Genomic DNA, 56365 nt, shown 5'->3' with positions numbered 1-56365 from the left:
CGATGAACAGTTCGGACTTGGCCGGATCGCGTTCCTGGCAGTCTGCCAGCTTGCCGGGCAGGGAGCTGATTTCCAGCGCCGATTTGCGGCGGGTCAGGTCGCGCGCCTTGCGGGCGGCTTCGCGGGCTGAGGCCGCCTCGATGATCTTGGAGACCACCATTTTGGCTTCGACCGGGTGTTCCTCGAACCAGGTCGACAGGCCCTCGGTGCACAGGCTTTCAACGGCCGGACGCACCTCGGACGAGACCAGCTTGTCCTTGGTCTGGCTGGAGAATTTCGGATCGGGCACCTTGACCGACAGGACGCAGGTCAGGCCCTCGCGCGCGTCTTCGCCCGAGACGGAGACCTTCTCCTTCTTGGCCAGACCCGAGCTTTCGATATAGGCGCCCATGACGCGCGTCAGGCTGGTGCGGAAGGCCGACAGGTGGGTGCCGCCGTCGCGCTGATTGATGTTGTTGGTGAAGCACAACATCGTCTCGTGGTAGCTGTCGTTCCACCACAGGGCGAGGTCCAGCTCGATGCCGTCCTTCTGGCCGCGAATGACGATGACGTCCTTCAGGATCGGCGTCTTGGACTTGTCCAGGTGGCGCACGAAGGCTTCGACGCCGCCCTCATAGTGCAGCAGGATCTCCACCGGCTCCGGCCCGCGCCGGTCGCTCAGCTTGATGACCACGCCCGAGTTCAGGAAGGCCATTTCCCGCAGACGGTGTTCCAGCGTCTTCAGGTCGAAGTCGATGTGGCTGAAAGTGTCGATCGACGGGTAGAAGGTGACTTCAGTGCCGGTCAGCAGACGGCCCTTGTCCTCGCGCATCGGGGCGTCGCCGATGACAGCCAGCGACCGCACGGTGTCGCCGCGTTCGAAACGGACACTGTGCTTCTTGCCCTCGCGATAGATGACCAGTTCGAGCCAGTCCGACAGGGCGTTGACCACCGAGACGCCCACGCCGTGCAGGCCGCCGGACACCTTGTAGGAGTTCTGGTCGAACTTACCGCCCGCGTGCAGCTGGGTCATGATGACCTCGGCCGCCGAAATGCCTTCCTCGGCGTGGGTGGCCACCGGAATGCCGCGTCCGTTGTCGGTCACGGTGACCGAGCCGTCCTCGTTCAGGGTGACGGTGACCAGATCGGCGTGGCCGGCCAGGGCCTCGTCGATGGCGTTGTCCACCACCTCATAGACCATGTGGTGCAGGCCCGAGCCGTCGTCCGTGTCGCCGATATACATGCCGGGGCGCTTGCGCACCGCGTCCAGGCCTTTGAGAACCTTGATGGAATCGGCGCCGTATTCGGGCGAGGGAGCAGTCTGTTCGGTCATGAAAACGTCGGCTCAGGGTCCGCGGACGGACAGGGAAGTGGCGACGCGGAGGACGCCCGTTTCAGGGGCGCAAATCAGCACGTCCCGAAGTCTCCGATATATAGGAAATTCGACGGGAAAAGCGAGCCTTTAAGCCCTTCTCCCTCCCCTTCATGGGGAGGGTGGTCGCAGCGAAGCGAAGACCGGGTGGGGAGGGCCGAGCGATCCTGGCCTCGGCGCTTGAATAGCCCTGCCGCCCCCACCCGGCCTCGGCCTGACGGCCTCAGCCACCCTCCCCATGAAGGGGAGGGAGAAGGTCGCGCCGTTCATCCCGCCAGTCCGCCGCCTTCGACCGCCACAAACTGCGCCCGGCCCTCCAGCGCCGCGAACAGCGGGCGCTCAGTCCCGGTCATGAAGGCCTGCAGCTTCAGCGCCTCGATCTCGTCGAACAGCGCGGCGCGGCGGGCTTCGTCCAGATGAGCCGGAGCCTCGTCCAGCAGCAGGACCGGCCGTGCGGGCTGATCCGCCAGACGCGCCACCTGGGCCAGGATCAGATTCAGCACCAGCGCCTTCTGTTCGCCGGATGACCCTTCGGCGGCGGGGCGGTTCTTCTCGCGGTGCAGGGCCGTCAGGTCCGAGCGGTGCGGCCCGAACAGGCTGCGCCCGGCCGCGGCGTCGCGGGCGCGGGCGCGCATCAGGCCCTCGCCCAGCGCCTCGACGATGTCGGCCTCGTCGGCGCCCGCCGCCGCCATCTCCTCGGCTGGACCGGCCAGCCCCAGATCGGCCTGAGGGAAAGGACGATCCGTCCGGGCGTCGATCCCGGCCTGAAGCTCTTTCAACGCCGCCGCGCGCGCCACGGCGGCGCGCGCCCCGCTCTCGGCCAGCCGGGCCTCCAGCGCGTCCAGCCACAGGGGATCGGCCGCGCGCGTTTCATCGGTCAGCAGCCGCAGCCGCTCGCGCAGAGCCTTTTCATAGGTTGAGACCACGGCGGCGTGGTCAGGATGGGCGGCGAAAACCAGCCGGTCGAAGAACCTCAACCGCCCGGCCCGCGCGTCCGAGAACAGCCGGTCCTGCTCGGGCGTGGCCCAGACCGGGCGCAGATGGTCCAGCAGTCGTCCGGGCGGCGCCGTCTCGCCGTCGATGCGCACGATGCGCCGCGCCGACGGCCCCATGGTCTGAACGCCGGTGCCGAGGCGCACTTCGTCGCCGTCCGGAGCCCGCAACGTCGCCGCCACGGCCCAGGCGCGTCCCAGCGCCTCGCCCGGCTCGCGCCGCCCCATCTCGGCCGCCGTAGCCCCGCGCAGCCCCTTGCCGGGGGTCAGCAGGCTGATGGCCTCCAGCAGGTTGGTCTTGCCCGCCCCGTTCGGGCCATGCAGCACGACGGTTCCGCCGGAAACCGGCAGGGTGGCGCCCGCGTAAGAGCGGAAGTCGGTGAGGGCGAGGGAGGTGATCAAGCCTTGCTCCTAGCCCCAGCGAGTGCCGCTCGCCAGTGGGAGATCACTCCACCTTGCGGTACTGGGTCCGCCATTCCTCCAGAAGCGTCCTAACTTCGTCGGCGCTCTTTTCGAGGTAGGCAGGGATGTTCCCGTCAGCACGACTGGAAGATGCGGTCAGCGCAGTCGTGCGTTGCGCAGGCGACTGCACTGAGACCTTCAGCGTGAAGGACACGAACCTCGTGCTCTCCACCTCGGAGATGAAAAAACACTCGACGTTATTCCACGGCACGATCGGCTTCAGCCGCAACCCATGAACCTGGAAACCCTCACGGGTGAGAATCAGCTGTGTCGGCCTGACCAGAGAACGAAGCACCGGAAGTACAGTCGCGCCGAAGAACAACAGACCGAACCAGCCAAGCGCTAGGTTAAACTCGTCCGAACCCCGACTAAAAGACTCCGGGCTCACAACCATCCTAAGACTGATAGCCACGAAAACAGCAGAAGCCAAAAGGATGAGCGCGGAAATACGCCGTGGCCGCCTGAGGACAAGCCGATCGGACAAGCCCTACACCCGCAGCGGCATCAGCACGTACTGCACGCCCACGTCGCCGGGGTCGAGGACCAGCGTCGGGCTGGCCGGATCGGCAAATTTGAAGTGAGCCGTTTCGCCGGTGATCTGGCCGGCGACGTCCAACAGGTAGCGGGCGTTGAATCCGATCTCGAACGGTTCGTCGGAATAGCCGATCTCGACCTCTTCCTCGGCCTGACCGGCTTCCATGTTGCGGACGGTCAGCTTCACCCGGTCGTTGTCGAAGGCCAGCTTCACCGAGCGGCTCTTTTCGGCCGAGATGGTGGCCACGCGGTCGACGGCCTTGGCGAACAGGCTGTTGTCGATGTCGGCCTGCTTGTCGTTGCCCTTGGGAATGACGCGCAGATAGTCGGGGAAGGCGCCGTCGATGACCTTGGAGGTCAGGCTGGCCTCGCCGAACTCGAAGCGGATCTTCTGGGCCGAGACCTGGACCTCGACCGGGCCGGCGCCGTCGTCCAGCAGGCGGCGGACCTGATCCACCGTCTTGCGCGGCACGATGACGCCGGGGCCGCCCGCCGCGCCTTCCGGCGCCGGGGTCTCAGCCAAGGCCAGGCGGTGGCCGTCGGTGGCCACGGCGCGCAGCAGGGGAATGCCGCCATCGGCCACGGCGTGCAGATAAAGACCGTTCAGATAGTAGCGCGTCTCTTCGGTCGAGACGGCGAAGCGCGTCTTGTCGATCAGGCGGGCCAGATCTTCCTTGGGCAGGGTGTAGCGCGCGCCCGACGCCTCGGTCGACATGACCGGGAAGTCGCCCGCCGGCAGCACCGGCAAGTTGAAGCGCGAGCGGCCCGCCGCCACCACCAGACGCGGATCGTCGCCCGAATAGGTCAGCGACACCTCGGCGCCGTCCGGCAGCTTGCGCACTATTTCATACAAGGTGTGGGCCGGAGCCGTGATCTGGCCCTCGACGTTCACCTGGGCCTCGGCCTCGTCGACCATCTCCATGTCCAGGTCGGTGGCGGCGAACGACAGGCGGTCGCGCCCGGCGCTCAGCAACACGTTGGACAGGATCGGAATGGTGTTGCGACGCTCGACCACGCTCTGGACGTGCCCCAGGGCCCGAAGAAGCGCGGATCGTTCGATGGTCAGCTGCATTTGGTCTCGCCCGGTCGCGGCCCTGCCGAAGCAGCGCCGCCGTAAATATAGGCGGGAACACTAGCGCATTGAGCGAAAGGGGCAACGGGCAGAGGCGCTTGCCCCCGATTTCCACAGGCTGGGCGCCCCTGAAATCGGCTCATCCCGGCGAAGGCCGGGATCCAGATGCGGACGTTGTGGCGGGTTGGGCGGGATAAGGGGGCTTACCCGCGCAGCTTGCGCGTCAGGGCTTCCACGTCGCGGGCGATCTGGTCGTCCTTGGGCATCAACTCCTCGATCTTGCGGACCCCGTGCAGGACGGTGGTGTGGTCGCGCCCGCCGAAGCGGCGGCCGATGTCGGGATAGGAGCGGGTCGTGTGCTGTTTGCACAGGTACATGGCGACCTGACGCGGGCGGGCGATGGCGCGGGTGCGGCGCTCGCTCAGCAGATCGGCCTGCTTGAGGTTGAAGTGTTCGGCCACCGTCTTCTGGATTTCATCGACGGTGATGCGGCGCTCGGGGCCCGTGCGCAGGGCGGCGCCCAGCAGGGTCTGGACCTCATCAACCGTCAGGGCCGACAGGCGGCTTCCCGCGACGGCGGCCAGGGTGTTCACGGCGCCTTCCAGCTCGCGCATCGAGCCGGGGGTGCGGTCCACCAGATGCTCCAGCACATCGGCGCGGGCCTCGCCCGAGACGACGCCCAGCTTGCCCAGGGCGTTCAGACGCGATTGGGCCACGGCGACCTTCAGGTCGCGGTCCGCCGCCTCGACCGGGCAGGTCAGACCGGCGGCCAGATGGCTGCGCAGGCGCGGCTCGACATCGGTCAGGGCCACCGGCGCGCGGTCGGCCGACAGGACGATGCGTTTGCCGTCCTCGATCAGGGCCGTGAGGGTGTTCAGCAGCTCTTCCTGAGTGCTCGTCTTGCCGCCCACGAACTGGACGTCGTCCAGCAGCAGCATGTCAGCTGAGCGCAGGCTTTCCTTGAAGGCGGCGGTCGAGCGGTCCTGCATGGCGCGCACGAAGGTCGACAGGAAGCGCTCGGCGGTCAGATAGACCACCTTGGCGTCCGGGCGCAGGCGCTGGGCCTCCCAGGCGATGGCGTTCAGCAGGTGCGTCTTGCCGTAGCCATAGGGGCCGCAGAAGAAGACGGGGTTGAAGTGGCCGTCGGCCCAGGTCGCGACCTGCTTGGCGATGGCCAGGGCGAAGGCGTTGCCGTGGCCTTCGACGAAGCTGTCGAAGGTCAGGCGCTCCTGCAGGCCCGCGGCGCGCACGGCGCGGGCGCCGTCGGTGGCGGGGGCGAAGGCGGGCGCGGCGGCCGGAGCGGCCGGGGCGGGGCTGATCGAGGCCAGACGCGGGGCGTCGCGCAGGCCGGACGGCGGCGCCGAACCCATCTCGGCGCGGCAGCGCACCTCAAGACGGCGGGCCAGGCCATCCAGGCCCAGCCACAGCTCGTTCATCCGGCGCAGGGCGTTCTTGCGCACCCAGTCGCGCGCATAGGCGGTCGGCGTCACCAGGATCAGATTGCCCTGAGAGTCCACGCGCACGGCCGAGGGCGCAATGTATGAGCTGAAGGGCCCGTCGCCGATCTCAGCCTTCAGGCGATCCGACGCCTCGGTCCAGATACGGTTGGGATCCGTCATTCCCGACATTGCTGCGCCCCCGATCATGAAGAACACCCGCCACAAAAGTTATCACCGACGAACACCCTTCAAGACGCTGGATCCGGGGACGACTTCTCTCACCTCGCGAAGCTGGGCCTCGCAAGCGGGATCGTACTCACAGACAGACATCTCGCGCCGAGGGAAATCATTGATTTCCCTCGTCTTCATCCAGAAAGGACGGAAGTGCGTTACCCCCTCAACTTACCCCCCGGACGGCGGAGATCAACGCTGATTCGAGTCGAGATTCGCACTTAAATTGATTGACTCGGGCAAACCCCGACAGGGCTTGGGAAAATGCCGGCTTCCCCTCTCGGGTGAACGGGAATCGCTAAAAATAACTTAGCGCCGGACAGCAAGACGGCGAGGGAGCTTGCGCTTCCTCGCCGTTGAAATTCTTACATTCTTTTACGAAAGACCCGTTACAGGCCCTCCGCGGTCGCCGCATTACGCCGATTGACGAAGCCGTGAAGACCCGTCCGGGCGCCCCTGCGAAATCAGGCGGCCGACAGCTTCTTCAGCTGGGCGGCCAGACGGCTGACCTTGCGCGAGCCGGTGTTCTTGTGAACCACGCCCTTGGACACGGCGCGCATCAGTTCCGACTGTGCGGTGATGAACGCAGCCTTGGCGGTTTCCACGTCGCCGCCCGTGACGGCTTCCTGGAACTTGCGCAGGTAGGTGCGAACGCGGGTGCGGCGGGCCTTGTTCACTTCGGTCCGCGCTTCGATCTTGCGGATCGCCTTGCGGGCGCCTGCATTGTTGGCCATCGGGTAAAAACCTTCGAACGAAAACGCCGTAAACCACGCGTCCACGGCGAGAAAATCTCAAGAGCGGGCGGCTATAGCGGAAAGCCCCCGGACGGTCAACGCGATCCGGCCGGAATTGAGTCGGGGCCGGGGTTTGCGCCCCGCATCATCCGGCCCCGTCATGGATTCAGCGCCCCGTGAAGGTCGGTTTGCGCTTCTCGACGAAGGCGGCCATGCCTTCCTTCTGATCGTCGAAGGCGAACAGGGAGTGGAACAGGCGGCGCTCGAACACCACCCCCTGCGCCAGCGTCGTCTCGAAGGCGGCGTTGACCAGTTCCTTGTTGGCCATGACGGCCAGGATGGACTGACCGGCGATCTTGGCGGCGGCGGCGCGCGCCTCGTCCAGCAGGGCGTCGGCGGCCACGACGCGCGACACCAGACCGGCGCGCTCGGCCTCGGCGGCGTCCATCATCCGGCCGGTCAGGCACATGTCCATCGCCTTGGCCTTGCCCACGGCGCGGGTCAGGCGCTGCGAGCCGCCGATGCCGGGCGCCACGCCCAGATTGATCTCGGGTTGGCCGAACTTGGCCGTGTCCGAGGCGATGATGAAATCGCACAGCATGGCCAGCTCACACCCGCCGCCCAGGGCATAACCCGACACCGCCGCGATGATCGGCTTCCTGAAGTTCGCCACCCGGTCGTGAGCGCGGGCGAAGAAGTTGCCGCGATACATGTCGGCATAGGCCTGATCCGCCATCTCCTTGATGTCGGCGCCGGCCGCGAAGGCCTTCACCGAGCCGGTCAGGACGATGCAGCGCACGCTGTCGTCATCGGCTACGCTCTCCAGGAAGTCGCCCAGTTCGCCGGTCAGGGTGGTGTTCAGCGCGTTCAGCGCCTCGGGCCGGTTCAGGGTGACGACCGCATAGCCGTCCGCGTGGCGTTCGATCAGCAGGGTGGAATAGGCGTCGGCCATCAGGCGCTCCTCTCAACTCGTTCGGGGCAGGTCTAGCGTCTCGGGCGGCTCACAGGAACACCCCTCATCCCTTCTGGCAGAGCGGGCAGAAGAAGGTTGAGCGGCCGCCCTGCACGATGCGGTTCACTACGCCGCGGCACCCTTCGGTGCGACACGGCTCATGCTCGCGGCCGTAGACGTCGAAACGGTGCTGGAAATAGCCCTGTCCGCCCTCGACATTGGCGAAGTCCTTCAGGGTCGAGCCGCCCGCCGCGATGGCGTCGCCCAGCACATGACGGACCTCCAGCGCCAGCCGCTCCAGCCGGGGGCGGCTGACCTTGCCCGCCGCCGTCAGCGGCGAGATGCGCGCCCGGTAAAGCGCCTCGCACACATAGATATTGCCCAGACCGGCCACGATGCTCTGATCCAGCAGGCTGACTTTGATGTTCTGGGCCTTGCCCGCGAAGGCCCCGGCCAGATGGGCGCCGGAGAAGGCGTTGCCCAGCGGCTCCGGCCCCAGCCTGGCGAACCAGGCGTGCCCTTCGACCGCCTCGGTCGGGATCAGACCCATGAAGCCGAAGCGCCGTGCGTCGGCATAGCCCAGCCGCGTTAACACCCCGTCCCGATCGGCGGTCAGGCTCATATGCTCATGCTTGCCGACCACAGGGGCGTCCGTCTCGAACACGCCGGGGGCGACGCCTTCCAGCGTAAAGCGGCCGGTCATGCCCAGATGGGTGATCCAGGTCTCGCCCGTCGACAGGGGGAACAGCAGGTATTTCGCCCGTCGGTCCAGCCGCAGCACCGTCGCCCCCTCCAGCCGCTCGATGAAGCGCTCAGGGAAGGGAAAGCGCAGGTCCGGCCGGTTCTGGCGCGGCGCGGTCAGACGGGCGCCCTCCAGCACAGGCTCAAGGCCGCGGCGGACGGTTTCGACTTCGGGAAGTTCAGGCATGGCGCACATCTAATGCGTCCGGCCCGGCGCGAGAAGGTCGCCGCATGACCCGCCTTTCCGTCCGCCCCCTTACGATGCACCCGCAGGGGGAGAAAAGCGAAGGTTGCGCCCGCCCCCGTTGTCACGGCCGGGCTTTCGGGCTTAGCCTCGCCGCACATTCAGGAAAGCCCCCCGCATGACGGAAACCCCCGCCGGAACCGGCAAACGCATCGAACTGACCATCCGCGCCCTGATACTGGGGTGTCTGCTGGCGGCGGTCTTCACGGCGGCCAACACCTATCTGGGGCTGAAGGTCGGCCTGACCTTCGCCTCGGCCATACCGGCGGCGGTCATCTCCATGGCCCTGCTGAGGGCGTTCCGCGGCTCGACCATCTGGGAGAATATGACGGTCCAGACCGTCGCCTCGGTCGGCGGCTCGATGAGCGCCATCATCTTCGTCCTGCCCGGTCTGGTGATGATCGGCTGGTGGATGAACTTCCCCTTCTGGGAGTCGGTGATGATCTGCGTGCTGGGCGGGGTGCTGGGGGTGACCTTCTCCATTCCCCTGCGCCGCACCCTGGTCGTTCAGGGCGGCCTGCCCTACCCCGAGGGCGTCGCCGCCGCCGAGGTGCTGAAGGTCGGTTCGCCCGGCGCGGACCAGACCGAGGAGGCGGTGCGCGAGAACCGTTCGGGCCTGTTCGTCGTCATGGGCGGGGCGATCGCCTCGGCCATATTCGGTTTTCTGGCCGCCGCGCGCGTGTTCGCGGCTGAGACGGCCGCCTTCCTGCGCCTGCCTGCGGCCTTCGGCGGCGGGGCGACGGGCGTCGGCTTCTCCATGCAGTTCGCCCTGCTGGGCGCCGGGCACCTGATCGGTCTGGCCGTCGGCCTGACCCAGCTGTTCGGCCTGCTGCTGGCCTGGCTGATCTTCGTGCCGGTCCTGACCTCGCCCGAGTTCGCCGCATGGGCCGCCGCCCACGGCGTGCCGTCCATCGCCGCCACCGTTCCCGCCGAAGCGGGCGCCGAGGGTCTGGCCATGAGCGTCTGGGCGCAGGAGGTCCGCTTCATCGGCGCCGGGGTCATCGGCGTCGCCGCCCTGTGGACGCTGGCCAAGCTGGCCAGACCGCTGGCCGCCGGGCTGGCCTCGGCCATCTCGGCCCAGGCGCGCCGCGCCCACGGTGAGACGCTGGAGCTGGCCGAACAGGACATTCCCATCAAGATCGTCGGCCTGATCTCGGTCGCGGCGCTGGTCGGCATCGCCGTCCTGCTGGCCGTGGTGGCGCAGGGTACGGCTCTGGCCGGATCGGCGCCGCTGCTGGTGATCGGCGGTCTGGTCTATGTGGTGGTCATCGGCTTCGCCGTGGCGGCCATCTGCGGCTATATGGCCGGGCTGATCGGCTCGTCCAACAGCCCGGTGTCGGGCGTCGGCATTCTGGCCATCATCATCGCGTCGCTGCTGATGCTGGGCGTTCTGGCCATCGCGGGCGTGCCCGCGGATCCGTCGATCGTCGCCTTCGCCCTGATCGTCACCGCCGTGGTCTTCGCCGTGGCGGTGATCGCCAACGACAACCTGCAGGACCTCAAGACCGGCCAGCTGGTCGAGGCCACGCCCTGGCGTCAGCAGACGGCCCTGCTGGTCGGCGTCGTCGCGGGCGCCCTGGTCATCCCCTTCGTGCTGGACATGATGAACCAGGCCTTCGGCTTTGAAGGCGGCCCGCCCGCCATCGTCCAGGGCTCCAAGACGCTGGCGGCGCCGCAGGCGACCCTGATCTCGGCTCTGGCCAAGGGGGTCATCAGCGGCGACCTGCGCTGGGACCTGATCGGCATCGGCGCCGTGGTCGGGGTTATGGTCATCATCCTGGACGTCATCCTGCGTCGTACGACCAACGACCGGATCAAGCTGCCGCCGCTGGCGGCCGGGATCGGCGTCTATCTGCCCGCCGCCGTCACTACCATGCTGGTCATCGGCGCGGTCTGCGGCTGGCTGTACGACCGGGCGGTCAATTCGACGCGCTATGCCGATGTGGCCCGCCGCATGGGCGTGCTGCTGGCGTCCGGCCTGATCGTGGGCGAGAGCCTGTTCGGCGTCTTCACCGCCGCCGTCATCGTCGGCACCAAGAATGAAGCGCCCTTCGCCCTGTTGCCCGCCGACAGCGGCTGGCCCGCCATGTGGGCCGGGCTGATCGCCTTCGCGGCTCTGACCTACGCCCTTTACGCCTGGGTGCGTCGCCGCGCGGCCAAGGTCTAAGATGAACTAGAGGGCGGCGGCGAAGGCCTCCGCCGCCCGACTGGCGCTGCGCTCGCGATGGCGCAGCCGATAGAAGGGCCGCTCGGGCAGTTCCAGCGGCAGACGGACCAGCCGCCCCGCCTCGATCAGGGGGCGGGCGGCCAGCTCCGAGATCGCCGTGACCAGTCCGCCGCCGCCCCCGCCGCTGGCCGCCACCGCCGTCAGGATCGCCTCATTGGACGGCAGCACCAGCGTTGTCTTCATGTCCGGCGCGGCCATACCGCGCGGCAGGGCCGCCTCGAACTCGCTGCGGGTGCCCGAGCCCGCCTCACGCAGGGCCCAGTCCAGCGCCTTCAGGTCCACCGCCGCCAAAGGCCTGTCCCGATCCGCCAGCGGATGACCCGGCGCCGCCACCACGATCAGCCGGTCGGCGGCGATGCGCGTCCGCTCCAGCCGGGGCGCGTCCTCGGCGCCCTCGATCAGGCCCAGTTCCGCCTCGCCCGCCAGCACCGCCTCGATCACCTGATGGGTGTTGCCGATCGACAGGCGCAGCTCGATGCCCGGATGGCTCTGGGCGAAGGCGGCCATGCGCGGCGGCAGCCAGTAGGCGCCGATGGTCTGGCTGGCGAACAGCCGCACCGCGCCGCGCTTCAGCCCCGCCAGTTCATCCAGCAGCCGCCCCGCCGCCTCGGCGCGCGCCAGCACGGCCCGCGCCTCGGGCAGGAAGGCCGTCCCCGCCGCATTCAGCGCCAGCCCGCGCCCGACCCGGTCGAACAGCCGCGTGCCGTGCCGCGTCTCCAGCGCCTGAACCGCCGCGCTGACCGCCGACTGCGTCAGATGCAGCGCCTCGGCCGCCTGCGTCATGTTCAGCCGTTCCGCAACGGCGACGAAGATGCGGAGCTGTTCCAGCGTCATGCGTCATTGATCGATTAAATCGATTGTTAAGTCCATAACTACGCGTTGGATCGATGAATTGGGAGGACGGATAAGGGCGGCCATGACCCTCGCCCTCAATCCTGCTGCTTCTTCCCGCCGCCTGACGGGCCCGGCGCGTCTGCTGCCCGGCGTGGCTCTGTCCGCCGTCATCGGCGCCGTCGCCTTGGGCCTGCAGATCATTGAGGCGCGCCTGTTCGGTCAGGCGTGGATTGAAGGGCTGGTGCTGGCCATCCTGATCGGGGCGGCCCTGCGTCTGGTCTGGACGCCGTCGTCGCTGTGGGCGCCGGGCGTGACCTTCAGCGCCAAGACCTTGCTGGAGGTCGCCGTGGCCCTGTTGGGGGCGACCGTCTCGGGCGCGGCGGTGGCGGCGCTGGGGCCGTGGCTGCTGCTGGCCATCGTCGGCGTCGTCGCTGTGGCCATCCTTGGCGGCTATGCGCTGGGGCGGGCGTTCGGCCTGCCGCACGCCATGGCTCTGCTGGTCGCGTGCGGCAACGCCATCTGCGGCAACTCGGCCATCGCCGCCGTCGCCCCGGTCATCGAGGCGGAGGGCGAGGACGTGGCCGCCGCCATCGGCTTCACCGCCGTTCTGGGCATCGCCGTGGTGCTGCTGGTTCCGGTCGTCGGCGCCATGATGGGCTATGACGCCACGCGCGTCGGGGTGTTGGCGGGGCTGACCGTCTACGCCGTGCCGCAGGTGCTGGCCGCCGCCGCCCCCGCCGGCATGGCCGCCGTCCAGACGGGCGCGGTGGTCAAGCTGGTGCGCGTGCTGATGCTGGGGCCGGTCTGTCTGGTGCTGGGGCTGATGCGCTCGAAACAGACGGCGGGAGGCCGGGGGCCGAAGCTGCACCAGATTGCGCCGTGGTTCATTCTGGTCTTTCTGGCCCTGATGGCGGTGCGGTCGCTGGGCTGGCTGCCCGAGGCGATCCTGCCGCCGCTGCAGGCATCCGTTTCGGCCCTGACGCTGATCGCCATGGCGGCGCTGGGGCTGATGGTCGATCCGCGCGCGGTGGCGCGGGCCGGGCCGCGCGTCGCCGCTGTCGCGGCTCTGTCGGCCCTGCTGATCGGCGTGCTGGCGCTGGGCGTGATCGCTGTCCTGCCCTTGGGTTGAATGTCGATTCGCGCACCGGACTGGCGTTTACGCCCACATCACTGTAAGAGGCGCGCCGAACCCTTCCCTTTTCTGCAATCTTCTTGCAGCGGCGCGGCCCATCCGTGACCGAACACAGTCCGCCCGAGCCCGATATGAATCTTCGTAACGTCGCTATCATCGCCCACGTTGACCATGGCAAGACGACCATGGTTGACGCCCTGCTGGCCCAGTCGGGCCTGTTCCGCGCCAATGAGGCGACGACCGAGCGCGTCATGGACTCCGGCGATCAGGAGCGTGAGCGCGGCATCACCATCCTGGCCAAATGCACGTCGATCCTGTGGAACGGCAAGGCGGGCGAGACGCGCATCAACATCATCGACACGCCGGGCCACGCCGACTTCGGCGGCGAGGTCGAGCGCATCCTGGGCATGGTGGATGGCTGCGTTCTGCTGGTCGACGCCGAAGAGGGCGTCATGCCCCAGACCAAGTTCGTGCTGACCAAGGCGCTGAAGATGGGCCTGCGTCCCATCCTGTGCATCAACAAGGTCGACCGCGCCCACGCCGACCCGGACCGGGTGCTGAACGAGACCTTCGACCTGTTCGCCGCCCTGGGCGCCACGGACGAGCAGCTGGACTTCCCGGTCATCTACGCCTCGGGCCGTTCGGGCTGGGCGACGCTGGACCTGGCCCAGCCGAGCGACAACCTGCACCCGCTGTATGACCTGATCGTCGACCACGTCCCGGCCCCGGCCGCCCAGGCGCGCGTCAACGAGCCGTTCCAGATCCTGAACGTCCTGATCGAAAGCGACCCCTTCCTGGGCCGCCTGCTGACCGGCCGCATCCACTCGGGCAAGGCGGTTCCGGGCATGGCCATCAAGGCCCTGTCGCGCGACGGCAAGACCATCGAACAGGGCCGCATCACCAAGGTGCTGGCCTTCCGCGGCCTGAAGCGTCAGCCGATCGACGAGGGCGTCGAGGCGGGCGACATCGTCGCCATCGCCGGCATGTCCAAGGCCACCGTGGCCGACACCCTGTGCGCGCTGGAAGTGAATGAGGCGCTGGACGCCCTGCCGATCGATCCGCCGACCATCTCCATGACCGTGGGCGTGAACGACAGCCCGCTGGCCGGTCGCGAAGGCGACAAGGTGCAGTCGCGCGTCATCCGCGACCGCCTGCTGAAGGAAGCCGAGGCCAACGTCGCCATCCGCATCACCCAGACGCCGGACTCCGACGCCTATGAAGTCGCCGGTCGCGGCGAACTGCAACTGGGCGTGCTGATCGAGAACATGCGCCGCGAAGGCTTCGAGCTGTCGATCAGCCGTCCGCGCGTGGTCTATCAGAAGGGCGAGAACGGCGAACGTCTGGAGCCGATCGAAGACGTGGTGATCGACGTCGACGACGAATTCTCGGGCGTGGTCATCGAGAAGCTGTCGGCCCGCAAGGCCGAGCTGACCGACATGGGCCCCTCGGGCGCCGGCAAGACCCGCATCCAGCTGAAGTGCCCGTCGCGCTCGCTGATCGGCTATCAGGGCGAGTTCCTGACCGATACGCGCGGTTCGGGCGTGCTGAACCGCGTCTTCAGCCACTATGAAGGCCACAAGGGCGCCATCGAAGGCCGTCTGAAGGGCGTGCTGGTGTCGAACTCGGACGGCGACACGGCGGCCTTCGCCCTGTGGAACCTGGAAGACCGCGGCGTCATGTTCGTCGGCGCCGGGGAAAAGACCTATCAGGGCATGATCATCGGCGAGAACAGCCGTTCCGACGACCTGGACGTCAACCCGATCAAGGGCAAGCAGCTGACCAACGTCCGCGCCTCGGGCAAGGACGAGGCCGTGCGCCTGACCCCGGCGCGCAAGATGAGCCTGGAACAGGCCATCGCCTATATCGAGGAAGACGAACTGGTCGAGGTCACGCCCAAGTCGATCCGCCTGCGCAAGGAAGTGCTGAACCCCTCCTTCCGCAAGAAGCGCGTCCGCGCCGACTGATCGGCGTCGACATTGTCGAAATGAGAAAGGCGGCTCGAAAGGGCCGCCTTTTTTGTGCGCTGAGCCTATCGCCCTTCGGACTGCTTGAGGCCCTGCCCTCGCTCCCGTCATCCCGGCCGAAGCGGAGCGAAGAGCCGGGACCGCCCAAACCGCCGTCGTCGAGCCTTTGGCGGTCCCGGATCCCCCCCCTGCGGGGCGTCCGGGATGACGGAGGCGCTACCTCTTCAACCCCAGCAGCCCCAGCCAGCCGCCGCTGGTCAGCAGGGCCACGTCCAGCAGGGCCAGAGGCAGCGGCGTGGACGCCGGGGCCGCGATGAATTTCGGCCGCCACGCCGGGCCGAACTTGGCCTTGTAGGCGCGCAGGCCCTGAAAGCCGTAGACGGCTCCGCCTTCCTCGAACACCAGGGCGCCGACGCGGGCGAAGACGGGGGCCAGGCGCCGGTTCTCCAGCCCCGACAGCGGGGCCATGCCCAGATCCAGACCGGACAGGCCCTCGGCCTGCGCCCATTGCACGGCGCGGGTGAACAAGACGTCCATCACCCCGTGCGGCCCGTCCGGGTCATGGCGCATCAGATCGATCATGGCCTCGCGCCCGCCCGCCCCGTCCGTGCCGATCAGCAGATTGGCGAAGGCGACAATCCGCCCGTCGGCGCGGGCGACGACCAGCGGCGATCCGTCCAGATAGCCGATGTCGAAACGGCCCAGCGAAAAGGCCTTCTCGGCCCCGTTGTGGTGCGCCAGCCAGGCGTCCGACACGGCGCGCAGTTCGGCCTCCAGCGGGCGGGCGGCGCCGGGCGGCAGGATCTCGACCGTCATGCCTTCGCGCTCGGCCCGGTTGACGGCGGTGCGCAGGTTCTGGCGTCCCTTTCCGGCCAGGGAGAAGTCCGCCGCGCCGATCACGGCGGCCTCGCCCACCTTGCGCACGGCCAGCCCCAGGGTCGCCAGATCGACCAGCATCCCCTCGCTGACGGAATAGAAGACCGCCGCCCCGCCATAGCTGTCGGCCAGTTCGGCGAAGGCCCACAGCAGGGCCGTGCGCTCGGCCCTCAGCCCAGCCGGTTCGCCCATGGCGATCCAGCGCCGCCCGCGCACGCGATAGGCGATGAAGCTGCGTCCCGACGGACTGAACAACAGGGCCTTGTCGCCCAGCAGGGCCAGCCGCGCCTCGGGCGTAGCGGCGTCGGCGGCCTCCAGCGCCTCATGGGCGCGCGCGATGGCGTCGGGCGAGGCCGGGCCGTGGCTGCGCGCGCCCGGCGCCGTCAGCAGCGAGCGCACCGCCGCCGCCAGCGTCAGTATGGCCACCACCGCGCCGGCGCGCAGGAAGCCCGACGCCTGTCGGTCGGTCAGGAAGGTCCACCACAACTCGTCAGCATAGGCGGTGTCGCGATAGGCGAAGAAGCCCAGCCACAGCATGGCCGCCACCGCCGCCGCCAGCACCAGCAGCCACCCCGGCCGCAGAGGCTCGCCCAGCCGCGAGCGCCGGTTGAACGCCGCCCGGCACGGCGCCAGCAAAGCTGCCGCCGCCATCAGCTCTATCGCCACATCCCACGCCAGCCCCTTCAGCAGGGAGAAGACGGCGCCCATCACCAGACCCGTCAGCGCGGCGTAATAGGCCCCCCTGCGTCGGCGCCACAGCCCGGCCGACACCAGCAGCAGGATGAAGCCCGTGATGCTGGCGGCGAAGTGCGACAGGTCGATCAACAGGGGTGGGGAGAAGCGGCCCAGCGCATGCAGCCGCTCGCCGAAAGCCGGGGTCGCCGCCGACAGCAGCATCAGTCCGCCCAGCCCCGCGGTCGCCACGGCGAACACCTGCGGCGTCAGTTCAAACGCCAGTTCGCCCAGTCGGCTGAAGATGCGTCTGCGGTCAAGCTTTGCTGCATTTACGGTCATGCAAAGCTCATAAAGCACGATTTTTTCATTTGCGGCCCCAAAAAGGTCATTTCGGGGCAGGTGAAACCAACAGGGTTCACAGCAGTTCACCTTTTCGCGAGCGCCAGACTCGCCCAAATGGAGTAATCACATGATCCGCAAGACCGCCCTGCTGACCGGCATCGCCGGCGCCCTCTTCATCGCCGCGCCTGCCTTCGCCCAGGACGACATGACGTCGCAGACGCCCGAACCGGCCCCCGCTGAGGCGGCTGCGGCTCAACCCCAGAGCCTGACCCTGACCCCCGGTTCGACCGTCAAGGGTTCCGACGGCGCCGAGATCGGCAAGCTGGTCGGCGTCCAGAACGGCGCCAATGGTCAGGAACTGACCGTTCGCACCGCCGATGGCCAGGTCCGCCCGGTGCCGCTGGCCGGCATCCGTCAGGACGGTTCGGACATCGTGGTCGACGCCTCGGCTTCGGACATCCAGTCGGCCGCGCCGGTCGCCTCGGACGCCGCCGAACCGACCCCGGACGCCGCCCCGGCCCCGGATGCGTCTCCGACCGACGAGCCGACCAGCGACGAACCTTACTAAACCGTCCGCCTGAACGGCAGAAGGGGCGGCCCGACGGGTCGCCCCTTCTTCTGTGCGTGATTGCAAAAGGGGATCAGCGCCTTTTCTGGATCAGGCCCAGCAGGAACAGCAGCACCACGGCGCCCAGGGTGGCGACGATGATGCCCACGATCCAGTTGCCTGCGGCGTCGACGCCCAGAAGATTATTGGCCAGAAAGCCCCCGATCAGGGCGCCGACGACGCCGACGACCAGATTGGTGACCAGGCCGTGGTCGCGCTTCATGATCTTTTCCGCCAGCCACCCGGCGATGATGCCGATGATGATCCAGGCGATGAATCCAAATCCACCCATGGTGTCTTTCCTTCCTGAAAACCCGACGGCCCCGAAGTCCGGCAGCCTTGGCCGTTAATGCGCGGCGCGCCTGCGGGTTGCGCTGCGCCGTCCTGCACCTTCTGCACGAAACCGGCATGAGGTTTGCGACGAAGCCGACAGCCCGTGCCGATCCGGCACAGGCTGAGGGAGACAGGAGATCGTCATGCCTGCCGAGATCGACCTTCACCTGGGTCGGCGCCTGCGCCGCCGTCGCCGCCTTCTGGGCCTGACCCAGCAGCAGCTGGGCGACCGCGTCGGCATCCGCTTCCAGCAGGTCCAGAAATATGAGTGCGGCGCCAACCGCATCTCGGCCGCCCGTCTGTGGGAACTGGCCGAGGCGCTGGAAACGCCGGTCAGCTATTTCTACGACGGCCTCGGCGAAGGCGCCGACGCCCACGCTCCACGCCCCGGCGCCGGTCTGGCCGCCGCCGCCTGATGCTGTTTCCAGGCCGCCTGGCCGCGGGCTAGGTTTTTGCGGTCAGGCCGGTGTATGGCTGCGGCATGACCGGGTTTGAATCCTTCGCCATCCAACTGTCGCGTGAGGCTGCGCGCGTCGCCCTGCCGTTCTTCCGCGGCGACTTCACTCAGGAAGACAAGGGCGGCCCCGGCGCCTTCGACCCTGTCACCGAGGCCGACCGCGCCGCCGAGGCGGCCATCCGACGCCTGATCGCCGCACGCTATCCCGACCACGGCGTCATCGGCGAAGAGTATGGCGAGGACCGCCCCGACGCCGATCATGTCTGGGTGCTGGACCCGATCGACGGCACCCGCGCCTTCATTTCCGGCCTGCCGCTGTGGACCACGCTGATCGCCCTGCGTCAGGACGGCGCCCCCGTGATCGGCGCCGTCGGCCAGCCCTATATGGACGAGATCTTCATCGGCGGCCCGTCAGGCGCGCGGCTGTTGAAGGGCGATGCTGAAACCCCGCTGAAGACCCGCGCCTGCCCCGACCTGTCGCAGGCCGTCATCGCCACCACCGACCCGGAAATCTTCCTGGGCGCCGATCGCGCCGCCTGGGACCGGCTGCGCGCCGCGACCCGTCTGGCCCGGCTGGGCTGCGACGCCTATGCCTACGCCATGGTGGCGGCCGGGCGCATGGACATGGTCGCCGAGAGCGAGCTGAAGGTCTGGGACTGGTCCGCGCTGAAGCCTCTGGTCGAGGCGGCGGGCGGCCGTTTCACCGACTGGAACGGCGCCGCGCCGCAGGAAGCGGACGGCCGCGTGCTGGCGGTCGGCGACGCGGGGCTGACCGATCAGGCCCTGCCCCTGCTGGCCGCCGCCTGACGCCGGAAGGCAGGTCTCAGGCCGGTTCTGACGTCCGCGCGGCGGGCGATCCCGCAGACGCCGCCTCGCCCGGCGCGACATAGTCGGCCAGGGCGTCGAACTCATGCAGGAAGACGTTGCGCAACTCGTCGACCTCCATGATCACCTCATGCTTGGCGCCCGCGACCTCGGCATAGCGGCCGCGCCCCAGACGGCGGGCGGCCCAGCGGTTGGTCTGCTTCCAGACCTTGTCGTCCTCGGCCGCCTGAACGATGCAGACGGGGATTTTCACCGTCTTCAGCCCGCGGGGCTTCAGCGCCCGCTCGCCGGCGTCCAGCGCAAAGGCCAGCCAGCCCCAGGTCGGCCCGCCGATGGCCAGATGCGGGCAGGCGTAAAGCTGCTGGCGCCACAGGTCATAACGGCCGTAGTCCGAGGTCAGGGCGTCCTTTTCGAAGGTGTGGTCAAAGGGATCGTCCGGGTCGTCCAGCACATAGTCGCCGCCCTTGCCGTGGCGCAGGGCCCAGCGCACGGCCAGCTTGACCGTCCACATCGACCGCTTGCCGGTCTTGATGCGCAGCATGGGGCTGGACAGCACCGCCCCGGCGAAGCGCGCATCGCCCTCTTCCAGCGTCAGCAGGTTCAGACAGCCGCCCATCGAATGGCCGACCATGATCCACGGCTTTGGCGCGCGCGCCTCATAGGCGTCCAGCAGGCGGGCGTAGTCGTCGAGGAATTCCTCCACCGCCCGGGCGTGGCCGCGCAGACGATCCGGCAGCAGCCGCGCCGACAGGCCCTGACCGCGCCAGTCGTGCGCCAGAACGCAGAAGCCGCGCGCCAGAAAATTGCCGATCAGCTCGAAATATTTCTCGATCGGCTCGGTGCGGCCGGGGCTGAGGATGACGGTGCCGCGCGGCGTCCTGGCCTGCATCGACGACGGCGTCCAAAAACCGGCGCGCAGGCGAAGCCCGCCCGCGCCGCGGAACCAGTCGCCCTCTCCGCCCGGCGGGCAGGCGGCGCCGGGAACCCCCATCAGGGGCGCATGGGCGGCGAAGGCGGCGGGACGGTTCACTCGGGCTTCCTGAACTTCAGCGTCATGCGGTCGCTTTCGCCGATCTCATCATATTTGGCGCGGTCGAAGGCGGGATCGGCGGGCTGGCCCATCGGCGCCGTCAGACGGCGCGGCGGCAGGGTTTCGACGCCGAAGGGGTGATCCTTGGTGTCGGCCGGATTGGCGTTGATCTCGGACCCTTCAACGAAGACGAAGCCCGCTTCCTCGGCCAGCTGGCGCACGAAGGCTTCCTGCACATAGCCGTTGGCGGCGGCGGGGTCCTGATCCTCGTCCGGCTGAAGGCGGTGCTGTTCGATGCCCAGAATCCCGCCAGGACGCAGGGCCGTGAAGGCGTCGGCGAAGGCTTTTTCCGCGATGCCCGCCGCCATCCACGCCTGAATATAGCGCATGAACAGCACCAGATCGGCCGTCCCCGCCGGGGCGACCGGCGGCGAGGCGGGGCCGAAGGCGGTGAACTGCACCGGGCCGTACAGCTTCTTGTTGGCCAGAACCCGGGCCTTCAGCGTGTTGTTAATGGCCACCTGCGCCGGGTCGGCCCCTTCGCCTTCGTCAAAGCCCGCCAGATAGAGGCTGCCGCCGCCCCGGTTCAGATAGGGCGCCAGGATTTCCGCATACCAGCCGCTGCCGGGCCAGAAGTCGATCACCGTCATCTTGGGCTGAAGGCCGAAGAAACGCAGCGTCTCGACCGGATGGCGCCAGACGTCGCGCGCCTTGTCGTCGGCCGAGCGCCATTCGCCCGCCACAGCCCATTCCAGCGAACCTTCCGGCGGTCCCTTGGGCGCGTCCGGCTCGACCGGGGCCGCCTTGTTCTCCTTGCGCCCGCAGGCCGCCAGACCAAGCAGGGGGCTGAAAAGGGCCAGGGCGCTGGCGCCGGTCAGGACGGATCGTCGGGTCGACCGGTCTGTCATGCGCGCATCCTCTTGCCGCCAAGTCTCTGGGTTCGGGGCTTAAGGCGCTTCTGCGCCAGCGTCAAAACCACGCACGCGAATATCATCAGACTGTCTCAGTCGGCGGCGTAGGGCTTGCGGAAGCGCAGGGTCATGCGGTCGCTCTCGCCGATGGCGTCCAGTCGGGCGCGCTCGGCGGGCGTCAGGGCGCGGCCGTCGCGTTCCGAGGTGCGGGTGGGCTTCAGCGTCCACACGCCGAAGGGGTGGTCGCGGTCGTCCTTCGGATTGGCGTTCAGTTCGCTGCGCGCCTCCAGCTCGAAGCCGGCGCGGCGGGCGGCGTGGATCAGCCAGCTTTCGGGCACATAGCCGTTCGGCGCCGTCTCGGCCACGTTCAGCCCCTCGGCCGCGCGATGCTGCTCGACCGCCAGCACGCCGCCGGGCTTCAGCGCCGTGAAGAAGGCCGCCAGATAGGGCTCGGCCCGGCCGTCGCGCGACCAGTTGTGAAAGGCGCGGGCCACCACGACCATGTCGGCCGTCCCGTCGGCCACGCCCATGCTTTCGGTCGGGCGGTTGACGGGGACATAGCGCCCGCCGGTCGCGGCGGCGTAGGGCTCAAGGATGTGGCGCCACCATCCGGCGCCGCCCGGCTCGATCTCCACTACCGTCAGGCCGGGTTGCAGGCCCCAGAAGGTCAGGGTCTCGAACGGATGGCGCTCGTCGTCGCGGGCGCGGTCGGCCTCGGGCCGGGTCGTGGAGGCGACGGCCGCCTGCAGCGCCGCGTCCTCCGAAAAGCTGGGCATCTCCATCGACAGGCCCTGACGATGGGGCAGGCCGGCCGCCTCGAGCGGCGCCGACTGGGCCAGAACGGAGGAGGCCGAAACCGAGGGGGCGAGGGCGGCCCCGGCAAGGGCGATGAGGGCGAGGGCTCGCATGAAGGCTCCGACCGCTTCTGAAGGGTGAAGGTAAAATCCATACGCGGCCCCGCGCCGACCGCAAGGCGCCCCGGCGTTCAGCGACGATTTCGCGCGCCCCTTGCGCGGGGAAAACGACCTCCTACCTCTTTATCCGAGAGCGCCGATCCCGGGCTCTCCAGACCTGACGGGGCCGAATGCGGACCGCCGGGTTTGAAACCCACCGCCGACCGGGGCTGAAAATCGCCGGGCGGCTCTACCTTGCTGATCCTCAGGAGGATGACTGATGCGTAGCTATGATTTCTCGCCGCTGTACCGTTCGGCCGTCGGCTTCGACCGTCTGGCCCGTCAACTGGAAAGCGCCGCCCGCTCCAGCCAGGAAAACGGCTGGCCCCCCTACAACATCGAAACGACGGGCGAAGACGCCTATCGCATCGAGATCGCCGTCGCCGGTTTCTCGGCCGATGAGCTGAACATCGAGGCGAAGGAAAACCTGCTGACCGTCACCGGCAAGAAGGCGACGGAGGCGACCCCCGCCGACAATGACGGCGCGACCAAGCGCACCTTCCTGCACCGTGGTCTGGCCGAGCGCGACTTCGAGCGCCGTTTCCAGCTGGCGGACTATGTGGTGGTCAAGGGCGCGGCTCTGGCCAACGGCCTGCTGACCATCGACCTGAAGCGCGAACTGCCCGAGGCCCTCAAGCCCCGCAGCATTGAGATCGCCACCGGCTCGACCCTGATCGAGGGCGAGGCGAAGAAGGCGGCGTAAGCCTTTCAGCCTGACTGAACCGGAAGGGGCGGCGCTTGCGTCGCCCCTTTTTCGTGGGTGATCACTTTACCTCCGCTCATCCCGGCGGACGCCGGGACCCAGTGCTTTGGCTTCAAGCCCGCCGGCGGTCTGTGGAGCGCGTGGCTCTCACTGGATCCCGGCGTCCGCCGGGATGAGCGGGATAGATATGGCGTCGACCACCTACCCCGAGTTGGCTCACGCCTCGCCCGCGCCGGACAGGTCCAGACCCCGCGCGCCTGCGGTGCGGGCGTTGGTGAAGTCGGCCTGCCGGGTCTGGGCGCCGTGCAGGATCGCCCGGCTGAGGTCCGCCTCGATCAGCACGGCCCGGCGCATGTCCGCGCCCGTCAGGTCGGCGCCGCGCAGGTTCGCCCCGCTCAGATCGGCGGGCAAAAGCCGGTCCGCCGCCAGCATCAGCGGCCCCAGCTGCGCCTCGCGCAGATCGGCCCCGTTCAGACGCGCCCGCGTCAGCCGCGCACCGCGCAGGTCCGCCCGGCGCAGATTGGCCGAGCGCAGATCAGCGCCTTCCAGCTGCGCCCCCTGAAGCTGCACCCCCTCCATGTCCAGACCGTAGAAAACGGCGCCCTTGGCCGACAAAGCGGTCAGGTTCAGGCCGCGGATGCTGGCCAGCGGCCGCAGATCGACGCCGTCGAAGACCGAGGGCTGGCCCGCCGCGCCGCCCGTCTCGCACCACTGGGCGTGGTCGCGCAGCATCTCGGCGGCGGGCATCTGGCTGACCGGTTCGCCCGTCGGGCGGTCGTCGACAAGGGCGCCGTCCATATTGGCCCCGTCGGTCCGCCACATGGCCGCCTTGACCCCCACCAGTATGGCGTCGCTGAGATCGGCGCCCGACAGATCGGCGCCGGATAGATCCGCCCCTGCCAGGTCGGCGCCGCGAAAGCTGGCCTGTTTCAGATTGGCCCGGACCAGCTTGCAGTCCTTCATGACGGCGTCGGTGAAGTCGGCGGCCACGGCGATCACCCCGGTCATGCGCGACCGCTGCAGATTGGCGCCCGCCAGCACGGCGCCCTGCGCCTGGGTGTCCGCGCGCTTTTTCGCCTCCAGCACGCGGAAGCCCAGCTTGGCGTCGCTGGCGGCGATGGTCCCTTCGCGCAGGTCCGCCTCGAACAGGTCGGCGCCCGACAGGTCCGCCCCGCGCAGACAGGCGCCGCGCAGGTCGGCCCGGCGCAGGCTGGCGTCGATCAGGCTGGCGTCCTGCATGTCGGCGCCGAAGAAGTTGGCGTTGTCCAGCTTGCCGCCGCTGAGGTCGCAGCCGATCAGGCATGCGGCGGTGAAGTCGGCGTCGGCCAGATTGCGGCCCCGCAGCTCCAGCCCCGACAGGTCCATCCAGGCGAACACCGCCCGCGCCCCGCCCGGCTGGGCCCGCCACAGCCGGTCGTGCTTCAGACAGACAGCGTCGACCTCTGCCTGGGTCAGCTTTCTGCGGACGGGTTCTTCGGCCTCGCTCATGGCGCGGATCATGGCTGACGGCGGATTAAGGAAGATTTGCGGAAACAACGGTTTTCCGGGGCCGCCGTCGGCGCTCTCCCCTGCACCTCCTGCTCGGTCATCCTCGGGCTTGACCCGAGGATCGGGTGGTCCGCGGGCTGTGTCGGCGCCTGATTAAGCGCGTCCCTGCCGGCGAGGCGGCGCCGAAGGCTCGATCCTCGGGTCAAGCCCGAGGATGACGGCGGTGGGGAACGGGCGGCGCGCCCCGCCTATTGCGTCAGCAGCCCCTGTTGGCGCAGGGCGTCGGCCAGTTCGCCGTCCTGGGTCCACAGCCGGGTATAGCCCGCCTCGCCCAGCCGGTTCAGCTCGGTCGTCAGATCGGCGCGCGGCGCGGCGGCGAAACGCGCGTCGAAGCCCGTTCCGTCCTCGCTGATCCGCACCATCGGGCGGCCCGTCTCCAGCCGGTGCAGGAAACCTTCGCACAGGACGGCGGCCTCATCGGACAGCAGCCCCGTCTCGACGGTCAGCCCGGCCTGACGCAGACGCTCCGTCCCCCGCCCCGAGGCGAACGGGGACGGATCGAGCGCGGCGATCACCACCCGCTCGACCCCTGCCTCGGCCAGAAAATGAGCGCAGGACTTGCGGCCTGACGAGCGGGCGCCGCACGGCTCAAGCGTCACATAGGCCGTCGCGCCCTTCACGGCCTCGCCCGCCTCGGGCACGGCCTGCTCCTCGGCGTGGGGGCGTCCGCCCGGCGCCGTCGCCGCCTCGGCCAGCACGACCCCGTCCTTGACCAGAACGCAGCCGACGGCCGGATTGGGCCATGTCTCGCCCATGCGGCTGAGGGCCAGATCAATGGCCCGCCGCATGAAGACGGCGTCGTCCGCCGCGCCGCTCACGCGACTTGCGGCAGGGCCTGCGCCCGCCCCTCGTCCAGATAGCGGGCGGCGACCGGCTTCAGGTCCGCGTCCAGATCGATCTCCAGCGGATTGCCGGTCGGGATCTCGACATCGACGATGCGGTCGTCCGGCACGGCAAACAGCAGTTTGACGATGGCGCGCAGCGAATTGCCGTGGGCGGCGATCAGCACGTCTTCGCCCGCCTTCAGACGCGGGGCGATCTCAGCGTCCCAATAGGGCTGCACCCGGTCCAGCGTGGTCTTCAGGCTCTCGGTGTCCGGGATTTCCTTCCCGGCGTAGCGGGGATCGCCCGCGAAATCGAACTCGCCGCCCGGCGCCAGCGGCGGCGGCGGCACGTCATAGCTGCGGCGCCAGACCTTGACCTGATCCTCGCCGTGCTTGGCCGCCGTCTCGGCCTTGTCCAGCCCGGTCAGGCCGCCGTAGTGGCGCTCGTTCAGGCGCCAGTCCTCGATGACCGGCACGTCTTTCAATCCAGCCGAATCCAGCGCCAGGGCGCCGGTGCGCTTGGCCCGCTTCAGCACCGAGGTGAACATGACCGCAGGCTTGAACCCCGCCTGCGCGATCAGCTCGCCGCCGCGCCGGGCCTGGGCCTCGCCCTCGGCCGTCAGGTCGACGTCGACCCAGCCGGTGAACCGGTTCTCCAGGTTCCATTGGCTCTGGCCGTGGCGCAGCAGGATCAGGCGGGTCATGAGGGTCTCCGGGAGCATCCGTATCTTCGGCCACTCGCTAGGCCCCCGACGCGGGGGCGGTCAAGGTTTCGCCGCATCTGGACAACGACGGCAGCCATAACAAGGGTCGCGCGTTGTGGCCTCTCAGGCGGGGGAAGGCTATAGGGCCAGACAGATTTGCGCCCCCGCGTCTCCCCAGCGGCCTATTCAGGAACACCCATGCAAAAGCCCCGTCAGGACATCCGCCCCAACACCGCGGAGTATGAAACCCTGCCACTGGTCAAGCCGACCGGCTTTCGCGAATACGACGCCCGCTGGATTCTGGAAAAAGAGATCAACCTGCTGGGGATTCAGGCGCTGGGCCTTGGCCTGGCCACCTATGTCCACGAAATCGGCCAGACGCCGAAGATCGCCGTGGGCCACGACTTCCGCGGCTATTCCCTGTCGGTGAAGCAGGCGCTGATCCTGGGCCTGCTGGAAGGCGGGATGGAGGTGCTGGACATCGGTCTGGCCCTGTCGCCGATGGCCTATTACGCCCAGTTCGCGCTGGACTGCCCCTGCGTCGCCATGGTCACCGCCAGCCACAATGAGAACGGCTGGACCGGCGTGAAGATGGGCGCACAGGCGCCCCTGACCTTCGGCCCCGACGAAATGGGCCGCCTGAAGGAGATCGTCTTGAACGGCGAAGGCGTCGCCCGCCCCGGCGGCCGTCTGGAGCGCGTCGAGGGCTTCCGCGAGACCTACATTAAGGACGTGGCGTCCAAGGTGAAGCTGTCCCGCCCGCTGAAGGTCGTGGCCGCCTGCGGCAACGGCACGGCCGGCGCCTTCGCGCCCGAGGTTCTACGCCTGATGGGCTGTGAAGTGATCGAGATGGACACCGAGCTCGACTACACCTTCCCCAAATACAATCCGAACCCGGAAGATCACGCCATGCTGGTGCAGATGGCGGCGCGGGTGAAGGAGACAGGCGCCGATCTGGCTCTGGGCTTCGACGGCGACGGCGACCGCTGCGGCGTGGTCGACGACACGGGCGAGGAGATCTTCGCCGACAAGATCGGCCTGATGCTGGCTCGTGACCTGTCGGCTATCCATCCGAACGCCACCTTCGTCGTCGATGTGAAATCGACCGGCCTCTACAAGACCGACGAGGTGCTGAAGGCCAACGGCGCGACCACCGTCTACTGGAAGACCGGCCACTCCTACATCAAGCGCAAGACCGCCGAACTGGGCGCCCTGGCCGGGTTCGAGAAGTCGGGACATTTCTTCCTGTCGGGCGATCTGGGCCACGGCTATGACGACGGTCTGGTGGCGGCGGGCGCGGTGCTGGCCATGCTGGACCGCAACCCCGGCAAGAGCCTGTCGGAACTGAAGACCGCCCTGCCCGACGCCTGGACCAGCCTGACCATGTCGCCCCACTGCGACGACGAGCTGAAGTATGACGTGCTGGCCAGGATCGTGAAGGAATACGAAGACCTGGCGGCCTCCGGCGGCGAAATCCTCGGCCGCAAAATCGTCGAGGCCATTACCGTCAACGGCGTGCGCGTCCATCTGGACGACGGCTCATGGGTGCTGGTCCGCGCCTCGTCGAACAAGCCCGAACTGGTCGTGGTGGTCGAGAGCATGAGGTCCGCCGACGACATGCGCGACCTGTTCCGCAAGGAAGTGAAGCCGCGCCTCGCCGCCCACCCCGAAATCGGCGCCTTCAATCAGGAAATCTGAGCCCTAAAGCCAACCGCGCCTCTCCCTCCCCTTCATGGGGAGGGTGGCTGAGGCGAAGCCGAAGCCGGGTGGGGGCGGCAAGGCGATGCAGACGCATGACCCGACCCCGACTGGACCGGGCCGGAAACGCTGAAGGCCAGACCCGCAGAGCCTGCATCGCCGGACCCTCCCCACCCGGTCGCTGCGCGACCACCCTCCCCATGAAGGGGAGGGAGAGACGCGGCGTCTGGCCGCCTCTCTACAAAGTGTGGGGGGCAAGATTGACCTTCACCTCCGCCTCTGGCGTCCTTGTTCCATGAAAGAAACCGACGCCGCCGCCTTACTGCCCGTGCTCATCGTCGGCGGCGGATTTTCCGGCGCCATGCTGGCCGCGCGTCTGGCCGAGACGGGGCAGGCGTCGGTCCTGATCGAGCGCGGAGACGCGCCGGGGCTGGGCGTCGCCTATTCGGCCGTTCTGGACGCGCACCGCCTCAACGTCCGCTCCGAGCGGATGAGCGCCCGCCCCGACCGCCCGGCGGACTTCACCGACTGGCTGGCGGCCCATGCGCCCGACTTCGCCGATCCGAACGGCTTTGCCCCGCGCCGCCTCTACGGCCTCTATGTGCAGGATCGCCTGAGCCGCGTCGAAGCCGCCCATCCCGGCCTGATCCGCCGCCTGAAAGGCGAGGCTGTCCGTATCGAGGGTCAGACGGTCGTCCTGTCCGACGACAGCCGCATCCCCGGCCGCGCTGTGGTGCTGGCCACCGGCAATCCGCCGCCGCGCCCGGCCCTGGCGGGCGACGGCTCCCGCCGCATCCACGATCCGTGGAAGAGCGGCGCCCTTGATGTGATCGCGGCCGAGGACGATGTGCTGATCCTCGGTTCGGGCCTGACCATGGTCGATGTCCTTCTGGCGCTTCAGGCTCGGGACTGGCGCGGAAAGGCGACGGTCGTGTCGCGGCGCGGCCTGCTGCCGATGGCCCACGGTGCCCATCACGACGCCCCGGTAGACCTGCCCGCACAGGCTGTTGAGGGGCCGCTGTCGTGGCGTCTGGCGGCAGCGCGAAAACTGGCGCAGGCGCATGGCTGGCGCAGCGTCATGGAGGGCTATCGCTCCATCACCGCCGATCTGTGGCGCGCGGCGACGACGGCCGAGCGCGCCCGTTTCCTGCGCCATCTGCGGCCCTGGTGGGACGTGCGCCGCCACCGCATCGCCCCCGATATCGCCCGCACGCTGGACGACCTGAAGGCGGCCGGGCGCCTGACCGTCATCGCCGCCCGCGCCACGGCCCTGCAGGCCGACGACAGCGGCGCAGACCTGAGCGCCCGCATACGGAATGGGGCGGAGCGGCGGCTGCGCGCGGGATGGCTGATCGACTGCACTGGCCCGGGCCACGATGCGGCCTGCGCGCCTTTAACCGCCGACCTGATCGCCGAGGGACGCGCGCGGATCGACGCCGTCGACCTGGGTCTGGACCTCGACGCCGCAGGGCGCGTGATCCACGCCGACGGGGCGGTCGATCAGGGCCTGTTCGTGCTGGGCCCGCCCGCCCGCGCGGCCTTCTGGGAAACGATCGCCGTACCCGACATCCGCCAGCGCATCGAAGCCATGGTGCAATTGCTGAAAGACTGAACCGCGCGTCAGTCCGCCAGAAAGGCCTTCAACCACGCCGCCTGATCCGAGGTCATGAACCGCTGCAACAGCGCCACATTGGCGGCCAGCGGCGCCGAAACCTGCGCCAGCCGAGCCTCATCCCAGGCCAGCAGCTGCGTCAGCGGCAGGGCCGCGTGCCCTTCGGTCCACAGCTTCTCCTGACGCGACACCCGGATCTCGACGACGGGCCGCCGCAGGGCGGTCACGGCGAAGACCTCGGGCTTGCCGCCGCGATACAGATAGCGGCCGAAGCCGATCAGCACCGTTTTCAACTCGGTCGGGCTGAAGACGCAGCTGGTTTCCTCGAACAGCTCCCGCTCGATCTCGCGCCGGCAGAAGTCCTGAAACGTCAGCCCGGGCCGGGCGGCCAGCTTCTGATAGCGCGCCAGATCGAACGAGCCCGATCCGGTCGGCGCCAGCAGGCCTGAGCTTTCCGCGCTGGTGGCCGCCTGCCGCGTCAGATAGGCTGTCCCCGACTGATCAATCATGATCGTCGAACCGCCCAGCTGGTTGGACGCCGACGCCTGATCCAGCCGGATCAGTTCGTCGTCGCAGATGAAGTGGTCCCGCCCCGTCCAGACCCGCCGGTTGCGCGCCCGCGAATAGACGTCGGAGCGCAGCACCTCATTGGTCGTCCGGTCGAAGAAATAGGTGGTCTTCTGCAAGCGGACGGGCGCGTCGCCCCTGATGAAATCGCTGTCGATCTCGGTGCGCAGACCCAGCTTCTGCTCATTGACGACCAGAGGGTTCATCGCCTGTTCGGCCAGCCGCGCCGCCTGCGCCAGTTCATGCGGCCAGGCATAGGGCTGTTTCATCAGCGTCAGGCCATGACGCCCCTGATCCAGTCGTGCGTCGACGCCCAGATTGAGCGCGACCGGCCCGTTCGCCCCCGTCACCACCCGGATCGGGTCGGATGCGCCCTCCAGCCCCGAGACGCCCGTGACCGGGCGGGCGGGGCGCAATTCATAGTCGTCGGCCGCCGGGCGCAGGCGCCGGATCGCGGCGTAGGCCAGCCCGATCAGGCCGATCACCGCCAGGGCGAAAGCGACGACCTTGAACATCCAGCCCAGAACGGTCCACGCGGGTCCCTGCGGCAGATGATCCGCAAACGGACCAATCACGTCCCCGAACCCGGCGAAGCCGCCCAGAACGAACAGAATGGCGGCGTTGCGCGTCTTGAAAGCGCGGAACCAGAACTGCTCCCAGCCCGCCCGCAAGCGCCGTCCCAGTTGCTCGCGGCGAAAGCGAATACGCTGTTTCAGGCCGCCTTCGCCGTCCGTCATGATCCGTCAGCCCGCCGCCTTGACCGCCTCGACCACCTCGTCGACGACGCGGTTGACCAGAGCCTCGTCATCGCCCTCGGCCATGACGCGGATCAGCTTTTCCGTGCCCGACGGCCGGACCAGCAGGCGGCCCGAGCCGTTCAGGGCGGCCTCAGCGTCGGCCATGGCGGCCTTGACCTTGGCGTCCTCCAGCGGCTTCCCGGCGGTATAGCGGACGTTCTTCAGCAGTTGCGGCACGGGCTCGAACTGGCGGGCCAGTTCGCTCATCGGCGCGCCCGCCTCGACCAGAACGGCCAGCACCTGCAGCGCCGCCATCAGGCCGTCGCCGGTCGTGGCGTGGTCCTTCAGGATGATGTGGCCCGACTGCTCGCCGCCGATGTTGAAGCCGCCCTCGCGCATCCGTTCCATGACATAGCGGTCGCCGACCTTGGTGCGCTCCAGCGTCAGGCCCTCGGCCTTCAGACGGCGCTCCAGACCCAGATTGGACATGACGGTGGCGACGACGCCCTTGCCGTTCAGCCGCCCCCGTTTGGCCCAGTCCAGACCGATCAGGGCCATGATCTGATCGCCGTCGACCACATGGCCCTTCTCGTCGCAGATGATGACCCGGTCGGCGTCGCCGTCCAGCGCGATGCCGATGTCGCAGCGATAGCGCTTCACCGCCTCAGAGACGGTCTCGGGATGGGTCGAACCGCACTCGGCGTTGATGTTCAGGCCGTTCGGCTCCACCCCGACGGGGAAGACCTCGGCGCCCAGTTCATAGAGGGTGGTCGGCGCCACGCGGTAGCCCGCGCCGTTGGCGCAGTCGATGGCGATGCGCAGGCCCTTCAGGCTGAGACGCTTGGGGAAGGCCTGTTTGGCGATCTCGATATAGCGCGGAGGGGCGTCGTCGATGCGCTTGACCCGGCCCAGCTTGTTCGACGGCGCCAGATCGGCGTCCAGCGCGCCGTCCATCATGGATTCCAGCTTCAGCTCGATCTCGTCCGACAGCTTGTAGCCGTCCGGGCCGAACAGTTTGATGCCGTTGTCCGCAAAGTCGTTGTGCGAGGCCGAAATCATGATGCCCAGATCGGCGCGCATCGAGCGGGTCATCATCGCCACGCCCGGCGTCGGCAGCGGGCCGAAGGTGCGCACGTCCATGCCGACCGAGGCCAGACCGGCCACCAGCGCAGGCTCGATCATATAGCCGGACAGGCGGGTGTCCTTGCCGATCACCACCAGATGACGCCGGTCGTCGTCGGTGCGGAACAGGCGCCCGGCGGCCAGACCCACGCGCAAGGCCACCTCGGCCGTCATCGGATGGGTGTTGGCCCGGCCGCGAATGCCATCGGTGCCGAAGTATTTTCTCTCGCCCAAGAGGCCGTCCTTCGCTGGCGGCCCCGGAATTGCAAAGTAACCTTCCGAAACCCATTTTTTGATGTCGCCGCCCCCATGATTGCCTAGATGCGATCATCAAGGGCAGAAGGCTCGACCTTTTCGCTTACCCCAATTCCGCGGCCCGGCGCAAAGCCGGCGACCGCGTTCCGTTCGGAGCAGACCCTCATGTGCGGCATCATCGGCGTTACCGGAACCGGCCCTGTCGTCCCCCGTCTGATCGACAGCCTGAAACGGCTGGAGTATCGGGGCTATGACTCGGCGGGCATCGCCGTCCAGAACGGCGAAGGCATTGAACGCCGCCGCGCCAAGGGCAAGATCCGCGAGCTGGAGGCCGTGCTGGCCGCCGATCCGGTCGCCGGAAACGTCGGCATCGGCCACACCCGCTGGGCCACCCACGGCGCCCCGACCACGACCAACGCCCACCCGCACAAGGCCGGTCGCGTCTGCCTGGTCCATAACGGCATCATCGAGAATTTCGCCGAGCTGAAGGCCGAGATGGAGGCTGAGGGCCGCGTCTTCGAAAGCCAGACCGACACCGAGGTCGTCGCCCATCTGCTGGATCACAAGCTGGCGGCGGGTCTGGCGCCGCTGGACGCCTTCAAGGCCACGCTGGACCGGCTGACCGGCGCCTATGCGCTGGCCGTTCTGATCGAGGGCGAGAGCGAACTGATCCTGGGCGCCCGCCGGGGCAGCCCCCTGGTCGTCGGCTGGGGCGAGGGCGAGATGTATCTGGGCTCGGACGCCCTGGCCGTCGGCCCCTTCACCCAGAAGATCTCCTATCTGGAAGAAGGCGATTACGTCGCCCTGACCCGCACCGGCGCGCAGATGTTCGACGCCTCGGGCCGCCCGGCCGACCGCGCCGTGGTGCAGGTCTCGGCCTCATCCGCCCTGGTCGAGAAGGGCGAATATCGCCACTTCATGGAAAAAGAGATCCACGAACAGCCCGACAGCGTTCAGCACACCCTGTCGGAATACCTCGACCTCGTTTCGGGCAAGGCCAAGGTTCAGGCCGTGGACTTCGCCGCCGTAGAGCGCATCCAGATCGTCGCCTGCGGCACCGCCTTCTACGCCGGCCAGATCGGCAAATACGCCTTTGAACGCTATGCGGGCCTGCCCTGCGACATCGAGATCGCGTCCGAGTTCCGCTATCGTCACCCGGCCGTGGCCAAGGGGACGCTGGCCGTCGCCGTCAGCCAGTCGGGCGAGACCGCCGACACCCTGGCCAGCCTGACCTGGTGCAAGGCGCAGGGGCTGAAGACCGCCGCCGTCGTCAACGTCCACACCTCGTCCATGGCGCGCGAGGCCGAAGTCCTGTGGCCGACCCACGCCGGGCCGGAAATCGGCGTCGCCTCGACCAAGGCCTTCACCGCCCAGGTCGCCGCCCTGCTGTCGCTGGCCGTGGCGGCGGGCGTGGCGCGCGGCAGGATCGACGCCGCTCAGGAAGCCGAACTGGTCAAGGCCCTGTTCGAGGCCCCGCGCCTGATCTCCGAGGCCCTGCAGATGGACGCGGGCATCCACGCCCTGACCGTCGACCTGGCCAAGGCGCGCGACGTCCTGTTCCTGGGGCGCGGCCCGATGTTCCCGCTGGCCATGGAAGGCGCGCTGAAGCTGAAGGAGATCAGCTACATCCACGCCGAGGGCTATGCCGCCGGCGAACTGAAGCACGGCCCCATCGCCCTGATCGACGAGGCGACGCCGACCGTGGCCCTGGCCCCGCTGGACGATCTGTTCGAAAAGACCGCCTCCAATCTTCAGGAAGTCGCCGCGCGCGGCGGCCCCGTCATCATGATCGCCCCGCAGCAGGCGCCGGCCCTGCACGGCGCGGGCATCCGCCGCGTCGATGCGCCGGACTGCCCGGACCTGATCGCGCCGCTGGTCTACGCCGTGCCGATGCAGCTTCTGGCCTATTACACCGCCGTCCAGAAAGGCACCGACGTCGACCAGCCCCGCAACCTGGCCAAGTCGGTGACGGTGGAATAAGCGAACTCCGGCCAAGCCCGGGGCGTTTGGAAGCTTCATAAATTGCGCCTATGACAGGCGCCCCAAGGCTGATCAGGACGATCCATGACGACCTCCCCCGCCCGCCTTCGCCCAGCCCCTCTGCGCAAGGCGGTTCTGCCCGTGGCCGGTCTCGGCACGCGGGTTCTGCCCGGCACCAAGACCACGCCGAAGGAGTTGCTGAACGTCGTCGACCGGCCGATCCTCTCCTACATCGTGGAAGAGGCGCGCGAGGCCGGGATCGAACACATCGTCTTCGTCACCGGCCGCGCCAAACAGGCGATCGAAGACTATTTCGATCACCAGATCGAACTTGAGGCCCAGCTGGCGGCCAAGGGCAAGACCGAGATTCTGGCGGCCATGAACGCCGAACTGGCCCAGGCCGGGGAAATGAGCTTCACCCGCCAGATGCAGCCCAAGGGCCTGGGCCACGCCGTCTGGTGCGCCCGCGACATCATCGGTCCCGAGCCCTTCGCCGTCATCCTGCCGGATGTGATCGTGGACTCCCAGCCGGGCGCCCTGAAGCAACTGGCCGAGGTCTATGCCGAGGTCGGCGGCAACGTCATCGGCGTCGAGGCCGTGCCCGAGGCCGACACCCATAAATACGGCATCATCGACCCCTCGTCCCAGGACGGCCGCCGCTACGGCATGAAGGGCATGGTCGAGAAACCGGCTCAGGGCTCGGCGCCGTCGAACATGTCGATCTCGGGCCGCTACATCCTGCAGCCGGAAATCTTCGACCTTCTGGAGACGCAGGAGCGCGGCGCCGGCGGCGAGATCCAGCTGACCGACGCCATGGACCGCCTGATGCAATCTCAGACCTTCACCGCCTATGAGTATGAGGGTGTGACCCACGACTGCGGCGACAAGATCGGCCTGCTGCGCGCCAACGTCGCCCTGGCCCTGAAGCGCCCCGACCTCGGCGACGCCGCGCGCAAGGCGATCGAAGGCCTGCTGTAACGCCTGAACGTTAGGCTTTGAAAACCTCTTTTATTTCAACCGTCAGCCTTCTGCGCACCCTGTTCAGCCCGCCTTACCGCCCCATCACCGCATCATCGCCGTGCAAGCCCGGCCAATCCCTCCGATTTCAGACGATTCAGACGAATTGGACTCTGTTTTTCCATCTGCGACGCTTTCGCCGTCGCCGCGGCGGCACGCTTTCGCCCGCCCGTGCGTTCGGCTAGGCAGGAGGGGACGTTGATGACGAGGTTCGACTGATGCGCGTGATGATTCTGGGCGGCGACGGCTTCTGCGGCTGGCCGACCGCCCTGCACCTTTCGGCGCGCGGCTGGGACGTGCTGATCGTTGACAACCTCAGCCGCCGCAACATCGATAATGAGCTGGAAATCCGGTCCCTGACCCCGATCCGCACCATGGGCGAGCGCATCGCCGCATGGAACGAAGTGTCGGGCCGCACGATCGACTTCGTCAATCTGACCGTCGGCAAGGAGTTCGACCGTCTGGTCGCCCTGATCCGCGACTGGGCGCCCGACAGCGTCGTCCACTTCGCCGAACAGCGCGCCGCCCCTTATTCGATGAAGTCGGCGCGGCACAAACTCTACACCGTCGACAATAATCTGAACGCCACCAACCACCTGCTGGCCGCCATCGTCGAGAGCGGCCGCGACGTCCACCTGGCCCATCTGGGGACCATGGGGGTCTATGGCTACACCACGGCGGGCCTGCGCATCCCCGAGGGCTATCTGAAGGTGACGGTCGACACCGACCACGGTCCGACCGAGCAGGAGATCCTGTTCCCGCCGAACCCCGGCAGCATCTATCACATGACCAAGACGCAGGACGCCCTGCTGTTCCAGTTCTACGCCCGGAACGATTCCTTGCGGATCACCGACCTGCATCAGGGCATCGTCTGGGGCGCCCAGACCGAGGAAACGAAGCGGGACGAGCGGCTGATCAACCGCTTCGACTATGACGGCGACTACGGCACGGTGCTGAACCGCTTCCTGATGCAGGCGGCGGTCGGCTATCCGCTGACGGTACATGGTTCGGGCGGGCAGACGCGGGCCTTTATTCATATTCAGGACACGGTGCGCTGCGTCGAGCTGGCGCTGAACAACCCGCCCAAACGCGGCGAGCGGGTCAAGATTCTCAACCAGATGACCGAGAGCCGCCGCGTCCGCGATCTGGCGCAGATGGTGGCCGGGATGACCGGCGCCGAAATCCACAATGTCGCCAATCCGCGTCAGGAAGCCGACGAGAACGAACTGGTCGTCGCCAATGACCAGTTCCGCGAACTGGGGCTGAAGCCGATCACCCTGGCCGAGGGACTAATGGCCGATGTGACCGACATCGCCCGCCGCTACGCCGACCGCGCCGACCGCAACAAGATTCCGTGCGTCACCGCATGGAACGCGGGCCGCGCCGAAGCCCTGCGCGCCGAGACCGAGGGCTCCGCCGCCTCGCCCGCCCGCGTCCTGTCCGCCTGAGAGACTGAAGCCCGATGACCGAACCCGCTGCCGCCCCTTCCCTGCTGGTGTTCGGCGGCGGCTATCTGGGGCAGGCGACGGCGCGCGAGGCCCTGCGGCGCGGCGGCCGGGCCTTCGCCACCTCGCGCGATCCCGAAACCCGTCAGACGCTGGCGGCGCAGGGGATCACGCCTGTCGACCCAGCCGACGCCAGGGCTTTGAGCGAGGCCCTTGCCGACGCTCAGGCCGTTCTGATCACCACCCCGCCGGACGCCCACGGCTGCCCCGCCCTGCGCGCCCTGACGCCGCTGGCGGGCGACGCCTGGCCCGACTGGATCGGCTATGTCTCGTCCACCGCCGTCTATGGCGACCGCGCGGGGGGCTGGGCCTTTGAAGGCGATCCGCTGAACGCCGCCACGCTGGAAGGCGCTCGCCGCGCGCGGGTCGAGCGCGACTGGCTGGACGGGGCGCAGGGCATGGGACTGACGCTTCAGGTCTTCCGCCTGCCCGGCTTCTACGGCCCCGGCCGCAGCGTCATCGAACGTTTACGCGCCGGAACCGCGCGGCTGGTGAAGAAGCCCGGTCAGGTGTTCAACCGCATCCATGTCGACGACGTGGTGTCGGGCCTGTTCGCCTCCATGGCCCGCCCGTGTCCCGGCGGCGTCTACAACCTGACCGACGACGAGCCGACCGCCGCCCACATCGTCACCGCCTGGGCGGCCGAACGCCTGGGCCTGCCGCGCCCGCCCGAAGTCGACTGGACCGCGCCGGAAGTCAGCGAGGCCATGCGCCGCTTCTATCTGGACTCCAAACGCGTCTCCAACGCCCGCGCCAAGGCCGAACTGGGCTGGCGTCCAAGCTATCCCTCCTATCGCGAGGGACTGGAGGCGATTCTGGCGTCGTAGGTTTGAGGCGTCAGCCCGGCTTGCGCGCGATCAGGTCGATCAGGGCCGAAACGCCCGAATGGCCGGGGCCTTCGTTCAGTTCGGCATCATAGGCGTCGATCCGTTCGATCTGCAGATCGGCGAAGGCCTGTCGCAACACGGCGTCGGTATAGAGGTTCTCCTCCACCCCCGGTCCGCCCGTGCCATAGACCAACTGCTCGGGCCGATAGCCTTCCAACAGCAACAGGCCGCCGGGCTTGAGCGCCGCCTTCATGCGGGCGAACATCCGGTCGCGCGCGGCCGGGCCGACAAACTGGATGAAGACGCCGACGACCACGTCCATCGCCTCTTCCGGCCAGGCCCAGTCGTCCAGCCCGCCGATCTGGGCGTCCAGAACGACGCCGCGCTTGGCCGCCAGAGCCTGCGCCTTCTCCACGGCTCGAGGCGAAATGTCGAAGGTCAGGACGTCCAGCCCCTGCTGCGCCAGCCAGACGCCGTTGCGCCCCTCTCCGTCCGCGACGGACAGGACCTTCAGCCCCGGCCGCAGGCGCTCCACCTGCCGCGCCAGAAAGGCATTGGGCGCCTCGCCGAAACGATAGGCGTCGTCGGCATAGCGCGCGTCCCAGAAGGCGCGGGTGTCGGACCCGGCGGTCATCGGCTGTCTCCCTTGATGCTCAAGGGGATATGGCGACGCTGGCCGCCCCCGCAACCGGCCGCGGCGCGATCACGCATCCCGTCCTCCGACAGCGGGGTCAACGCCCGCGTCGCTCAAGCCGCGAGGGTCCGCCACCCGAGCATAGCGACCCTTAGAATGGCAGGATGTTACGCTGGCGGCTGTAGCTCATGGTGCCGACGTTGGCGCCCAGACGCACGCCGACGCCGGTGCGGATCGGGGCCAGGACGATGCCGTCCGCGCGCTGATAGTTCACGCCCAGACCGGCGACCAGATAGGCCGACCCTTCGACGCCCGGATAGCGGCGATAGAGCATGTCGGGATGGAACAGGCCGTAGACCAGGGTGAAGACCCGGCTGGCGTTGCCGCCCCAGTCCCAGCCGATGGAGGCGCCCTGCCAGTAGACTTCCTGCGAGGCGGACAGATCCTTCATGTGAAGGGCGCCGCGGCCGTAACGCAGACCGGCGACGACGGCGCCTGCGCCTTCTTCGCCAGCGATATAAGCGGTGGGGCGGTCGCCCTGTTCGGCGAAGATGCGCTCGATGGCGCCGCCCACGGCCTCGGCGGCGATGCCCAGTTCGCGCGAACCGGCCGCGACCAGTTCGTCGAAGGTATAGGCCTGGGCGTTGTTGTCCGAAGCGATCGGATAGTTGGGGTCCGCAGGCGGACGGCTGGCGCAGGCGCCCAGACCGGCGGGCAGGGCGCCGGCTGCGGCGAGGCCGAGGCTGGTGCGGATCAGTTGACGGCGGTGCATGGTCGAGGCTCCCGGCTGAGGACGGTCCGCCCGACGTCGCGGGCTTGGCCTACCGTCCGTGCCTTTTACGGCAGCCTTGGGGCTTTAAGGTTAACCGAAGATTGCTTGATCCCACAAAGTCACGGCCCTTCTCCCCTTGTGGGAGAAGGTGGGGGCCGAAGGCGCTCGGATGAGGGGGCGTCAGCGCTCCCCTGGGCGTTTGGTGATGAGGGGGCGACAGGGCTTCAAACGCCTCGCCGCCATCCCTCATCCGTCTTGCTCCGCAAGCCACCTTCTCCCACAAGGGGAGAAGGGTTTGGGTCAGGCGCGCAGGGTTCCGCCCGCCTTGGTCGCCGCCGCCTTGACCTTGGCCATCAGGGCTTCGATCTCGGCCTCGGCCAGAGTGGCGGCGCGGGGCTGGATTTCGACCTCGATGGCGACCGATTTCTGGCCCTCGGGCACGCCCTGGCCGCGATAGACGTCGAAGACGCGGACGTCGGCGATCAGGGCCTTGTCGGCGCCCGCCACGGCGCGGGTCAGGTCGCCCACGGCCTTGGCCTCGTCCATCAGGAAGGCGAAGTCGCGGGTCAGGGGCATGAGGTTCGGCAGGTCCGCCGCGCCGCGCGCCTTGCCGCCCTTGCCCCGCGGTTCCGGCACCGAGTCGAGCACGATCTCAAAGGCCAGCATGGGGCCGTCGGCGTCCAGCGCCTTCAGCACGCGCGGGTGCAGGGCGCCGAACTCGACGATGACGTTCTTGGGCCCCAGTTGCAGCCGGGCCGAGCGGCCGGGGTGCCACCAGTCGCGGTTCGACCCTTGCGCCAGTTGCAGGGAGGCGACCGGGGCGCCGATGTCTTCCAGCACAGCCAGCAGGTCCCCCTTCAGCGCGAACAGGGGATCTTCCCCCGCCCCGCCCCAGTGACGGTCGGCGTGCGGCGCGATCAGGCCCGCGATGACGGTGCGCTGGCCGGTCGGCTGATCGTCCAGATAGATGGGGCCGATCTCGAAGAGGGCGACGTCGGCGTGGCCGCGCGCCGCATTACGCGCCGCCGCCTGGATCAGGTTCGGCAGGACCGAAGGCCGCATGCAGTCCAGATCGGCCGCGATGGGGTTCTCCAGCACCAGACGCTCGTCCCCGCCGCCGAACAGGGTCGCGATCGACTGTTTGGTGAAGGACCAGGTGACGGCCTCGGCATAGCCCAGGGCCGCCAGCGCGCGACGGGCCGTGCGCACGCGCGCCTGACGCGGGCTGAGCACCCCGCCCGGCGCCGGGGCGACCGGCGGCAGGGGCGCGTCTGGCAGGGAGGCGTAGCCCTCGATGCGGGCGACTTCCTCGACCAGATCGGCCGGGCCTTCGACATCGCGGCGCCACGACGGCGACGTCACCGACCAGGGCGAGCCGCGCATGACGGTGAAGCCCAGGGCGAACAGGATCTCGAAGATCCGGTCCTCGCCCAGATCCATGCCCGACAGGCGCTTCACATAGGACGGGTCGAAGGCGAAGGCGGCGGGGGCGGCAGGCGCCTCACCCGCAACCGTGACCGTCGACGGCTCGCCGCCGCACAGGTCCAGAATCAGCTGCGTCGCCAGTTCCAGCCCCGGCACGACCGAGGCGGTGTCGACGCCGCGCGCAAAGCGGTATTGCGCGTCCGAGTTGATCCCCAGCGAACGGCCGGTCTGGGCGATGGCGATGGGGTCGAACCAGGCGCTCTCGACGAAAACGTCGACCGTCTCGTCCGAGCAGCCGGTCGAGACGCCGCCCATGACGCCGCCCAGGCCGATGGCGCGCTGGCCCCCAGCGTCGGAGATGACGCAGTCGGCGGCGCCCGGCGCATAGGTCTTGCCGTCCAGCGCCTCGATCTGATCGGCGTCGCCGTGACCGGCGCGCACCACGATCGCGTCGCCCGACAGGCTCGCCAGATCATAGACGTGCAGCGGACGCGCGCGGTCGAAAGAAATCAGGTTGGTGATGTCGACGAGCCGGTTGATCGGACGCAGGCCGATGGCCGTCAGCCGCTGTTGCAGCCATTCCGGCGACGGGCCGTTCTTCACGCCCCGGATCACGCGACCGGCGAAGACAGGGCACAGTTCGGGCGCCTCCAGCGTCACGGAGACGGGGCTGTCGAAGGCCCCGGCGACCGGCGCGATCTCCGGCGTCGTCAGCTTGCCAAGACCTGCAGCGGCCAAATCGCGGGCGATGCCCGCCACGCCCAGCCAGTCAGGGCGGTTCGGCGTCACCTCGAAATCGATGACCGGCTCGGCGCCGAAGACGCCTGCGGCAGGCGCGCCGACCTGCAGGTCATCCGACAGCTCAAGAATGCCGTCGCTCTCGTCGGCCAGTTCAAGCTCCGCGCCCGAGCACAGCATGCCGTTGGACACCACGCCGCGTACCGGCTTCTCGACCAGGGTCACGCCCAGACCCGGCACATAGGCGCCGATGGGGGCGTAGATGGTGGTCAGGCCTGCGCGCGCGTTCGGGGCGCCGCAGACGATCTCCTTCATGCCGTCCACCGTCTCGACCTGACAGACCTGCAGACGGTCCGCGTTTGGATGGCGCTCGGCCGAGATGATCCTGGCGACGGTGAAGGGGGCCAGGGCGGCGATGGGGTCGTGAACGTCCTCGACCTCCAGCCCGGCCATGGTCATGGCCTCGGCGACCTGATCGACCTCGGCCTCGGTATCGAGATGGGCCTTCAGCCAGGAAAGCGTGAACTTCATTGGGTCGCACCGTCCTGCGGCTGGGCCAGCGCCTTGGCCATGTTGTCGAGGAAGGCGGGCGTGCCGGTGAAGCCGACGCCGACGAAGCGGCAGTTGATGAACTGGCAGTTCTTGAACGGGATCGGGCCGGTCACGCGCTGCGGGCCCTGCGGCGCCAGCATCAGGTTGCGCGGGTCGCCGTGGGCGTCGCCCAGATCGCAGCCGTCGAAGTTGCAGCCCTCGATCGGCAACAGGACCGCCGGGCCCTCGATCAGGCAGTTTTCGAAGCGGCGGTTCTCGATGACCATGACGCCGGTGCGGGCCGTCTCCATGAACAGCTGGGGCAGCCAGACGCCCTTGCCGACATAGTCGGGACCGGCGCCCAGGGGCTCGAGAGTGATCGGTTCGGCGGCGGGGGTGGTCGCGTCAGTCATGGGATCGCTCTTTTCAATATCAGCTGAGGCCCGACGCCGGGTTCGGCGCGGCGAAGGCGGAGAAGCCGTAGTGCGCCAGCCAGCGCGTATCGGCCTCGAACATGGGGCGCAGGTCCGGCACGCCGTATTTCAGCATGGCCAGGCGGTCGACGCCCATGCCGAAGGCGAAGCCCTGATACTCGTCCGGGTCGATGCCGCAGTTGCGCAGGACGTTCCGGTGCACCATGCCGCAGCCCAGGATCTCCAGCCAGTCCTCGCCCTCGTTCAGGGTCAGCTTGCCGCCCGAACGGTCGCAGCGGATGTCCATCTCGGCCGAGGGCTCGGTGAAGGGGAAGTGGTGCGGGCGGAAACGGGCGTGAACATCGTCCAGCTCGAAGAAGCGGGCGATGAAAGTCTCCAGCGTCGTCTTCAGATGGCCCATGTGGATGTCGCGGTCGATCACCAGACCTTCGATCTGGTGGAACATCGGCGTGTGGGTCGCGTCGGAATCCTTACGGAAGGTGCGGCCCGGCGCGATGATGCGGATCGGCGGCTTCTGCGACATCATGGTGCGGACCTGCACCGGGCTGGTGTGGGTGCGCAGCACCTTGCGCTCGCCCGTTTGCGGGTCGGGCTTCAGGAAGAAGGTGTCGTGCATCTCCCGCGCCGGATGCTTGGGCGGGAAGTTCAGCGCCGTGAAGTTGTGGAAGTCGTCCTCGATGTCCGGCCCTTCAGCGACCGAAAAGCCCATGTCGGCGAAGACGGCGACCATTTCGTCCATGACCTGCATGGTCGGATGCACCCCGCCCTTGCGGCGCGGGCGGCTGGGCAGGGTCAGGTCGACGCGCTCGGCCAGCAGGCGGGCGTCCAATTCGGCGGCCTCCAGCTCGGCCTTCCTGGCGGTCAGGGCCGACGACACCCGGTCGCGCAGGCCGTTGATGACGGGGCCGCGCTCGCGGCGCTCATCAGGGCTGAGCGCCCCCATGCCTTTCAGCAGGCCCGAGATCGAGCCGGACTTGCCGAGGGCGGCGACGCGGATGTCCTCCAGACCCGCCACGCTCTCGGCCGAGCCGATGGCGTTGATGAGGTCCAGTTCCAGTTGAGCGAGATCGGTCATGCAGGTCGTCTAGCCGTTAGGATCGAAAGCAAAAAGCCCCCCGGCGCGAACCGGAGGGCTTTTGCTTCATCCCGTGTGGGAGAAAGGCTTAGGCCAGGGCCGCGCGAACCTTGTCGGCGATGCCCTTGAAGCCGGCTTCATCGGCGGCGATGGCGGCCAGAACCTTGCGGTCCAGCTCGATGCCCGCCTTGTTCAGGCCGTGCATGAACTGCGAATAGGTGAAGCCTTCGGTACGGGCCGCGGCGTTGATGCGCTGGATCCACAGGGCGCGGAACGAGCGCTTCTTGTTGCGGCGGTCGCGGTAGGCGTACTGACCGGCGCGATCCACCGCGGCCTTGGCGGCGCGGATGGTGTTCTTGCGGCGGCCGTAGAAGCCCTTGGCCTGCTTCAGGACTTTCTTGTGCTTGGCGTGGGACGTAACGCCCCGGGTGACGCGAGCCATTGTAATTTTCCCTTCGGGAAGTCCCTACCGCTCGGCCCGCGGGGCCTCGCTGTTTGAGGGACTTAATTCAAATTCGATTAGCGGAGAGGATCAGTGATGCAGCGCGCCGATCAGGCGTACGGCATGTAGGACTTGATCTTCTTGGCGTCGGCGTCGGCCATGACCGAAGTGCCGCGGTTCTGGCGGATGTACTTCGAGTTGTGGCTGATCAAACGGTGGCGCTTGCCGGCAACGCCAGCCTTGACCTTGCCCGTCGCGGTGAATTTGAAGCGCTTCTTGGCGCCCGACTTCGTCTTCAGCTTCGGCATTTTCACTCTCTTTATTGAGGGGTCTACCGCCCTTCGGGCTACTTGAGCCCCAAGGTCAGATGACCGATTTAAGACCGCCCAGGCATGCCTGTTCGCCCGGCGGTCCGGTACGCGAAGGCGCGGCTTCTACGCCAAACGGTCGTCCGAGGCAAGAAGAGTCCGCTTCGACCGCTCAGACGGCGATCGCGCGGCGGCGCGCGGCGCGTCCGGCGTTGATCGCCATCACCGCCGCCGGAACCGCCAGGGCGGCGCCCGCCAGGAACGGCCAGTCCGGCCCTACGGCCGAATAGAGGACGCCCGCCACCATCGGGCCGACGATGCGCGCCATCGACCCGGTCGCCATGTTCAGCCCCAGCATGGCGCCCTGCCGGTCCGGCGGCGACGCCCGGCTGATCATGGCCGAGATATTGGGCATGGCCAGCGACATGCCGCAGGCGCCGACCCCCATGATGACCGGAATGATCCACCCGGCGACCAGCGGAATGCTGAACAGCCCCAGATCAATCCGCCCCGCCGGAAACCAGGCGACCGGCGCCGTCACCTGCAGCACCATCGAGACGCCGAACAGCAGCATCCCGGCCGCCAGCACCCGCGCCTCGCCGAAACGCCGCGCCAGCCGCCCGGCCACCAAGCCCTGGTTCACCGCCGAGATCAGCCCCACGATCATGAAGCTGAGCCCCACCTCGCGCGCGGTCCAGCCATAGCGATGCTCGGCCCACAGGCCGAAGGCGGCCTCCATCGCCGAAAAGCCCGCCAGATAGATCAGGCTGACCACCAGCACGCGCGAAATCACCTCATCGGTGCGGGCGAAGCGGATTCCCGCCAGAAAGGGCGGGCGCGGCGCCGCCGGATCGGCCTTGGCCCGGCTCTCGCGCAGGAAGAACACCACGCCCAGCGCCGCCAGCACCGCCGCGCCCGAGGCGACGAAGATCGGCAGCTGATAGCCGACATGGCCCATCTGCGGCTGGGCCAGCAGGCCGCCCAGCCCCGGCCCGACGATGAAGCCCATGCCGAAGGCCGCCCCGATCAACCCCATGCGCCCGGCCCGGCGCTCGGGCGGGGTGACGTCGGCGATATAGCCCTGCACCGTCGAGATATTCCCCGCGCCCAACCCGGTGAACAGCCGCACCAGAATGGCCGCCCAGATGGTCGGCGCAAAGGCCAGTAGCAGATAGCCGACGGCGTTGGCCGCCAGGGTGATCAGCAGCACCGGCTTGCGTCCGATCCGGTCCGACAGCCGCCCCCAGAAGGGCTCGGCGAAGAACTGCCCCAGGGAATAGGCCGAGAACATCAGGGTGATCTGCCACGGTTCGGCCTGCAGGCTGCGCGCGAAGAAGGGCAGCAGCGGCACCACCAGGCCGAACCCGACCAGATTGATGAAGACCACGGCGAACAGCACCGCCAGGGTCGGCGTCCCCGCGCCGGAAGCCTTTGTCGTCTGCGCCGTCATTCGTGGTCTTCCCGCCGGATAGTAAGACGCCCCGGCCATTTGGCCGGGGCGTCCCTGAAAGTCTTGTCGTTCAGCCCGCGATCAGCGGGGCGCCAGGATCATGATCATCTGGCGGCCTTCCATCTTGGGCGCGAACTCGACCTTGGCCTCTTCCTCGAAGTCGGCCTGGACCTTGTGCATCAGCTTCATGCCCAGTTCGGGGTGGGCCATTTCGCGACCGCGGAAGCGAATGGTCACCTTGACCTTGTCGCCGTCGTCGAAGAAGCGATGCATGGCCTTGGCCTTCACATCGTAGTCGTGGCTGTCGATGTTCGGACGGAGCTTGATTTCCTTCAGCTCGACGACCTTCTGACGCTTGCGCGCCTCAGCCTTCTTCTTCTGTTCCTGGAAACGATGCTTGCCGTAGTCCAGAATCTTGCACACCGGAGCATCGGCGTTGGCGACGATCTGAACCAGGTCCAGGCCCGCCTCCTCGGCGGCCTCCAGCGCGGCGGACAGCGGCATGACGCCCTGTTTTTCCCCATTCTGGTCGATGAGCAGAACGCGAGGGGCGCGGATATCCTGGTTGATGGGCGGCCCGTCCTTTACGGGCGGCGCTTGCATTGGACGGCGAATGGGCGTCGTTTCCTTATGTGATCAGAAGATAGGCGAAACTGTCTGCATGGCTCAGCGTGCGATCCCGCCGCTGTGTTCCAAGCGGCCGGAATATGGCGATGCAGGGCCGATGTTTCAAGGGATTTCGGGCCTTCAGGGCTTTACGGCCTCTTGAGCGACATAGGCGTCGTGCAGGGCCAGCACCCCTTCGAACACATGATCGACGCTCAGATCCTCGATCGGGGCGAACTGGCCGCGCGTCTCATTCGAGGCGACGGTGCGCGTCTTTGGACCCCACGGACCATAGAGCCACCACTCGGTCGGGCCGAACAGTCCCAGCGTCGGCCGACCCAGCGCCGCCGAGACGTGCATCAGGCCGCTGTCGTTGCCGACGAACAGGGTCGCGCGGTCGATGGCGGCGGCCGAGCACAGGATGTCGCCCTTGCCCACGCAGTCGATGGCGCGCGGTCCCGCCGCCTCCAGCGCCGGGGTCGCGGGCGGCCGGTCGCCGGGTCCGCCGACCGGCATGAAACGCCAGCCGTCGAAGCGCGGCTCGGCCTTCAGCTTCTCGACCAGAGCGCCCCAGCGCTCGGCGGGCCACGACTTGCCCGGCTGGTGCGCGATGGGCGCGAGCGCGATGATCGGCCCTTCGCCCGGACCGGCCGCCAGTTGCGGGTCGATGATGGCTGCGGCCTCGGCCCGCGCCTGATCGTCGAGGAAGATTTCCGGGTCCAGCGGCGTAGCCGAGCCCATCAAGCGCGACACCATCTCGACCTTGCGCAGGCCGGTCTCCCAGCGGCGGTTGTAGACGATGCGCCGCTTGGCCGGGATCAGATAGGCCAGGGCCGAGCCCCGGATGTCGACGACCATGTCCCACTGCGTGCCGCGCACCTGTTTCCACAGGTCGACCCAGTGTCCAGCGGCCTTCTTCTTGTCGAGGATGATGACGCGCTCGACGTTCGGCGCCGAACGGAAGAAGGGCGCGGGCGGGCGGCCGCAGGCGACGGTGATCTGAACGCCCGGCAACTGGCGCGCGATCTCGCGAATCACGCCCGAGGAGATGACGCAGTCGCCGATCCGGTTGGAGCTGACGAACAGGGCTTTGGGAGCAGACAAGCGGGCGCCTCGCGGCCTCTGTGAACAATCGTCGTCTCTGCTAAAGCCATTCCACGAGGAATGACAGTCCGAGGAGCTTCCCATGTCCGACGTCCAGACCCTGATCCGCCCTGACGGCGAGACGCTGGCCTATAAGGCGGTCAAGGGCGCCGGCCCGACGGTCATCTGGATCGGCGGCTTCCGCTCGGACATGGAGGGGACCAAGGCGCTGGCGCTGGACGCCGCCGCCCGCGAGCGCGGCTGGAACTATGTGCGCTACGACCACTTCGCCCACGGCGTGTCCAGCGGCGACTGGAAACAGGCCACCATCGGCCGCTGGCGCGAGGACGCGATCGCCCTGATCGACAGCCTTCAGGGGCCGGTGATCCCGGTGGGCTCGTCCATGGGCGGCTGGGTCGCGTTGCTGGCGACGCTGGCGCGGCCGGAACGGGTCAAGGGCGTGGTGCTGGTCAATCCGGCGCAGGACTTCACCGAAAAGCTGATGTGGCCCGGTCTGGCGGATCATGAGCGTCAGGCCATCCTGCGCGAAGGCGAGACGGTCATCACCGAGGAAGGCCTCGGGTCCTACGTCCTGACCCGGCGGATGTTCGAGGAAGCCCGCGACTGGCTGCTTCTGGACAGCCGGATCGACATCACGGCGCCGGTGCATGTGCTGCAAGGTCGCGCCGACGACGTGGTGCCGTGGCGCCATCAGGTCGAACTGGCCGAGCGCATGACCGGCGGCGACCTGCGCCTCGACCTGATCGAAGGCGGCGACCACCGGCTGTCCAGCCCGGCGGAACTGGCGCGGTTGGTGGACGCCGTGGCGGCGATGCGGGGTTAGCCGCCCTTTCCTCCCCATTTCATGGGGAGGTGGCGCGTCGCGATAGCGACGTGACGGAGGGGGGCGACTCCACGCCAGCCGGCTGCACCGCCCCCTCCACTGCTACGCGGTCCCCCTCCCCACCACGTGGGGAGGAAAGGCGTCAGCGGGTCACAGGATGAACCGGCTCAGGTCGACGTTCTTGGCCAGATCGCCGACCTTTTCACGCACCTTGTCACCATCGAAGGTCAGGGTCTGGCCCGACAGGTCCGAGGCCTTGAAGCTGGTTTCCTCCAGCACCCGCTCCATCACCGTCTGCAGACGGCGCGCGCCGATGTTCTCGACGGTGGAGTTGGCGGCCACGGCAGCATCGGCCATGGCCTCGACCGCGTCGTCGGTAAAGACCAGCTCGACCCCTTCGGTCGCCAGCAGGGCCTGGTTCTGACGGATCAGATTGGCCTCGGGCTCGGTCAGGATGCGCCGGAAGTCGTCGCGGGTCAGGGCCTTCAGCTCGACCCGGATCGGCAGGCGCCCCTGAAGCTCGGGCAGCAGGTCCGACGGCTTGGCGACATGGAAGGCGCCCGAGGCGATGAACAGCACATGGTCGGTCTTCACCGGACCATATTTGGTCGAGACGGTCGTACCCTCGATCAGGGGCAGCAGGTCGCGCTGCACCCCTTCGCGCGACACGTCGGCGCCGCCGCCGCGATCCTGACGCGCAGCCACCTTGTCGATCTCGTCCAGGAAGACGATGCCCTCGTTCTCGGCCAGCAGCAGGGCTTCCTTGGTCAGGCTTTCCTGATCCAGCAGCTTGTCGCTCTCCTCGGTGACGAGGGGCGCCAGGGCGTCGCGCACGGTCAGCTTGACCGTCTTGGTGCGGCCGCCGCCCATCTTGCCCAGCATCTCCGACAGGTTCAGCAGGCCGACGTTGCCGCCGCCCGGCATGTCCAGCCCCTGCAGCGGCGAAGCCGTATCGGCCAGGGCGATCTCGATCTCCTTGTCGTCCAGCTCCCCGGCGCGCAGCTTCTTACGGAAGGCGTCGCGCGTGGCGGGTTGCGAACCGGGACCGACCAGAGCATCCAAGATGCGGTCCTCGGCCTGACCCTCGGCCTTGGCCTTGACGCCCGAGCGGCGCTTGTCGCGCACCATGACGAGCGCGCTTTCGACCAGATCGCGCATGATCTGATCGACGTCGCGGCCGACATAGCCGACCTCGGTGAACTTGGTCGCCTCGACCTTGAGGAAGGGCGAGCCCGCCAGACGCGCCAGACGCCGGGCGATCTCGGTCTTGCCCACGCCCGTCGGGCCGATCATCAGGATGTTCTTGGGCGTGACCTCGTCACGCAGGTCGTCCGGCACGCGCTTGCGGCGCCAGCGGTTGCGCAGGGCCACGGCCACGGCGCGCTTGGCCTCGTCCTGACCGACGATGAAGCGGTCCAGTTCAGAGACGATTTCACGGGGAGATAAATCAGTCATTCTTTTTTCCAGAAGCGCCTGTGTGCGACGCTATCGTTCGCAGCGCGGCGGCTCAGTGCTTGAGCGCCTTCACAGGCTTTCGATGGTTAAATTGCCGTTGGTGTAGACGCAGATGTCGGCGGCGATCTTCATGGCCTTGCGGGCGATCTGTTCGGCGTCCAGTTCGGTGTTCTCGTCGATCAGGGCGCGAGCGGCAGCCAGGGCGTAGTTGCCGCCCGAGCCGACGGCGGCGACGCCGTACTCCGGCTCCAGCACGTCGCCGACGCCGGTGACAGTCAGGATGGTGTCTTTATCAGCGACCAGCAGCATGGCCTCCAGACGACGCAGATAACGGTCGGTGCGCCAGTCCTTGGCCAGTTCGACGCAGGCGCGCGCCAGCTGGTCCGGATACTGCTCCAGCTTGGCTTCCAGCCGCTCGATCAGGGTCAGGGCGTCGGCCGTGGCCCCGGCGAAGCCCGCCAGCACCTTGCCGTTCGCCAGGGTCCGCACCTTGCGCGCGGCGCCCTTGACGATGGTCGGCCCCATCGAGACCTGGCCGTCGCCGGCGATGACGGTGCGGCCGTTCTTGCGCACCGCCAGAATGGTGGTGCCGTGCCAGTCGGGAAAGTTTGAGGCGCTTGTGTTCATGGCCGCTGACATGGCGAAGCCCGCCGCCCGCCGCAAGATCAGCCCTTGTCGCAGCCGCCGGATCGCGCCCGGCCCAAAGCTTAACCATAACAAATCGTTAATCAGATCGTGAAAAACGATCGCATCGGTTGTCCATCTGTCCGCCTCGCCTTTTACGCGAGGCTATGGGGACGTCGCGTTCTTGACGGGTTCCCTTGCTTCTTCACCGCACCTTCTATGTCAGCGACGCCGTCGGCAGCGTCGCGACCAGCCTTCTGGCCCTGGCCGAGATTCTCGGCGAATCCGAACGCAACAACCGGCGCGACGGCCTGACCAGCGCCCTGATGCGCCATGACGGCCAGTTCCTTCAGGTCATCGAGGGGCGCCGCTCCGACATAGACCGCCTGATGGACCGGCTGCGGGCCGATCCGCGCCATGAGAACCTGCGCCTTCTGTCCGATCAGCCCGTCACGACGCGCCGTTTCGGCGCCTGGCCGATGATCCTGGCTGAACTGACGCCGCAGGCCTCAAGCCTGCTGAACGGCGACCGGCTGGAGCGGCTCAGCCCCGCCCGCGCCGAGGCCCTGCTGGCGGCCGCCGTCGGCCTGACGCCCGCAACGACCTGACGACGCGACCCCGCTGCGCTAGACAGTCAGGCGTGACCCAGCCTTCGACGCCCCCCGCCCCCGTGCGCTTCTCCGATGAGGAGGTCGAGCGCTATGCCCGCCAACTGGTGCTGTCCGAGATCGGCGGCCCGGGGCAGCAGGCGCTGAAACGCGCCCGCGTGCTGATCGTCGGCATGGGCGGGGTGGGCAATCCGGCCGCCCTCTATCTGGCCGCCGCCGGGGTCGGGACGCTGGGGCTGATCGACGACGACACCGTCGCCCTGTCCAACCTGCAACGCCAGATCGCCTTCACCGCCGAAGACCCCGGCCGCGCCAAGGTCGAGGCGGGCGCCGAACGCCTCAACGCCCTGAACCCGCACGTCACGGTCCGGACCTTCAACCAGCGCGTCACCCCGGACAGCGCGGCGGCCCTGATGCAGGACTTCGATCTGGCGCTGGACGGAACCGACGACTTCGAGACGCGGCTGGCCGTCAATGCGGCCTGCGTGGCGGCGGGCAAGCCGCTGGTGTCCGGCGCCCTGGGCCGCTGGTCGGGGCAGGTGTCGGTGTTCGAGGGGCGGCCCTGCTATCAGTGTCTGGTGCCCGAGATTCCGCCCGACGCCGAAACCTGCGCCCGCGTCGGCGTGGTCGGCGCTCTGGCCGGCGTCATCGGCGCCATGGCGGCGCTGGAGGCGATCAAGCGGATCACTGGCGCGGGCGAACCGCTGACCGGCCGCCTGATGCTCTATGACGGTCTGGCGGGCAGCAGCCGCGTCGTGAAGATCGCCGCCGACCCCGCCTGCCCGGTCTGTGGGTCAGCTCACGCCTAAAGCATCGCCGGGATGACCCGATCCGGCGGACGGTGGCCGTTCTGATAGGTCATGATGTTGGCGATCACCCGATCGCCCATGTCCTGACGCGCTTCGATGGTGGCCGAACCGAGATGGGGCAACAGCACCACATTCGGGCGGCCGATCAGGCCGGGATGCACCTTCGGCTCGTTCTCGAACACGTCCAGACCGACGCCGAACAGGGCGCGGCGGTCCAGAGCCTCGACCAGAGCCGCCTCGTCGATCAGTTCGCCGCGCGCGGTGTTGACCACGATGGCGTGCGGCTGAAGCCGGGCCAGACGCTCGGCCGACAGCAGGTGATGCGTCTCCTTCGTCGCCGGACAGTTCAGCGAGATGACGTCCATCCGCGCCAGCATCTGGTCCAGATCGTCCCACCAGGTCGCGCCCAGCTCCTCGGCGATCATGTCGGGGACGGGTTTGCGGTTGTGATAGTGGACCTGCATGCCGAAGGCCCTGGCGCGGCGGGCCAGAGCCTGACCGATACGGCCCATGCCGACGATGCCCAGACGCTTGCCCCACAGCTTGCGGCCGCACATCCAGGTCGGGCTCCAGCCCTCGAAACGCCCGGCCTCGACGACGGCGGCGCCTTCGACGATGCGGCGGCTGACGGCCAGGATCAGGCTCATGCCCAGATCAGCCGTGTCCTCGGTCAGGACGCCCGGCGTATTGGTGACGATGATCCCGCGCCCGACGGCGGCGTCGATGTCGATATGGTCCACGCCCGCGCCGAAGTTGGCGATCATCTTCAGTTGTTCGCCCGCGCCCGCGATCAGTTCGGCGTCCAGATGATCGGTGATGGTCGGCGCCAGCACCTCGGCCCTTTGCAGGGCGGCGGCCAGCTCATCGCGCGACATCGGCCGGTCGGTCAGGTTCAGCTCGGCGTCGAAAAGTTCGCGCATCCGCGTTTCGGCGGCGTCAGGCAGGCGTCTGGTTAATACGACCTTAAGCTTGCGAGGGGACATAGGGGACCTGGGTTTTCCACGGGCGGCGCCCGTTCGGAACGGGTCGATATTCGGTGTCTAGCAAAGCTGCGGTCAGGATCAAAAGGGCGCCTCGCGTCGCGGCCCTCGCCGCTGTCCTGATGACCGGGGCGCTGCTGTCGGCGGGATCGACCATACCCGACGGCCGCCCGACCCCGACGGGGCTGGAGGTGCCGCGCTGGGTGACCCTCAAATCCTCGCAGGTGCGGGCGCGTCAGGGGCCGGGCCTCGACTACCGCATCCTGTGGGAATACCGCGCCGCGGGCCTGCCCGTTCAGGTGATCGCCGAAACGCGCGAATGGCGAAAAATCTGCGACCCTGAAGGGTCCGTCGCCTGGATCCACCGCACCGTCGCCTCGGGCCGCCGCAGCGTGTTCAACCGCTCGGACGCGCCTGTGCCGATCCGCTCCGGCCGGTCCGAAACCGCCTCGGTCCGCGCTCTTTTGTCGCCGAACGCCCTGATCCCTCTGGACGAGTGCGAGGACGGCTGGTGCCGGGTGCGGGCGCGCAAACTGCGCGGCTGGGTGCAGCAGAGGGCCGTCTTCGGCGCCCAGGATCGCGCCCTGTGCAACGCCGCCCGACCGGCCGGAACCGGCCGCGCTTCCTGATCCCATATACAGTCGCATGGTTGAGCGCGGCCCTCGGGTCGTGTAACCCGCCAGCAACACCTTCTCGGAGCCGAACACCCTTGAGCCAGTCGCAATATCCGTCGTCATTCGATCACGAAGGCCTGCTGGCCTCGGGCCGGGGCGAGCTGTTCGGCCCGGGCAACGCCCAGCTGCCGGCGCCGCCCATGCTGATGTTCGACCGGATCAAGACCATCAGCGCCGACGGCGGCGACTACGGCAAGGGTTATGTCGAGGCTGAACTCGACATCAATCCGGACCTCTGGTTCTTCCAGTGCCACTTCATCGGCGACCCGGTCATGCCGGGCTGCCTGGGCCTGGACGCCATGTGGCAACTGGTCGGCTTCTACCTCGGCTGGATCGGCGGACCGGGCAAAGGCCGCGCCCTGGGCGTCGGCGAGGTCAAATTCACCGGTCAGGTGACGCCGGACGTCAAGAAGGTGGTCTATAAGGTCCACCTGAAGCGCGTCATCAACCGCAAGCTGGTCATGGGCATCGCCGACGGCGTGCTCGAAGCGGACGGCCAGGTCATCTATACCTGTGCGGACATGCGCGTCGGCCTGTTCGGCGGCGCGGCCCCGGTGGAACCGGACGCCGCCTGACCCCACTTGATGGATAGCCGCGGCCAACGCGGCGTCCGAAGACTTTGAGGATTGGAAACACCATGCGGCGTGTCGTCGTCACCGGACTGGGCATCGTCTCTTCCATCGGCACCGGCCAGGACGAGGTCGCGGCCTCCCTGCGCGACGCCAAGTCGGGCGTCCAGCACGCCGCCGACCACGCCAGATACGGCTTCCGCTCACAGGTCTGGGCGCCGCCTGCTCTGGGCCACACGGCCGAGGACTGGGCGCCGCTGGTCGACCGCCGCGCGGCCCGCTTCCTGGCCAACGGCACGGCCTGGGCGCACATCGCCTTTGAAGAGGCGCTGAAGGACAGCGGCCTGTCCGCCGATGAGATCAAGAACGAGCGCATCGGCCTGATCGTCGGCGAGGGCGGTCCCTCGACCCAGGTCATCCTGCAGGCGGCGGCCACCACGGTCGAAAAGGGCTCGCCCAAGCGCGTCGGCCCCTTCGCCGTGCCCAAGGCCATGGCCTCCGGCCCCTCGGCCGTGCTGGCCACCTGGTTCGAGCTGAAGGGCATCAACTATTCGATCAGCTCGGCCTGCGCGACCAGCGCCCACTGCATCGGCGCGGCCGCCGAACAGATCGCCTGGGGCAAGCAGGACGTGGTCTTCGCGGGCGGCTGCGAGGATATCGACTGGTCCATGTCGAACATGTTCGACGCCATGGGCGCCATGTCCTCCAACTTCAACGACACGCCGGACAAGGCCAGCCGCGCCTATGACACGACGCGCGACGGCTTCGTCATCGCCGGCGGCGCAGGCATTGTCGTGCTGGAAGAATACGAACGCGCCGTGGCGCGCGGCGCGACCATCTACGCCGAAGTCACCGGCTATGGCGCCAATTCGGACGGCTTCGACATGGTGGCCCCCTCGGGCGAGGGCGCCGAGCGCTGCATGAAGATCGCGCTGGAGATGGCGGGCAATCCGAAGATCGATTACCTGAACCCGCACGGCACCTCGACGCCGGTCGGCGACTTGAAGGAGATGGGCGCGGTGCGCAACGTCTTCGGCGACGCCATGCCGATGATCTCCTCGACCAAGTCGCTGACGGGCCACTCGCTGGGCGCGGCGGGCGCGCAGGAAGCCATTTACTGCCTGTTGATGATGAAGCACGGCTTCGCCGCCGAGAGCGCCCACATCGAGAACCTGGACCCCGAGTTCGAGGGCATGCCGATCCTGCGCCGGTGCCACGACGGCGAACTGAAGCACGTCATGTCCAACAGCTTCGGCTTCGGCGGCACCAATGCGACGCTGATCCTGTCGAAAGTCTAGATCGCCGATACAGGTTCACATGCCCCGCATGTGAACCGCTTTCGCTTCGATTTTCACCGATCAGGAAAATGCGAAGCGACACGAAAACGCCCCCATTCGGTCCTTCGTCCGCCCGGAAGGATGCTCACAAATAGAGCATCGGCCCGTCGGAGTCTGGAAAAGTCCCGGATCCTGAACAGCCCCCCCAGCCCCCCGGATTTTTCCGCGTACAGGGCTTCGGCGGGCCGATGCTTCCTCCAAGCGACGCCCGCGCCCGCCACCCCTCCCCCTCCCGGCAGCGCGGGCGTTTTGCTGTCCGGCGTCCGGCATCCGCGCAAGACATCGCCCGCGCGACGGTCAGGTCACGCGGGCGATTTCTAGTCAGTGCTGAGCCAGCGGATCAGGCCGGAAGGTCGATCTCGACCCGTTCATTGTCGCGCAGGACGATCAGCGTCAGCGCCGCCTCGCCCGCCGCCTGCAGGCGCCGCGCCAGATCGTTCATATTGGCGATGTCGGCGCCGTTCGCCTGAACCACCACATCACCGGCCTGAAGGCCTGCGGCGGCGGCGGGCGAGCCTGCGTCCACCACGGCGATCTGGGCGCCGCGCTCCGACGCCACATTGCGCACCGTCAGGCCGCGCGACATGGCCGCCTGCGCGCCCAGACGCACCGCCGCAGGATCGGACGGCTCGATCGTCAGCCGGGTCGAGGCCTCGCGCCCGTCGCGCAGATAGACGACCGGCATCTGGGTTCCGGCGCGGGCGATGCCGACCGTGGCCTGAACCGACCCGGCGTTGGCCACCGGGCGGTCCTGAATACGCGTCAGCACATCGCCCGCCTTCAGCCCCGCCTTCTCGCCCGCCGAGCCGGGCTCGACATCATAGACCACGGCGCCGCGCACGATGTTCAGCCCGATGTCGCGCGCCCGCTCGGCCGTCAGGGAGCCGAGGCCCAGACCGACGCGGCCGCGCTTGACCTCGCCGGTGGCGCGCAGCTGATCGACCACGAACATCATGATCCGCGTCGGCACGGCGAAGGCGATGCCGTCGTTGCCGCCGCCGAAACCGCCCGACAGGATGGCGGTGTTGATGCCGATCAGGCGCCCACGGCTGTCCAGCAGCGGCCCGCCCGAGTTGCCCGAGTTCACCGCCGCGTCGGTCTGGATATAGTCCTCGATGGCGTCGCCCATGCCCGAGCGGTTCAGGCCGGACACCACGCCCATCGTCAGCGTCTGGTCCAGCCCCAGCGGGTAGCCGACCGCAAAGGCCAGATCGCCGCTGCGCAGGGTGTCGGAATCCACCGTCGTGACCTGCGACAGGCCGGTGGCGTTGATCTTCAGCACGGCGATGTCGGTCGCCTTGTCGGCCCCGATCAGGGTCGCATCGAACAGGCGGCCGTCGATCAGGTCGACGGTGAACTTCTGGCCGTTCTCGATCACGTGATGGTTGGTGACGATGATGCCTTCGCGCGCATCGATGATGACGCCCGATCCGCCCTGCGAGGGTTTGGGGTTGCGGGCCGAGCTGGGTCCGCGCGACTGGCCCAGGGTCGTCACCTGCACCACGGCGGGCAGGCTTTCCTCAAGCCCGGCGGCGAAGGTGAAGACGCCGCGCCGGGCGTCATAGGGCATGGCCGCTATGGGCGACTGGACCGCGCTGACCGCGCCCATCGTCGCCACGCCTGCGGGCGCAGCCTGGGCCATGCCGCTGAAGCTGAAGATCGCCAGAGCGGCGCCGGCCAGCAGGCTGTGTTTGGTCATTCCGTTTTCCTTAGCGCGCCCTCTGCCTTGACCGGCGGACGGACGGGATTCAATGGCGGGCCAAGCCGCCCGCAGGCGAGACAAACGCGCGACATCGACAAAGGATCTTCGCCGCTGCGCGTTTTCTGCAACGCTTCGTCTCAGAAGGCGGCTTCGCCGGTGATGGCGCGGCCCAGGATCAGGGCGTGGACGTCGTGCGCGCCTTCATAGGTGTTGACCGTTTCCAGGTTCATGGCGTGGCGCATGACGTG

51 protein-coding genes and 1 pseudogene (1 of these 52 cut by a window edge) are annotated in these 56365 nt (G+C 68.3%); 19 read left to right on the top strand and 33 right to left on the bottom strand.

The window, feature by feature from the left end:
* From gyrB to mutM, 8 genes are all read right to left on the bottom strand, one after another.
* On the bottom strand, positions 1-1312 hold the 5' portion of the coding sequence (gene gyrB, locus ABE454_RS06550) for a DNA topoisomerase (ATP-hydrolyzing) subunit B (RefSeq protein ID WP_346530243.1). It extends 1118 nt beyond the left edge of the window; only the first 1312 of its 2430 coding nucleotides appear in the window; it begins with the start codon at positions 1310-1312; its stop codon lies off the left edge, out of view.
* Positions 1313-1617: 305 nt separating this feature from the next.
* The gene (gene recF / locus ABE454_RS06545; protein ID WP_346530242.1) at positions 1618-2745 is read right to left on the bottom strand and encodes a DNA replication/repair protein RecF; all 1128 of its coding nucleotides are present in this window, start codon (positions 2743-2745) and stop codon (positions 1618-1620) included.
* Between the two features lie 43 nt (positions 2746-2788).
* Positions 2789-3289, bottom strand: coding sequence for an STM3941 family protein (locus ABE454_RS06540; protein ID WP_346530240.1), 501 nt, complete (start codon positions 3287-3289; stop codon positions 2789-2791).
* A gap of 3 nt (positions 3290-3292) precedes the next feature.
* Positions 3293-4411 (bottom strand): DNA polymerase III subunit beta, encoded by a 1119-nt coding sequence (gene dnaN / locus ABE454_RS06535; protein ID WP_346530239.1) that lies wholly within the window; start codon positions 4409-4411, stop codon positions 3293-3295.
* Between the two features lie 203 nt (positions 4412-4614).
* Positions 4615-6030 (bottom strand): chromosomal replication initiator protein DnaA, encoded by a 1416-nt coding sequence (gene dnaA, locus ABE454_RS06530; protein ID WP_346530238.1) that lies wholly within the window; start codon positions 6028-6030, stop codon positions 4615-4617.
* A 515-nt stretch (positions 6031-6545) separates the two neighbouring features.
* Positions 6546-6815, bottom strand: coding sequence for a 30S ribosomal protein S20 (rpsT, locus tag ABE454_RS06525; RefSeq protein ID WP_024355020.1), 270 nt, complete (start codon positions 6813-6815; stop codon positions 6546-6548).
* 166 nt (positions 6816-6981) lie between these two features.
* Positions 6982-7767 carry an enoyl-CoA hydratase gene (locus ABE454_RS06520; protein WP_346530237.1) on the bottom strand — a complete coding sequence of 262 codons (786 nt, stop codon included), beginning with the start codon at positions 7765-7767 and terminating at the stop codon, positions 6982-6984.
* A gap of 64 nt (positions 7768-7831) precedes the next feature.
* Positions 7832-8695: a bifunctional DNA-formamidopyrimidine glycosylase/DNA-(apurinic or apyrimidinic site) lyase gene (gene mutM, locus ABE454_RS06515; protein ID WP_346530235.1), complete on the bottom strand. Its 864-nt coding sequence runs from the start codon at positions 8693-8695 to the stop codon at positions 7832-7834.
* A gap of 175 nt (positions 8696-8870) precedes the next feature.
* On the opposite strand from mutM, the gene ABE454_RS06510 reads away from it, so the two are divergent.
* Complete coding sequence (locus tag ABE454_RS06510) at positions 8871-10919, top strand: OPT family oligopeptide transporter (protein WP_346530233.1); 2049 nt, start codon at positions 8871-8873, stop codon at positions 10917-10919.
* Between the two features lie 6 nt (positions 10920-10925).
* On the opposite strand, the gene ABE454_RS06505 is transcribed toward ABE454_RS06510, so the two are convergent.
* Entirely contained in the window at positions 10926-11813 is an 888-nt protein-coding gene (locus ABE454_RS06505; RefSeq protein WP_346530231.1) for a LysR substrate-binding domain-containing protein, read from the bottom strand.
* An 82-nt stretch (positions 11814-11895) separates the two neighbouring features.
* Between ABE454_RS06505 and ABE454_RS06500 the strand changes: the two genes are divergently transcribed.
* Entirely contained in the window at positions 11896-12942 is a 1047-nt protein-coding gene (locus ABE454_RS06500; protein WP_346530229.1) for a YeiH family protein, read from the top strand.
* 134 nt (positions 12943-13076) lie between these two features.
* Positions 13077-14909, top strand: coding sequence for a translational GTPase TypA (gene typA / locus ABE454_RS06495; RefSeq protein ID WP_346530228.1), 1833 nt, complete (start codon positions 13077-13079; stop codon positions 14907-14909).
* A 216-nt stretch (positions 14910-15125) separates the two neighbouring features.
* Here the strand turns inward: typA and ABE454_RS06490 are convergent, their stop codons facing one another.
* Positions 15126-16799 carry a phosphatidylglycerol lysyltransferase domain-containing protein gene (locus tag ABE454_RS06490; protein ID WP_346530226.1) on the bottom strand — a complete coding sequence of 558 codons (1674 nt, stop codon included), beginning with the start codon at positions 16797-16799 and terminating at the stop codon, positions 15126-15128.
* Between the two features lie 130 nt (positions 16800-16929).
* On the opposite strand from ABE454_RS06490, the gene ABE454_RS06485 reads away from it, so the two are divergent.
* On the top strand, positions 16930-17370 hold the full coding sequence (locus ABE454_RS06485; protein ID WP_346530224.1) for a superoxide dismutase: 441 nt from the start codon (positions 16930-16932) through the stop codon (positions 17368-17370).
* A gap of 73 nt (positions 17371-17443) precedes the next feature.
* Here ABE454_RS06485 and ABE454_RS06480 read toward each other — a convergent pair whose 3' ends face one another.
* Positions 17444-17701 carry a GlsB/YeaQ/YmgE family stress response membrane protein gene (locus ABE454_RS06480; protein ID WP_346530221.1) on the bottom strand — a complete coding sequence of 86 codons (258 nt, stop codon included), beginning with the start codon at positions 17699-17701 and terminating at the stop codon, positions 17444-17446.
* Positions 17702-17885: 184 nt separating this feature from the next.
* Between ABE454_RS06480 and ABE454_RS06475 the strand changes: the two are divergent.
* Positions 17886-18104 (top strand): annotated as a pseudogene (locus ABE454_RS06475) (helix-turn-helix domain-containing protein); the annotation flags it as partial.
* 119 nt (positions 18105-18223) lie between these two features.
* Positions 18224-19006, top strand: a complete 783-nt coding sequence (gene hisN, locus ABE454_RS06470; protein ID WP_346530219.1) for a histidinol-phosphatase — start codon at positions 18224-18226, stop codon at positions 19004-19006.
* A gap of 16 nt (positions 19007-19022) precedes the next feature.
* Here hisN and ABE454_RS06465 read toward each other — a convergent pair whose 3' ends face one another.
* The 3 genes from ABE454_RS06465 to ABE454_RS06455 form a co-directional block, all read right to left on the bottom strand.
* Positions 19023-20054, bottom strand: a complete 1032-nt coding sequence (locus tag ABE454_RS06465) for an alpha/beta hydrolase (protein ID WP_346530218.1) — start codon at positions 20052-20054, stop codon at positions 19023-19025.
* On the bottom strand, positions 20051-20962 hold the full coding sequence (locus tag ABE454_RS06460) for a class I SAM-dependent methyltransferase (RefSeq protein WP_346530216.1): 912 nt from the start codon (positions 20960-20962) through the stop codon (positions 20051-20053). The genes ABE454_RS06465 and ABE454_RS06460 overlap by 4 nt, the downstream gene beginning before the upstream one ends.
* 95 nt (positions 20963-21057) lie before the next feature.
* Positions 21058-21873: a class I SAM-dependent methyltransferase gene (locus tag ABE454_RS06455; RefSeq protein WP_346530215.1), complete on the bottom strand. Its 816-nt coding sequence runs from the start codon at positions 21871-21873 to the stop codon at positions 21058-21060.
* 265 nt (positions 21874-22138) lie between these two features.
* Here ABE454_RS06455 and ABE454_RS06450 point away from each other — a divergent pair, with 265 nt between their 5' ends.
* Positions 22139-22621 carry an Hsp20 family protein gene (locus tag ABE454_RS06450; RefSeq protein WP_346530213.1) on the top strand — a complete coding sequence of 161 codons (483 nt, stop codon included), beginning with the start codon at positions 22139-22141 and terminating at the stop codon, positions 22619-22621.
* Between the two features lie 216 nt (positions 22622-22837).
* Here the strand turns inward: ABE454_RS06450 and ABE454_RS06445 are convergent, their stop codons facing one another.
* The 3 genes from ABE454_RS06445 to gpmA all read right to left on the bottom strand — a co-directional run bounded on the left by ABE454_RS06445 (position 22838) and on the right by gpmA (position 25697).
* Positions 22838-24109, bottom strand: coding sequence for a pentapeptide repeat-containing protein (locus tag ABE454_RS06445; RefSeq protein WP_346530211.1), 1272 nt, complete (start codon positions 24107-24109; stop codon positions 22838-22840).
* A gap of 248 nt (positions 24110-24357) precedes the next feature.
* Positions 24358-24987 (bottom strand): bifunctional diaminohydroxyphosphoribosylaminopyrimidine deaminase/5-amino-6-(5-phosphoribosylamino)uracil reductase RibD, encoded by a 630-nt coding sequence (locus ABE454_RS06440; RefSeq protein ID WP_346530209.1) that lies wholly within the window; start codon positions 24985-24987, stop codon positions 24358-24360.
* A complete protein-coding gene (gene gpmA / locus ABE454_RS06435) occupies positions 24984-25697 on the bottom strand; it encodes a 2,3-diphosphoglycerate-dependent phosphoglycerate mutase (RefSeq protein ID WP_346530208.1) in 714 nt (237 codons plus the stop codon). Before gpmA ends, ABE454_RS06440 begins: the two co-directional genes overlap by 4 nt.
* A 198-nt stretch (positions 25698-25895) precedes the next feature.
* Between gpmA and ABE454_RS06430 the strand changes: the two genes are divergently transcribed.
* Positions 25896-27395 (top strand): phosphomannomutase/phosphoglucomutase, encoded by a 1500-nt coding sequence (locus ABE454_RS06430; RefSeq protein WP_346530206.1) that lies wholly within the window; start codon positions 25896-25898, stop codon positions 27393-27395.
* Positions 27396-27690: 295 nt separating this feature from the next.
* Positions 27691-29007: an FAD/NAD(P)-binding protein gene (locus ABE454_RS06425; protein WP_346530204.1), complete on the top strand. Its 1317-nt coding sequence runs from the start codon at positions 27691-27693 to the stop codon at positions 29005-29007.
* A gap of 8 nt (positions 29008-29015) precedes the next feature.
* Here ABE454_RS06425 and ABE454_RS06420 read toward each other — a convergent pair whose 3' ends face one another.
* Together ABE454_RS06420 and glmM are read right to left on the bottom strand one after the other, a co-directional pair.
* Positions 29016-30311, bottom strand: coding sequence for a hypothetical protein (locus ABE454_RS06420; RefSeq protein ID WP_346530202.1), 1296 nt, complete (start codon positions 30309-30311; stop codon positions 29016-29018).
* A 6-nt stretch (positions 30312-30317) separates the two neighbouring features.
* Positions 30318-31667, bottom strand: a complete 1350-nt coding sequence (gene glmM, locus ABE454_RS06415; protein ID WP_346530200.1) for a phosphoglucosamine mutase — start codon at positions 31665-31667, stop codon at positions 30318-30320.
* Between the two features lie 186 nt (positions 31668-31853).
* Here glmM and glmS point away from each other — a divergent pair, with 186 nt between their 5' ends.
* From glmS to ABE454_RS06395, 4 genes are all read left to right on the top strand, one after another.
* Positions 31854-33668, top strand: a complete 1815-nt coding sequence (glmS, locus tag ABE454_RS06410) for a glutamine--fructose-6-phosphate transaminase (isomerizing) (protein WP_346530198.1) — start codon at positions 31854-31856, stop codon at positions 33666-33668.
* Positions 33669-33752: 84 nt separating this feature from the next.
* Positions 33753-34646: a UTP--glucose-1-phosphate uridylyltransferase GalU gene (gene galU / locus ABE454_RS06405; protein ID WP_346530195.1), complete on the top strand. Its 894-nt coding sequence runs from the start codon at positions 33753-33755 to the stop codon at positions 34644-34646.
* Positions 34647-34903: 257 nt separating this feature from the next.
* Positions 34904-36133, top strand: coding sequence for an NAD-dependent epimerase/dehydratase family protein (locus tag ABE454_RS06400; RefSeq protein ID WP_346530193.1), 1230 nt, complete (start codon positions 34904-34906; stop codon positions 36131-36133).
* Positions 36134-36147: 14 nt separating this feature from the next.
* Positions 36148-37017: an SDR family NAD(P)-dependent oxidoreductase gene (locus ABE454_RS06395; protein ID WP_346530190.1), complete on the top strand. Its 870-nt coding sequence runs from the start codon at positions 36148-36150 to the stop codon at positions 37015-37017.
* A gap of 10 nt (positions 37018-37027) precedes the next feature.
* Here the strand turns inward: ABE454_RS06395 and ABE454_RS06390 are convergent, their stop codons facing one another.
* The 10 genes from ABE454_RS06390 to ABE454_RS06345 all read right to left on the bottom strand — a co-directional run bounded on the left by ABE454_RS06390 (position 37028) and on the right by ABE454_RS06345 (position 46536).
* Complete coding sequence (locus ABE454_RS06390) at positions 37028-37651, bottom strand: SAM-dependent methyltransferase (protein ID WP_346530188.1); 624 nt, start codon at positions 37649-37651, stop codon at positions 37028-37030.
* A 151-nt stretch (positions 37652-37802) separates the two neighbouring features.
* Positions 37803-38423 carry a DUF1134 domain-containing protein gene (locus tag ABE454_RS06385; RefSeq protein ID WP_346530185.1) on the bottom strand — a complete coding sequence of 207 codons (621 nt, stop codon included), beginning with the start codon at positions 38421-38423 and terminating at the stop codon, positions 37803-37805.
* A 300-nt stretch (positions 38424-38723) separates the two neighbouring features.
* Entirely contained in the window at positions 38724-41117 is a 2394-nt protein-coding gene (gene pheT / locus ABE454_RS06380; RefSeq protein ID WP_346530182.1) for a phenylalanine--tRNA ligase subunit beta, read from the bottom strand.
* The gene (locus ABE454_RS06375; protein WP_346530180.1) at positions 41114-41530 is read right to left on the bottom strand and encodes a hypothetical protein; all 417 of its coding nucleotides are present in this window, start codon (positions 41528-41530) and stop codon (positions 41114-41116) included. The genes pheT and ABE454_RS06375 overlap by 4 nt, the downstream gene beginning before the upstream one ends.
* A 19-nt stretch (positions 41531-41549) precedes the next feature.
* Positions 41550-42626 carry a phenylalanine--tRNA ligase subunit alpha gene (pheS, locus tag ABE454_RS06370; RefSeq protein ID WP_346530177.1) on the bottom strand — a complete coding sequence of 359 codons (1077 nt, stop codon included), beginning with the start codon at positions 42624-42626 and terminating at the stop codon, positions 41550-41552.
* Between the two features lie 88 nt (positions 42627-42714).
* The gene (gene rplT / locus ABE454_RS06365; protein WP_003166434.1) at positions 42715-43068 is read right to left on the bottom strand and encodes a 50S ribosomal protein L20; all 354 of its coding nucleotides are present in this window, start codon (positions 43066-43068) and stop codon (positions 42715-42717) included.
* 110 nt (positions 43069-43178) lie between these two features.
* Positions 43179-43376, bottom strand: coding sequence for a 50S ribosomal protein L35 (gene rpmI, locus ABE454_RS06360; RefSeq protein WP_003166435.1), 198 nt, complete (start codon positions 43374-43376; stop codon positions 43179-43181).
* Between the two features lie 172 nt (positions 43377-43548).
* A complete protein-coding gene (locus tag ABE454_RS06355) occupies positions 43549-44826 on the bottom strand; it encodes an MFS transporter (RefSeq protein ID WP_346530175.1) in 1278 nt (425 codons plus the stop codon).
* Positions 44827-44907: 81 nt separating this feature from the next.
* On the bottom strand, positions 44908-45429 hold the full coding sequence (gene infC / locus ABE454_RS06350; protein WP_346530172.1) for a translation initiation factor IF-3: 522 nt from the start codon (positions 45427-45429) through the stop codon (positions 44908-44910).
* A gap of 144 nt (positions 45430-45573) precedes the next feature.
* Positions 45574-46536: a glycosyltransferase family 9 protein gene (locus tag ABE454_RS06345; RefSeq protein WP_346530170.1), complete on the bottom strand. Its 963-nt coding sequence runs from the start codon at positions 46534-46536 to the stop codon at positions 45574-45576.
* 82 nt (positions 46537-46618) lie between these two features.
* On the opposite strand from ABE454_RS06345, the gene ABE454_RS06340 reads away from it, so the two are divergent.
* On the top strand, positions 46619-47359 hold the full coding sequence (locus ABE454_RS06340; RefSeq protein WP_346530168.1) for an alpha/beta fold hydrolase: 741 nt from the start codon (positions 46619-46621) through the stop codon (positions 47357-47359).
* Positions 47360-47509: 150 nt separating this feature from the next.
* Here the strand turns inward: ABE454_RS06340 and hslU are convergent, their stop codons facing one another.
* Together hslU and hslV are read right to left on the bottom strand one after the other, a co-directional pair.
* Positions 47510-48814 (bottom strand): ATP-dependent protease ATPase subunit HslU, encoded by a 1305-nt coding sequence (gene hslU / locus ABE454_RS06335; RefSeq protein ID WP_346530165.1) that lies wholly within the window; start codon positions 48812-48814, stop codon positions 47510-47512.
* A gap of 69 nt (positions 48815-48883) precedes the next feature.
* The gene (hslV, locus tag ABE454_RS06330) at positions 48884-49453 is read right to left on the bottom strand and encodes an ATP-dependent protease subunit HslV (protein ID WP_291780815.1); all 570 of its coding nucleotides are present in this window, start codon (positions 49451-49453) and stop codon (positions 48884-48886) included.
* Between the two features lie 182 nt (positions 49454-49635).
* Here hslV and ABE454_RS06325 point away from each other — a divergent pair, with 182 nt between their 5' ends.
* Together ABE454_RS06325 and ABE454_RS06320 are read left to right on the top strand one after the other, a co-directional pair.
* Positions 49636-50046, top strand: a complete 411-nt coding sequence (locus ABE454_RS06325) for a BLUF domain-containing protein (protein ID WP_346530163.1) — start codon at positions 49636-49638, stop codon at positions 50044-50046.
* A gap of 62 nt (positions 50047-50108) precedes the next feature.
* Positions 50109-50855: a HesA/MoeB/ThiF family protein gene (locus tag ABE454_RS06320; protein WP_346530642.1), complete on the top strand. Its 747-nt coding sequence runs from the start codon at positions 50109-50111 to the stop codon at positions 50853-50855.
* On the opposite strand, the gene ABE454_RS06315 is transcribed toward ABE454_RS06320, so the two are convergent.
* On the bottom strand, positions 50852-51838 hold the full coding sequence (locus ABE454_RS06315; protein ID WP_346530161.1) for a 2-hydroxyacid dehydrogenase: 987 nt from the start codon (positions 51836-51838) through the stop codon (positions 50852-50854). The genes ABE454_RS06320 and ABE454_RS06315 overlap by 4 nt on opposite strands.
* Before the next feature lie 119 nt (positions 51839-51957).
* On the opposite strand from ABE454_RS06315, the gene ABE454_RS06310 reads away from it, so the two are divergent.
* The 3 genes from ABE454_RS06310 to fabB all read left to right on the top strand — a co-directional run bounded on the left by ABE454_RS06310 (position 51958) and on the right by fabB (position 54376).
* A complete protein-coding gene (locus ABE454_RS06310; RefSeq protein WP_346530159.1) occupies positions 51958-52464 on the top strand; it encodes an SH3 domain-containing protein in 507 nt (168 codons plus the stop codon).
* 80 nt (positions 52465-52544) lie between these two features.
* The gene (gene fabA, locus ABE454_RS06305; protein ID WP_346530158.1) at positions 52545-53084 is read left to right on the top strand and encodes a 3-hydroxyacyl-[acyl-carrier-protein] dehydratase FabA; all 540 of its coding nucleotides are present in this window, start codon (positions 52545-52547) and stop codon (positions 53082-53084) included.
* A 62-nt stretch (positions 53085-53146) separates the two neighbouring features.
* Entirely contained in the window at positions 53147-54376 is a 1230-nt protein-coding gene (fabB, locus tag ABE454_RS06300; RefSeq protein ID WP_346530155.1) for a beta-ketoacyl-ACP synthase I, read from the top strand.
* 379 nt (positions 54377-54755) lie between these two features.
* Here the strand turns inward: fabB and ABE454_RS06295 are convergent, their stop codons facing one another.
* A complete protein-coding gene (locus tag ABE454_RS06295) occupies positions 54756-56114 on the bottom strand; it encodes a trypsin-like peptidase domain-containing protein (protein ID WP_346530153.1) in 1359 nt (452 codons plus the stop codon).
* Between the last annotated feature and the right edge of the window lie 251 nt (positions 56115-56365).

The organism is Brevundimonas diminuta (assembly GCF_039673845.1).
Classification (GTDB): Bacteria; Pseudomonadota; Alphaproteobacteria; order Caulobacterales; family Caulobacteraceae; genus Brevundimonas; species Brevundimonas diminuta_E.
This window is presented reverse-complemented; position numbering and strand designations above follow the sequence as displayed.

Coding starts and splice junctions, on each gene's coding strand:
- dnaN (WP_346530239.1), bottom strand. CDS start 4,411: ATGCAGCTGACCATCGAACGATCCGCGCTTCTTCGGGCCCTGGGGCAC.
- dnaA (WP_346530238.1), bottom strand. CDS start 6,030: ATGACGGATCCCAACCGTATCTGGACCGAGGCGTCGGATCGCCTGAAG.
- rpsT (WP_024355020.1), bottom strand. CDS start 6,815: ATGGCCAACAATGCAGGCGCCCGCAAGGCGATCCGCAAGATCGAAGCG.
- ABE454_RS06520 (WP_346530237.1), bottom strand. CDS start 7,767: ATGGCCGACGCCTATTCCACCCTGCTGATCGAACGCCACGCGGACGGC.
- mutM (WP_346530235.1), bottom strand. CDS start 8,695: ATGCCTGAACTTCCCGAAGTCGAAACCGTCCGCCGCGGCCTTGAGCCT.
- ABE454_RS06510 (WP_346530233.1), top strand. CDS start 8,871: ATGACGGAAACCCCCGCCGGAACCGGCAAACGCATCGAACTGACCATC.
- ABE454_RS06505 (WP_346530231.1), bottom strand. CDS start 11,813: ATGACGCTGGAACAGCTCCGCATCTTCGTCGCCGTTGCGGAACGGCTG.
- ABE454_RS06500 (WP_346530229.1), top strand. CDS start 11,896: ATGACCCTCGCCCTCAATCCTGCTGCTTCTTCCCGCCGCCTGACGGGC.
- typA (WP_346530228.1), top strand. CDS start 13,077: ATGAATCTTCGTAACGTCGCTATCATCGCCCACGTTGACCATGGCAAG.
- ABE454_RS06490 (WP_346530226.1), bottom strand. CDS start 16,799: ATGACCGTAAATGCAGCAAAGCTTGACCGCAGACGCATCTTCAGCCGA.
- ABE454_RS06485 (WP_346530224.1), top strand. CDS start 16,930: ATGATCCGCAAGACCGCCCTGCTGACCGGCATCGCCGGCGCCCTCTTC.
- ABE454_RS06480 (WP_346530221.1), bottom strand. CDS start 17,701: ATGGGTGGATTTGGATTCATCGCCTGGATCATCATCGGCATCATCGCC.
- hisN (WP_346530219.1), top strand. CDS start 18,224: ATGACCGGGTTTGAATCCTTCGCCATCCAACTGTCGCGTGAGGCTGCG.
- ABE454_RS06460 (WP_346530216.1), bottom strand. CDS start 20,962: ATGACAGACCGGTCGACCCGACGATCCGTCCTGACCGGCGCCAGCGCC.
- ABE454_RS06455 (WP_346530215.1), bottom strand. CDS start 21,873: ATGCGAGCCCTCGCCCTCATCGCCCTTGCCGGGGCCGCCCTCGCCCCC.
- ABE454_RS06450 (WP_346530213.1), top strand. CDS start 22,139: ATGCGTAGCTATGATTTCTCGCCGCTGTACCGTTCGGCCGTCGGCTTC.
- ABE454_RS06445 (WP_346530211.1), bottom strand. CDS start 24,109: ATGAGCGAGGCCGAAGAACCCGTCCGCAGAAAGCTGACCCAGGCAGAG.
- gpmA (WP_346530208.1), bottom strand. CDS start 25,697: ATGACCCGCCTGATCCTGCTGCGCCACGGCCAGAGCCAATGGAACCTG.
- ABE454_RS06430 (WP_346530206.1), top strand. CDS start 25,896: ATGCAAAAGCCCCGTCAGGACATCCGCCCCAACACCGCGGAGTATGAA.
- ABE454_RS06425 (WP_346530204.1), top strand. CDS start 27,691: ATGAAAGAAACCGACGCCGCCGCCTTACTGCCCGTGCTCATCGTCGGC.
- ABE454_RS06420 (WP_346530202.1), bottom strand. CDS start 30,311: ATGACGGACGGCGAAGGCGGCCTGAAACAGCGTATTCGCTTTCGCCGC.
- glmS (WP_346530198.1), top strand. CDS start 31,854: ATGTGCGGCATCATCGGCGTTACCGGAACCGGCCCTGTCGTCCCCCGT.
- galU (WP_346530195.1), top strand. CDS start 33,753: ATGACGACCTCCCCCGCCCGCCTTCGCCCAGCCCCTCTGCGCAAGGCG.
- ABE454_RS06400 (WP_346530193.1), top strand. CDS start 34,904: ATGCGCGTGATGATTCTGGGCGGCGACGGCTTCTGCGGCTGGCCGACC.
- ABE454_RS06395 (WP_346530190.1), top strand. CDS start 36,148: ATGACCGAACCCGCTGCCGCCCCTTCCCTGCTGGTGTTCGGCGGCGGC.
- ABE454_RS06390 (WP_346530188.1), bottom strand. CDS start 37,651: ATGACCGCCGGGTCCGACACCCGCGCCTTCTGGGACGCGCGCTATGCC.
- ABE454_RS06385 (WP_346530185.1), bottom strand. CDS start 38,423: ATGCACCGCCGTCAACTGATCCGCACCAGCCTCGGCCTCGCCGCAGCC.
- pheT (WP_346530182.1), bottom strand. CDS start 41,117: ATGAAGTTCACGCTTTCCTGGCTGAAGGCCCATCTCGATACCGAGGCC.
- ABE454_RS06375 (WP_346530180.1), bottom strand. CDS start 41,530: ATGACTGACGCGACCACCCCCGCCGCCGAACCGATCACTCTCGAGCCC.
- pheS (WP_346530177.1), bottom strand. CDS start 42,626: ATGACCGATCTCGCTCAACTGGAACTGGACCTCATCAACGCCATCGGC.
- rplT (WP_003166434.1), bottom strand. CDS start 43,068: ATGGCTCGCGTCACCCGGGGCGTTACGTCCCACGCCAAGCACAAGAAA.
- rpmI (WP_003166435.1), bottom strand. CDS start 43,376: ATGCCGAAGCTGAAGACGAAGTCGGGCGCCAAGAAGCGCTTCAAATTC.
- ABE454_RS06355 (WP_346530175.1), bottom strand. CDS start 44,826: ATGACGGCGCAGACGACAAAGGCTTCCGGCGCGGGGACGCCGACCCTG.
- infC (WP_346530172.1), bottom strand. CDS start 45,429: ATGCAAGCGCCGCCCGTAAAGGACGGGCCGCCCATCAACCAGGATATC.
- ABE454_RS06340 (WP_346530168.1), top strand. CDS start 46,619: ATGTCCGACGTCCAGACCCTGATCCGCCCTGACGGCGAGACGCTGGCC.
- hslU (WP_346530165.1), bottom strand. CDS start 48,814: ATGACTGATTTATCTCCCCGTGAAATCGTCTCTGAACTGGACCGCTTC.
- hslV (WP_291780815.1), bottom strand. CDS start 49,453: ATGTCAGCGGCCATGAACACAAGCGCCTCAAACTTTCCCGACTGGCAC.
- ABE454_RS06315 (WP_346530161.1), bottom strand. CDS start 51,838: ATGTCCCCTCGCAAGCTTAAGGTCGTATTAACCAGACGCCTGCCTGAC.
- ABE454_RS06310 (WP_346530159.1), top strand. CDS start 51,958: ATGACCGGGGCGCTGCTGTCGGCGGGATCGACCATACCCGACGGCCGC.
- fabB (WP_346530155.1), top strand. CDS start 53,147: ATGCGGCGTGTCGTCGTCACCGGACTGGGCATCGTCTCTTCCATCGGC.
- ABE454_RS06295 (WP_346530153.1), bottom strand. CDS start 56,114: ATGACCAAACACAGCCTGCTGGCCGGCGCCGCTCTGGCGATCTTCAGC.